The organism is Pseudomonas sp. NBRC 111133, assembly GCF_001320605.1.
Classification (GTDB): Bacteria; Pseudomonadota; Gammaproteobacteria; order Pseudomonadales; family Pseudomonadaceae; genus Aquipseudomonas; species Aquipseudomonas monteilii.
Genome location: NZ_BCBJ01000026.1, coordinates 1 through 57,671, shown reverse-complemented (window position 1 = coordinate 57,671; position 57,671 = coordinate 1). Strand labels below are relative to the sequence as shown.

At 63.3% G+C, this 57,671-nt stretch carries 44 protein-coding genes, 1 tRNA gene and 2 pseudogenes (1 of these 47 running past the window's edge); 23 read left to right on the top strand and 24 right to left on the bottom strand.

The genetic code is table 11. The annotated features are described in order from the left end of the window. Window positions 1-660, bottom strand: partial view of an elongation factor G gene (gene fusA / locus APH36_RS05455; protein WP_060497809.1) — the 5' portion only. 1,452 nt of this gene lie to the left of the window's left edge; the window shows 660 of its 2,112 coding nt (coding positions 1-660); it begins with the start codon at window positions 658-660; the stop codon falls past the left edge of the window. A gap of 73 nt (window positions 661-733) precedes the next feature. Continuing rightward, window positions 734-1,159 carry a hypothetical protein gene (locus tag APH36_RS05450; protein WP_060497808.1) on the bottom strand — a complete coding sequence of 142 codons (426 nt, stop codon included), beginning with the start codon at window positions 1,157-1,159 and terminating at the stop codon, window positions 734-736. Window positions 1,160-1,299: 140 nt separating this feature from the next. On the opposite strand from APH36_RS05450, the gene APH36_RS05445 reads away from it, so the two are divergent. Beyond that, the gene (locus APH36_RS05445; protein ID WP_060497807.1) at window positions 1,300-1,602 is read left to right on the top strand and encodes a hypothetical protein; all 303 of its coding nucleotides are present in this window, start codon (window positions 1,300-1,302) and stop codon (window positions 1,600-1,602) included. A 3-nt stretch (window positions 1,603-1,605) separates the two neighbouring features. Here APH36_RS05445 and APH36_RS05440 read toward each other — a convergent pair whose 3' ends face one another. Both APH36_RS05440 and gcvA read right to left on the bottom strand, forming a co-directional pair. Continuing rightward, on the bottom strand, window positions 1,606-2,856 hold the full coding sequence (locus tag APH36_RS05440; RefSeq protein ID WP_060497806.1) for an aspartate aminotransferase family protein: 1,251 nt from the start codon (window positions 2,854-2,856) through the stop codon (window positions 1,606-1,608). 151 nt (window positions 2,857-3,007) lie between these two features. Further along, a complete protein-coding gene (gene gcvA / locus APH36_RS05435; protein ID WP_060497805.1) occupies window positions 3,008-3,904 on the bottom strand; it encodes a transcriptional regulator GcvA in 897 nt (298 codons plus the stop codon). Window positions 3,905-4,160: 256 nt separating this feature from the next. Here gcvA and APH36_RS05430 point away from each other — a divergent pair, with 256 nt between their 5' ends. The 3 genes from APH36_RS05430 (at window position 4,161) to APH36_RS05420 (ending at window position 7,046) form a co-directional block, all read left to right on the top strand. Continuing rightward, the gene (locus APH36_RS05430; protein ID WP_060497804.1) at window positions 4,161-5,543 is read left to right on the top strand and encodes an amino acid permease; all 1,383 of its coding nucleotides are present in this window, start codon (window positions 4,161-4,163) and stop codon (window positions 5,541-5,543) included. A gap of 58 nt (window positions 5,544-5,601) precedes the next feature. Continuing rightward, window positions 5,602-6,099 carry a PaaI family thioesterase gene (locus tag APH36_RS05425; RefSeq protein WP_060497803.1) on the top strand — a complete coding sequence of 166 codons (498 nt, stop codon included), beginning with the start codon at window positions 5,602-5,604 and terminating at the stop codon, window positions 6,097-6,099. Window positions 6,100-6,350: 251 nt separating this feature from the next. Then, a complete protein-coding gene (locus tag APH36_RS05420) occupies window positions 6,351-7,046 on the top strand; it encodes a glutathione S-transferase N-terminal domain-containing protein (RefSeq protein ID WP_060497802.1) in 696 nt (231 codons plus the stop codon). Between the two features lie 5 nt (window positions 7,047-7,051). Here APH36_RS05420 and APH36_RS05415 read toward each other — a convergent pair whose 3' ends face one another. After that, on the bottom strand, window positions 7,052-8,668 hold the full coding sequence (locus APH36_RS05415; protein WP_060497801.1) for an inorganic phosphate transporter: 1,617 nt from the start codon (window positions 8,666-8,668) through the stop codon (window positions 7,052-7,054). A 212-nt stretch (window positions 8,669-8,880) separates the two neighbouring features. Here APH36_RS05415 and APH36_RS05410 point away from each other — a divergent pair, with 212 nt between their 5' ends. The 7 genes from APH36_RS05410 to APH36_RS30565 all read left to right on the top strand — a co-directional run bounded on the left by APH36_RS05410 (window position 8,881) and on the right by APH36_RS30565 (window position 13,557). Beyond that, window positions 8,881-9,312: a GNAT family N-acetyltransferase gene (locus APH36_RS05410; RefSeq protein ID WP_060497800.1), complete on the top strand. Its 432-nt coding sequence runs from the start codon at window positions 8,881-8,883 to the stop codon at window positions 9,310-9,312. Window positions 9,313-9,430: 118 nt separating this feature from the next. After that, window positions 9,431-9,820 carry a helix-turn-helix domain-containing protein gene (locus tag APH36_RS05405; RefSeq protein WP_060497799.1) on the top strand — a complete coding sequence of 130 codons (390 nt, stop codon included), beginning with the start codon at window positions 9,431-9,433 and terminating at the stop codon, window positions 9,818-9,820. Between the two features lie 63 nt (window positions 9,821-9,883). Beyond that, window positions 9,884-10,522: a UvrY/SirA/GacA family response regulator transcription factor gene (gene uvrY / locus APH36_RS05400; protein WP_003251380.1), complete on the top strand. Its 639-nt coding sequence runs from the start codon at window positions 9,884-9,886 to the stop codon at window positions 10,520-10,522. A 5-nt stretch (window positions 10,523-10,527) separates the two neighbouring features. Then, a complete protein-coding gene (gene uvrC / locus APH36_RS05395; RefSeq protein ID WP_060497798.1) occupies window positions 10,528-12,351 on the top strand; it encodes an excinuclease ABC subunit UvrC in 1,824 nt (607 codons plus the stop codon). Window positions 12,352-12,384: 33 nt separating this feature from the next. Further along, window positions 12,385-12,945, top strand: a complete 561-nt coding sequence (pgsA, locus tag APH36_RS05390) for a CDP-diacylglycerol--glycerol-3-phosphate 3-phosphatidyltransferase (protein WP_060497797.1) — start codon at window positions 12,385-12,387, stop codon at window positions 12,943-12,945. Window positions 12,946-13,009: 64 nt separating this feature from the next. Beyond that, window positions 13,010-13,085 (top strand) — tRNA-Gly (locus tag APH36_RS05385). A gap of 151 nt (window positions 13,086-13,236) precedes the next feature. Continuing rightward, window positions 13,237-13,557, top strand: coding sequence for a dihydrodipicolinate synthase family protein (locus APH36_RS30565; protein ID WP_306303028.1), 321 nt, complete (start codon window positions 13,237-13,239; stop codon window positions 13,555-13,557). Here APH36_RS30565 and APH36_RS05375 read toward each other — a convergent pair. From APH36_RS05375 to APH36_RS05365, 3 genes and pseudogenes are all read right to left on the bottom strand, one after another. Beyond that, a pseudogene (locus tag APH36_RS05375) lies at window positions 13,482-13,823 on the bottom strand (aspartate racemase); the annotation flags it as partial. The gene APH36_RS30565 and the pseudogene APH36_RS05375 sit on opposite strands and share 76 nt — an antisense overlap. A 30-nt stretch (window positions 13,824-13,853) precedes the next feature. Beyond that, window positions 13,854-14,369 carry a DUF4880 domain-containing protein gene (locus APH36_RS05370; protein WP_060497794.1) on the bottom strand — a complete coding sequence of 172 codons (516 nt, stop codon included), beginning with the start codon at window positions 14,367-14,369 and terminating at the stop codon, window positions 13,854-13,856. Between the two features lie 437 nt (window positions 14,370-14,806). Then, window positions 14,807-15,118 carry a DUF6124 family protein gene (locus APH36_RS05365; protein ID WP_060497793.1) on the bottom strand — a complete coding sequence of 104 codons (312 nt, stop codon included), beginning with the start codon at window positions 15,116-15,118 and terminating at the stop codon, window positions 14,807-14,809. Between the two features lie 88 nt (window positions 15,119-15,206). On the opposite strand from APH36_RS05365, the gene APH36_RS05360 reads away from it, so the two are divergent. Further along, on the top strand, window positions 15,207-15,914 hold the full coding sequence (locus tag APH36_RS05360; RefSeq protein WP_060497792.1) for a S24 family peptidase: 708 nt from the start codon (window positions 15,207-15,209) through the stop codon (window positions 15,912-15,914). A 33-nt stretch (window positions 15,915-15,947) separates the two neighbouring features. Here APH36_RS05360 and APH36_RS05355 read toward each other — a convergent pair whose 3' ends face one another. Genes APH36_RS05355 through APH36_RS05340 form a run of 4 tightly spaced genes read right to left on the bottom strand, consistent with a single transcriptional unit; the run spans window position 15,948 to window position 21,506 of the window. After that, entirely contained in the window at window positions 15,948-17,900 is a 1,953-nt protein-coding gene (locus APH36_RS05355) for an acetyl/propionyl/methylcrotonyl-CoA carboxylase subunit alpha (RefSeq protein ID WP_060497791.1), read from the bottom strand. Next, window positions 17,897-18,712 carry a gamma-carboxygeranoyl-CoA hydratase gene (locus APH36_RS05350; protein ID WP_060497790.1) on the bottom strand — a complete coding sequence of 272 codons (816 nt, stop codon included), beginning with the start codon at window positions 18,710-18,712 and terminating at the stop codon, window positions 17,897-17,899. Before APH36_RS05350 ends, APH36_RS05355 begins: the two co-directional genes overlap by 4 nt. 3 nt (window positions 18,713-18,715) lie before the next feature. Beyond that, entirely contained in the window at window positions 18,716-20,323 is a 1,608-nt protein-coding gene (locus tag APH36_RS05345; protein WP_060497789.1) for a carboxyl transferase domain-containing protein, read from the bottom strand. A gap of 19 nt (window positions 20,324-20,342) precedes the next feature. Then, entirely contained in the window at window positions 20,343-21,506 is a 1,164-nt protein-coding gene (locus APH36_RS05340) for an isovaleryl-CoA dehydrogenase (protein WP_060497788.1), read from the bottom strand. A 319-nt stretch (window positions 21,507-21,825) separates the two neighbouring features. Between APH36_RS05340 and APH36_RS05335 the strand changes: the two genes are divergently transcribed. After that, the gene (locus APH36_RS05335; protein ID WP_060497787.1) at window positions 21,826-23,508 is read left to right on the top strand and encodes an AMP-binding protein; all 1,683 of its coding nucleotides are present in this window, start codon (window positions 21,826-21,828) and stop codon (window positions 23,506-23,508) included. Between the two features lie 98 nt (window positions 23,509-23,606). Here the strand turns inward: APH36_RS05335 and APH36_RS32045 are convergent, their stop codons facing one another. Beyond that, window positions 23,607-23,768 (bottom strand): hypothetical protein, encoded by a 162-nt coding sequence (locus tag APH36_RS32045; protein WP_015271006.1) that lies wholly within the window; start codon window positions 23,766-23,768, stop codon window positions 23,607-23,609. 138 nt (window positions 23,769-23,906) lie between these two features. Here APH36_RS32045 and APH36_RS05330 point away from each other — a divergent pair, with 138 nt between their 5' ends. The 3 genes from APH36_RS05330 to glgB all read left to right on the top strand — a co-directional run bounded on the left by APH36_RS05330 (window position 23,907) and on the right by glgB (window position 31,594). Next, window positions 23,907-25,925 (top strand): alpha-1,4-glucan--maltose-1-phosphate maltosyltransferase, encoded by a 2,019-nt coding sequence (locus APH36_RS05330; RefSeq protein ID WP_060497786.1) that lies wholly within the window; start codon window positions 23,907-23,909, stop codon window positions 25,923-25,925. A gap of 141 nt (window positions 25,926-26,066) precedes the next feature. Further along, complete coding sequence (gene treS / locus APH36_RS05325) at window positions 26,067-29,387, top strand: maltose alpha-D-glucosyltransferase (RefSeq protein WP_060497785.1); 3,321 nt, start codon at window positions 26,067-26,069, stop codon at window positions 29,385-29,387. Then, the gene (gene glgB / locus APH36_RS05320; protein ID WP_060497784.1) at window positions 29,384-31,594 is read left to right on the top strand and encodes a 1,4-alpha-glucan branching protein GlgB; all 2,211 of its coding nucleotides are present in this window, start codon (window positions 29,384-29,386) and stop codon (window positions 31,592-31,594) included. The genes treS and glgB overlap by 4 nt, the downstream gene beginning before the upstream one ends. Window positions 31,595-31,635: 41 nt before the next feature. Here the strand turns inward: glgB and APH36_RS05315 are convergent, their stop codons facing one another. The 8 genes from APH36_RS05315 to APH36_RS32040 form a co-directional block, all read right to left on the bottom strand. Continuing rightward, on the bottom strand, window positions 31,636-32,712 hold the full coding sequence (locus tag APH36_RS05315) for an autotransporter outer membrane beta-barrel domain-containing protein (RefSeq protein ID WP_060497783.1): 1,077 nt from the start codon (window positions 32,710-32,712) through the stop codon (window positions 31,636-31,638). A 353-nt stretch (window positions 32,713-33,065) separates the two neighbouring features. Further along, window positions 33,066-35,219: a glycogen debranching protein GlgX gene (gene glgX / locus APH36_RS05310; RefSeq protein ID WP_019096701.1), complete on the bottom strand. Its 2,154-nt coding sequence runs from the start codon at window positions 35,217-35,219 to the stop codon at window positions 33,066-33,068. Window positions 35,220-35,372: 153 nt separating this feature from the next. Beyond that, window positions 35,373-35,657, bottom strand: coding sequence for a DUF2934 domain-containing protein (locus tag APH36_RS05305; RefSeq protein ID WP_060497782.1), 285 nt, complete (start codon window positions 35,655-35,657; stop codon window positions 35,373-35,375). 14 nt (window positions 35,658-35,671) lie between these two features. Then, on the bottom strand, window positions 35,672-38,446 hold the full coding sequence (locus APH36_RS05300) for a malto-oligosyltrehalose synthase (protein ID WP_060497781.1): 2,775 nt from the start codon (window positions 38,444-38,446) through the stop codon (window positions 35,672-35,674). Beyond that, window positions 38,443-40,512, bottom strand: coding sequence for a 4-alpha-glucanotransferase (malQ, locus tag APH36_RS05295; protein ID WP_060497780.1), 2,070 nt, complete (start codon window positions 40,510-40,512; stop codon window positions 38,443-38,445). The genes APH36_RS05300 and malQ overlap by 4 nt, the downstream gene beginning before the upstream one ends. Next, on the bottom strand, window positions 40,509-42,251 hold the full coding sequence (treZ, locus tag APH36_RS05290) for a malto-oligosyltrehalose trehalohydrolase (RefSeq protein ID WP_060497779.1): 1,743 nt from the start codon (window positions 42,249-42,251) through the stop codon (window positions 40,509-40,511). Before treZ ends, malQ begins: the two co-directional genes overlap by 4 nt. Window positions 42,252-42,265: 14 nt before the next feature. Next, window positions 42,266-43,825 (bottom strand): glycogen synthase GlgA, encoded by a 1,560-nt coding sequence (gene glgA, locus APH36_RS05285; RefSeq protein ID WP_060497778.1) that lies wholly within the window; start codon window positions 43,823-43,825, stop codon window positions 42,266-42,268. Between the two features lie 563 nt (window positions 43,826-44,388). Beyond that, complete coding sequence (locus tag APH36_RS32040) at window positions 44,389-44,556, bottom strand: DUF6026 family protein (RefSeq protein ID WP_013973320.1); 168 nt, start codon at window positions 44,554-44,556, stop codon at window positions 44,389-44,391. Window positions 44,557-44,708: 152 nt separating this feature from the next. On the opposite strand from APH36_RS32040, the gene gnd reads away from it, so the two are divergent. The 5 genes from gnd to APH36_RS05260 all read left to right on the top strand — a co-directional run bounded on the left by gnd (window position 44,709) and on the right by APH36_RS05260 (window position 50,151). After that, window positions 44,709-45,743 carry a phosphogluconate dehydrogenase (NAD(+)-dependent, decarboxylating) gene (gnd, locus tag APH36_RS05280; protein ID WP_082426341.1) on the top strand — a complete coding sequence of 345 codons (1,035 nt, stop codon included), beginning with the start codon at window positions 44,709-44,711 and terminating at the stop codon, window positions 45,741-45,743. Next, window positions 45,740-47,236, top strand: coding sequence for a glucose-6-phosphate dehydrogenase (gene zwf / locus APH36_RS05275; protein ID WP_060497776.1), 1,497 nt, complete (start codon window positions 45,740-45,742; stop codon window positions 47,234-47,236). The genes gnd and zwf overlap by 4 nt, the downstream gene beginning before the upstream one ends. Window positions 47,237-47,297: 61 nt before the next feature. Continuing rightward, window positions 47,298-49,094 (top strand): glycoside hydrolase family 15 protein, encoded by a 1,797-nt coding sequence (locus tag APH36_RS05270; protein WP_060497775.1) that lies wholly within the window; start codon window positions 47,298-47,300, stop codon window positions 49,092-49,094. Between the two features lie 80 nt (window positions 49,095-49,174). Further along, window positions 49,175-49,531, top strand: a complete 357-nt coding sequence (locus APH36_RS05265; protein WP_060497774.1) for a VOC family protein — start codon at window positions 49,175-49,177, stop codon at window positions 49,529-49,531. Next, the gene (locus APH36_RS05260) at window positions 49,531-50,151 is read left to right on the top strand and encodes a TetR/AcrR family transcriptional regulator (RefSeq protein ID WP_060497831.1); all 621 of its coding nucleotides are present in this window, start codon (window positions 49,531-49,533) and stop codon (window positions 50,149-50,151) included. The genes APH36_RS05265 and APH36_RS05260 overlap by 1 nt, the downstream gene beginning before the upstream one ends. Window positions 50,152-50,287: 136 nt before the next feature. Here APH36_RS05260 and preA read toward each other — a convergent pair. The 3 genes and pseudogenes from preA to hydA all read right to left on the bottom strand — a co-directional run bounded on the left by preA (window position 50,288) and on the right by hydA (window position 54,450). Beyond that, a pseudogene (gene preA / locus APH36_RS05255) lies at window positions 50,288-51,558 on the bottom strand (NAD-dependent dihydropyrimidine dehydrogenase subunit PreA). Continuing rightward, entirely contained in the window at window positions 51,559-52,926 is a 1,368-nt protein-coding gene (locus tag APH36_RS05250) for an NAD(P)-dependent oxidoreductase (protein ID WP_060497773.1), read from the bottom strand. Window positions 52,927-53,010: 84 nt separating this feature from the next. Continuing rightward, window positions 53,011-54,450 carry a dihydropyrimidinase gene (hydA, locus tag APH36_RS05245; RefSeq protein WP_060497772.1) on the bottom strand — a complete coding sequence of 480 codons (1,440 nt, stop codon included), beginning with the start codon at window positions 54,448-54,450 and terminating at the stop codon, window positions 53,011-53,013. A 344-nt stretch (window positions 54,451-54,794) separates the two neighbouring features. Here hydA and APH36_RS05240 point away from each other — a divergent pair, with 344 nt between their 5' ends. Beyond that, the gene (locus APH36_RS05240) at window positions 54,795-56,285 is read left to right on the top strand and encodes an NCS1 family nucleobase:cation symporter-1 (RefSeq protein WP_060497771.1); all 1,491 of its coding nucleotides are present in this window, start codon (window positions 54,795-54,797) and stop codon (window positions 56,283-56,285) included. A 138-nt stretch (window positions 56,286-56,423) separates the two neighbouring features. Next, on the top strand, window positions 56,424-57,671 hold a 1,248-nt coding region (locus tag APH36_RS05235), incomplete at its 3' end, for a Zn-dependent hydrolase (protein ID WP_060497770.1).

Here is a 57,671-nt window from a genome sequence, read left to right as displayed (position 1 = left end):
ACGCCATTCGTCGGCCAGCGCCTGCAGTTCTGCGGGAATGGGTTCTTCGCGGTAGCTGGTGCCCTGGTCGGCATCGTTCCAGTAGATGGCCTTCATTTTCACGAGGTCGATTTGGCCGACGAAGTTTTCTTCGCTGCCGATGGCCAGCTGGATGGGTACCGGATGGTGCCCCAGGCGCTGGTCGATCTGTTTGACCACGCGCAGGAAGTCGGCGCCCTGGCGGTCCATCTTGTTGATGTAGGCCAGGCGTGGCACATGGTATTTGTTGGCCTGGCGCCAGACCGTCTCGGACTGTGGCTCCACCCCGTCAGCGCCGCTGAACACCACCACCGCGCCATCGAGCACGCGCAACGAACGCTCCACCTCGATGGTGAAGTCGACGTGGCCGGGGGTGTCGATGATGTTGAAGCGGTACTTGTGCGCGAACTGTTTGGTCGAGCCTTGCCAGAACGCCGTGGTCGCCGCCGAGGTGATGGTGATGCCGCGCTCCTGCTCCTGGGCCATCCAGTCCATGGTTGCGGCGCCATCGTGCACCTCGCCCATCTTGTGGTTGACCCCGGTGTAGAACAGGATCCGCTCGGTAGTGGTGGTTTTGCCGGCGTCGACGTGTGCGACGATGCCAATATTGCGGTACAGCTCGATGGGCGTTGTGCGGGCCATGGCGGACTACCTGCGGATGGGCGGATTCCACCACGGTAGCAGACCGGTGGAATCCTGCCCTGCCGCCGGGCCGTCAGTCGGCTTGGGCTTGCAGCATCCACTGGCCATCCACTTCACGGGCCAGGCCGCTGGCTGGCAGCAGGGCCAGCAGGCGCGGGTGCAGGGCGGCCTCGGTGAAGGTTTTGAGGGTGGTCAGGTCCAGCGCGCCGACCAGGTTGAGGTCGGCTTTTGTGTACGACAGCCAGGCCTTTTTCAGCGCTTGGGCAACATCGCTACCCGAGGTGCTGGCGAAGCGGCGGTGCCATTGGCGGCCGTCGAAGGTGAAGCTGTGGGTGTGACTGTAGGTGCTCTCGTCGCCACCTTCGGCGCAACGGTGGCAGCGGCACGGGCCTTCGCCGAAGGCATTGCGCAGGTAGCTGTTGAAGTCCACGACGGGCTTGAGGGACAGGCGTTTGTCGACATCGAACAGGTCGGCGATCAGGGGTTCTTCGGCGCTCACTCGGGATCCTCGTGTGGTGTGGCGTGCATCGGCGGGCACCCTAACAGATCGGGGCATTCAGATCACCTGTAGAGACAACCGGGACCGCCTGCCGTACTCTACGCGCCCATACGCCTAAACACCCACTGAGGTAACCCCGCTTGAGCACCAAGTACCCGTACATCGCCACCGTGACCATCAGCGCCGAAGACCGTGGCGGCGATGCCGAGGCCTCGGAAAACCCCAACATGCGCGTTGGCCTGGAAGCGGTGACCGAAACCCTGAAGAAAGTGCATTTCGTCGGTACGCTCGCAGCCCCCGAGAAATCGGCCACGCACATTTGCGTGACCCTGGAGAACGGCCTGACCTACTACGGCCCGATCGTCAACGGCCATGCCGAACTCGAAGGCGGCTGGATTGCCTTCGAGTCCGACATGCTCACCCCGCAAGAACTGGGGCTGTAAGCCTCAGTTCAGCTCGGCCAGGCACTGCTCGAGGATATCCAGGCCTTCTTCGAGCACCTCGGCCTCGATGGTCAGTGGTGCCAACAGGCGGATGATGTGCCGTGCCTTGCCGCTGGGCATCAGTAACAAGCCCTTGGCCCGCGCGGCGTCCATCACCTTGGCCAGTTGTGCCGGCGCCGGGCTGCCATCGGCATTGACGAACTCGATGCCACGCATGGCGCCCACGCCGGTCAGGCGGCCGATGAACGGGCACAGGCCTGAGGCCTGCCAGCGCTGGTGGCGGCTGACGATGGCCTGCTCCTGGCGCTCACCCCAGGTGGCGATGTTCTCGTCGGTCATCTGCGCCAGGCTGGCCAGCGCCGCCGCACAAGCAACCGGGTTGCCCGAATAGGTGCCGCCCAGGCCGCCCTTGGGCAGGGCTGCCATCAATTCCTTGCGCCCGACCACCGCACCCAGTGGCATACCGCCGGCAATGCTCTTGGCCAGCAGCAACAGGTCGGGCTCGATGCCAAGGCGTGGGAAGGCGAAGCGTTGGCCGGTGCGGCCGAAGCCCGACTGGATTTCGTCGATGATGATCAGGATGCCGCGCTCGTCGCAGAAGCGGCGCAGGGCCTGGGCGAAGGCGGGGTCAAGGGCGAGGAAGCCGCCTTCACCCTGCACCGGCTCGAAAATGAACGCTGCCACGTCTTCCACAGCCAGTTCGACGCTGAACAGGCGGTCCATGGCCTTGAGCGCCTGCTCGCAGGTTACGCCGGTGTCGGCGCTGGGGTAGGGCAGGTGGTACACCGGCCCAGGCAGTTCACCGACCCGCTGTTTGTACGGGGCGACCTTGCCGTTGAGGTTCAGGGTGGCCAGGGTGCGGCCGTGGAAGCCGCCGTCGAAGGCGATGATGGCCCGCTTGCCGGTGGCGCCGCGGGCAACTTTCAGGGCGTTTTCGGCCGCTTCCGCACCGCTGTTGGTGAGCATGCCGGCCAATGGGTAGCTGACGGGCACGAACTCGCTCAGTTGGTCCATCAGTGCCAGGTATGGGCCGTGTGGGGCGGCGTTGAAGGCGTAGTGGGTCAGGCGGGTGGCCTGGGTCTGGATCGCCTCGACCACGGCGGGGTTGCAGTGGCCCAGGTTGAGCACACCGATACCACCGACGAAGTCGATGTAACGTTTGCCGTCGGTGTCCCAGACTTCGGCATTACGGCCATGGGAAAGTGTGATCGGGTGAACGATGGCAATGGATTGGCTGATACTTTCCTGGTTCATGGGCACGCGGGACCTTGTTCGAGTTTCTTATTATCCAAGCGTGTTGGCGGGTTATACCGCAAACGAATTATTCGATTGCGGTCATTCCGTGGATTCGTGATCTGGCTGGTTTTTGCATCTGCCATTCCGGCCCTATCGCCGGCAAGAGTCATCAATCCCCCTCAGCCACCCGCTCCCGAATCCACTGCACAAAGGCCCGGATCTTGGGCACTTCGGCCGCGTGCTCGGCATGGGCGATGAAGTGCCGGCCATTGCTCGCCACCGGGTGGTCCCAGGCCACAACCAGCTTGCCCTCGCTCAGTTCCTCTGCCACCAGGTAGCGCGGAATCAGGGCGATACCGCAGCCTGAAATTGCTGCGCGAATGCACAGGTAGAACGTGTCGAAACGCGGCCCGTGGTAGCTGTTCTGGCTATGCAGCCCCAGCCCCAGAAACCATTCGTGCCAGGCCTCCGGTCGCGACACGCATTGCAGCAGCCGGTGCTCGGTCAACGTCTGGGCACTGTCGAAGCGGTGATTGGCCAGCAGCTGCGGGCTGCACACCGGCACCACTTCTTCGCTGAACAGCTCGATGCAGGTTGCCCCGGGCCAGGTGCCCTGGCCGAAGAAAAACGCGATGTCTGCCTTGGCCTGTACCAGGTCGAAGGGCTCCAGTTCGTTGCGCACGTCCAGGTGGATGCGTGGGTAGCGGTCGCCAAAACCCTTGAGTCTGGGCACCAGCCAGCGGGCGCCGAAGGTGGGTTGGGTGGCGATGCGCAGCACTTCGGTTTCATCGCCGTAGCTGAGGATGTAGCGGCTGGAAATGTCGATCTGGGTGAGGATCTTGTTCACTTCGGTGAGGTACAGCGCGCCGGCCGGGGTCAGGTGCAGGCGGCGGCGAATGCGCTGGAACAGCGAGTGCGAGAGCATGTCCTCAAGCTGCGCCACCTGCTTGCTGACGGCGCTCTGGGTCAGGTGCAGTTCCTGCGCCGCGCGGGTGAAGCTGAGGTGGCGGGCGGCCGCTTCGAAGCACTGAAGGGCGGTGGTCGAAGGCATCAGGCGTTTGGACATGACGGGCAAATACCGAGCAAAAAAGGAAGAAGTTCATTCCAAAGCGGAATCATGTGGTTCGAAAAGGTCGTTTGTTGACCCCGGCCTATAGATTAATACTGACCTGGATCAACGATTACAACCGGTCATGCGAAGAGGAGGTCAGTACCCGCTTCCGGCATCTGCAAAAACAACAACAACGACTATCAGAAATTTAAAAGAATTCTGCTCCGACCTTCAGCCGCCTCGCTGCGGCCGACCCATTAGAGGGTTCTTCATGGCTTCGCAAGACAACAAGAAACAGCGTTCCCTGCAACACGGCCTGACCTCCCGTCAGGTTTCCATGATTTCCATTGCGGGCATCATCGGCGCCGGGCTGTTCATCGGCTCCTCCAACGCCATCGCCACCGCCGGCCCGGCCATCCTGATCTCCTACGCCATGACCGGCCTGCTGGTCTTGCTGGTGATGCGCATGCTGGGCGAAATGGCCATCGCCAACCCCAACAGTGGCTCGTTTTCCACCTATGCCTCAGAAGCCATTGGCCCATGGGCGGGCTTTACCATCGGTTGGCTGTACTGGTGGTTCTGGGTGCTGATCATTCCGGTCGAGGCCATTGCCGGTGCGGACATCCTGCATGCCTACTTCCCTTGGGTGCCATCGTGGCTGTTCGCCTTCCTCATCATGCTGGTGCTGTCGTGCACCAACCTGATCAGCGTGAAGAACTTCGGTGCCTTCGAGTACTGGTTCGCCCTGGTCAAGGTGGTGGCGATCATTGCCTTCATCGTGGTCTGCACCTTGGCCGTGTTCGGCTTCTGGCCGCTGGCCGAAGTGTCCGGGGTCAGCCGACTGTGGGACAACGGCGGCTTCATGCCCAACGGCTTCGGGACCGTGCTGGGTGGTGTACTGATCACCATCTTCTCGTTCTTCGGTGCCGAAATCGTCACCATTGCCGCTGACGAAACCGCCAACCCGAAAGACAAGATCCGCCGTGCCACCAACCTGGTGGTGTACCGCATCGCCATCTTCTATCTGGCGTCGATTTTCCTGGTGGTGTCGCTGGTGGCCTGGAATGATCCTGAACTGAAGGCGGTCGGTTCGTTCCAGCGCGTACTGGAGGTGCTGAACGTGCCGGGTGCCAAACTGCTGGTTGACCTGGTGGTGCTGGTAGCGGTGACCAGTTGCATGAACTCGGGGCTGTATACCGCGTCGCGCATGCTCTATTCGCTGGGTGCCCGTGGTCAGGCTCTGAGCGTTACCAAGCGCATCTCCGGCTCCGGCGTACCGACCGTGGCGGTGATCTTCTCTACCCTGGCAGGCTTTGCCGGTTGCTTCGTCAACTATGTGTTCCCAGGCAAGGTGTTCGGCTTCCTGCTGTCCACCACCGGCGCCATTGCCTTGCTGGTGTACCTGGTGATTGCCGTGTCGCAACTGCGCATGCGTGCCCGTGCCGAGCGTGAAGGGCGTCCGCTGGAACTGAAGATGTGGCTGTTCCCGTGGCTGACCTGGCTGGTGATCGGCACCATCGTCATGGTGCTGGGCTACATGCTGTTCAGCGATGCCTACCGCTACGAAACCCTGATGACTGCTGGCGTAACCCTGTTCATCCTGCTGGTTTCGCTGACCCAGCGGCGTGCCAAGGTGGTTGCCCAGACGGCCTGATGTTTCTGCTTTAATGGGGGGCGTTGCGCGCCCCCATTTCAATAAGCACAGGAAGCGTATGAACGATCAAGCCCTTTCCCTCCAGGCCCTCGCGGCACCCGATGGCACGTGTTATGGCTGCGGGTGCTCCCACCCCAGCGGGCTGCACCTGCAAAGCCACTGGGACGCCGACGACGTTCATCTGATATGCCGCCATGCGCCCGACAGCACCTTCATCGGCTGGCCCGGCCTGGTTTACGGCGGCCTGCTGGCGATGCTGGTCGACTGTCATTCCAACTGGACGGCCATGGCTTACCACTACCGCAATGAAGGCCGCGAGCCGGGCAGCCTGCCGCGCATCGACTGCGTCACGGGTACGCTCAACCTGACCTACCTGAAACCCACGCCCATGGGCGTCGAGCTGTTGCTCAAGGCGCGTGTGGAAGGGGACGTGGGGCGCAAGAGCCGGGTGATCTGCGAAGTCTGGGCCGACGATGTGCTGACCGTGACCGCCGACTCGGTGTTCGTGCGTGTCGACACCGAAAAGCTCAAGTTCAAGGCACATGCAAAGTTCTGATGCATGAGACTGGAGGCGGCCTCCGCGCCGCTCGCGGGTAAGTTCGACTAACCGGTTAGCTGAATCTGCCTACAGCCGTTTCGAGCAGAGGTAATTATTTCCCACGCTGGAGAGTCAGTCGTACCACGCTATTGATGCCTAGACCAGGCGCGGCTGAACGCCGCGCCATTCTTGATCAACAACGTTTCAGCAATAGCCAGCGTTCATGGTTAAACATAGAGTGTTCTTTCCTATGAACCCAGGGACCGACCATGACTAATTTGAGCTTGTTTCCCATTACTCGCAAATGGCCTGCGAAATACCCTGAGCGGTTGCAGCTCTATTCCCTGCCGACACCCAACGGCGTCAAGGTGTCGATCATGCTCGAAGAAGTCGGCCTGGCCTACGAGGCGCACAAGGTCAGTTTTGACAACGATGACCAGTTGAGCCCCGAGTTCATTTCGCTCAGCGCGAATAACAAGATCCCGGTCATTCTCGACCCCCACGGGCCGGGTGGTCAGCCGCTGCCGTTGTTCGAGTCAGGGGCGATCCTGCAGTACCTGGCGGAGAAAAGCGGCCAACTGCTCAGCCAGGACCCTGCCCAGCGTTACCAGACCCTGCAGTGGCTGATGTTCCAGATGGGCGGCATCGGGCCGATGTTCGGCCAGGTCGGCTTTTTCCACTTCTTTGCTGGCAAGGAATATGAAGACAAGCGTCCGCGTGATCGCTATGTCAACGAGTCCAAACGGCTGCTGGGTGTGCTGGATCGGCACCTGAAAGGGCGGAAGTGGATGGTTGACGAATACAGCATCGCCGACATCGCCATCTTCCCGTGGGTACGCAACCTGGTGGAGCGTTACAACGCGCGGGAGTTGGTAGGCTTTGATCAGTTCAAGGAAGTGCAACGGGTACTGGCGGCCTTCCTTGAACGGCCAGCCGTGCAGCGCGGCCTGAAGATTCCCGCCTGACAGACCTAGAAGACCTGGTTCAACAACCAGTACAACGACCCTGCCAGCACCATGGCTGCCGGCAGGGTCAGCACCCAGGCCATCAGCAGGTTGATCAGTGTGCGTTTCTGAATGCCTGAGCCGTTGGCGACCATGGTGCCGGCTACACCAGAGCTCAGCACATGGGTGGTCGAAACCGGCAACCCGAACATGTCCGCCGCGCCGATGGTGCACATCGCAACCACTTCAGCCGAGGCGCCCTGGGCATAGCTCAGGTGGGCCTTACCGATCTTCTCGCCCACCGTCACCACGATACGCCGCCAGCCAACCATGGTGCCCAGCCCCAGCGCGATGGCCACGACCACCTTCACCCACAGTGGAATGTAGCGGGTGGCATCGTCCAGCTGTGCCTTGAACAGTTCTACATGGCTTCGGGTGTCAGCATCGAATGCCACCAGGTGTTTTTTTTCGATCAGGCGAATGGCTTCGCTGGTCAGGTACATGTCGTTGCGCACATTGGCCATGGCTTCGGCCGGCACGCGCTTGAGCGAGCCATAGCCTTTGACCTGGTCGCCGATCATCCCGGTCAGCGCCGCGAGTGCCGGTACCAGTTGCGGGCTGGCCGTGGGCTCGGCAATGAACAAGGTCAGTACCTGGCGTGGGTCGGCCGGGGCCGCTTGCGGGTGGCTGCGCACCAGCGCCTGGCGGGTTACTTCGGCGATGGCCGAAAACTGCAAAGCCTGTTCGTTGGGCATGGTCTTGTTCAGGGCATAGGCCATGGGCAGGGTGCCGACCAGGATCAGCATGATCAGGCCCATGCCTTTTTGGCCGTCGTTGGAGCCATGGGCAAAGGATACGCCGGTGCAGGTGAGGATCAGGACGCTGCGGATCCACCACGGAGGGAGGGTGCGGCCTTCCGGCGCCTGATACAGGTCCTTGCGCTTGACCAGTGCACGCAACGCCACCAGCAACAAGGCCGCGCAGGCAAAGCCGATCAGGGGTGAGAACAGCAAGGCATAGCCGACTTTGCTGGCTTGGGCCCAGTCCACGCCACTGGTGCCGTCACGCCCATGCATCAGCGCGTTGGCCACACCCACGCCGATGATCGAGCCGATCAGCGTGTGGGAGGACGATGCCGGCAGGCCCAGCCACCAGGTGCCGAGGTTCCAGATGATGGCTGCCAGCAGCAGGGCGAAGACCATGGCAAAGCCGGCCGAGGAGCCGACCTGCAAAATCAGCTCCACCGGCAGCAGGGCAATGATGCCGAACGCCACCGCGCCGCTGGAAAGCAACACGCCAAGGAAGTTGCAAAACCCGGACCAGACAACCGCCACCGGTGCCGGCAGCGAGTGGGTGTAGATGACCGTGGCGACGGCATTGGCGGTGTCATGAAAGCCATTGACGAATTCAAAGCCCAGGGCAATCAGCAGCGCCAGGCCCAGTAGAAGGAACGGTGTGACCGTGGTGATCACCGTGCCGCTGGCCGTCACATCCTGTTTCAGGCTCCAGACGGTATAGGCAATGCCGGCCAGTAGCAGGCCGAAGAACAACACGAGGGTGGCGCGCCCTGGCGTGTGGGCAAGCTGCAGGCGGGAGTCGCGCTGGGCCAGTTGCGGCTGGCTGGCCAGTGGCGGGGTTGCCATGGGTGCTCCGGTTGGCGTTGGGCGTGGGTGCCGAAGGCCTTGAGCATAGAAACAATTCGTAACCCGGCCGTGACCTCGATCAATGAATTGTCTAGTCTCAAGACAAACGGTAATGGCAGGGTCGTGCGACGATTCGCTACGAAAAAACGCGATGCGTATCCGCAGGGGCGGTGTTTGTGCGACCGTGTGTCATCCCCGATGAGCGAAATGCGATGCCTTTACAGTTAACCCCCGCCAGCGACCGCCACTGCACCTTCGCCCGCGACCTCACGCGCCGCGCGATGTTGCCGTACTACCGCGAATACGACCTGTTGTGGATCGAAGAAGCCTTCGACGAGGCCTGGGGCTGGCGCGAGCAGTGGCTGGTGACCGAAGGCGACACCCTATTGGGTTTCTGCAGCCTCAGCCATGACCGCCAGGCGTTGTTCATCCGCGAGTTGCACCTGTTGCCCGAGCACCGTGGGCGCGGGGTCGGCAGCTGGGTATTGGAGCAGTTGGCGCTCTGGGCCAGGCAGCGGCGCCTGCCGCTGCTGCGGCTAATGGTGTTTCGCAGCAACCCGGCCCGTCAGCTGTATCAGCGCCACGGTTTCGTTGAAATGGGAAAAGACGATTGCTTTGTGCGTATGCAGCGCGCCATCAACTAATGGCCCAATGATGGCTTGTCGCGGTCCAAGAGCATGTGCATAGTGGATCCACGTGCCTAGGGCTGTCTGCAGAGGGTGGGCCGGGCACCAGGGATATCAAGGAAGAGGAGAAACTCCAATGAATGGAATCGGTCCGCGGCTGCGGGAAGAGCGCGAACGACTGGGCATGACCCAGCGAGTTTTTGGCGATATCGGCGGTGTCGAGCCCAATGCTCAGGGCAAGTATGAAAGCGGTGAGCGTACCCCTCGGATCGATTACCTGGCCGCGTTGGCTGTCAGGGGGGTGGATGCGCTGTATGTGCTTTGCGGTACACGCACCCCTGTACCGCTCGAAGGTTTGAGTACGGATGAGCCCGGTTTGCTGGAGGCATTCCGCCAACTGCCGTTCGAGGATCAGGCGGCGATTTGGCACCTGTTGGGGCGTTTGTCCAGCAACGGGAAACCCCGGAAAACAGCGAGGCCTCTGCCCGTTAAGCATCAGGTGTTTCTGACGGAATCAATGCGTTAGGCCCACTGTGAAAAATTTTGTTAAGGTGGCGGGATCCAATCGCCCTGCTGACGAGGTGTGTGCTTGATTAGGGTCTTAGTGGTCGATGATCACGATCTGGTACGAACCGGTATTACGCGCATGCTCGCCGACATCGACGGCCTGCAGGTAGTGGGTGAGGGGGACTCGGGCGAGTCGGCGCTCAAACTGGCCCGTGAGCTCAAGCCGGATGTGGTGCTGATGGACGTGAAAATGCCCGGCATCGGTGGCCTGGAGGCTACCCGCAAATTGCTGCGCAGCCATCCGGACATCAAGGTAGTCGCCGTGACGGTGTGCGAGGAAGACCCGTTCCCCACGCGCTTGCTGCAGGCCGGCGCTGCCGGCTATCTGACCAAGGGGGCAGGCCTTGATGAAATGGTCCAGGCTATTCGGCTGGCCTTTGCCGGCCAACGCTATATCAGCCCGCAGATCGCCCAGCAGTTGGCACTGAAACCGTTTCAGCCGCAGGGTTCGCCGTTTGACGCGTTGTCCGAACGGGAAATCCAGATTGCCCTGATGATCGTCGGCTGCCAGAAAGTGCAGATCATCTCTGACAAGTTGTGCCTCTCGCCCAAGACCGTCAATACTTACCGTTATCGGATCTTTGAAAAACTCTCGGTCACCAGCGACGTCGAACTGACCTTGCTGGCCGTTCGCCACGGTATGGTCGACGCAAGCCTGTAAACCTCATGTCTCAAGTGTTTGATGCCAGCGCATTCCTGGCGACCTGCAGTGGGCGGCCGGGCGTTTACCGGATGTTCGATGCCGAAGCCCGGCTGCTTTACGTGGGCAAGGCCAAGAACCTCAAGAAGCGCCTGGCCAGCTATTTCCGCAAGACTGGCCTGGCGCCCAAGACTGCCGCGCTGGTAGCGCGCATTGCGCAGGTCGAAACCACCATCACCGCCAACGAAACCGAGGCGTTGCTGCTGGAACAGAACCTGATCAAGGAGTGGCGCCCGCCCTACAACATCCTCCTGCGCGACGACAAATCCTACCCCTATGTGTTCCTGTCCGATGGCGAGTTCCCACGGCTGGGCATTCACCGTGGGGCGAAAAAGGCCAAGGGCCGCTACTTCGGCCCGTACCCCAGCGCCGGTGCCATTCGCGAAAGCCTCAGCTTGCTGCAAAAGGCCTTTTCCGTGCGCCAGTGCGAGGACAGCTATTACGCAAACCGCACCCGGCCTTGCCTGCAGTACCAGATCAAACGCTGCAAAGGGCCCTGCACCGGGTTGGTGACTGCCGAGGAATATGCGGAGGATGTGCGCCACTCGGTCATGTTCCTGGAAGGGCGTAGCCAGCAGTTGGGCAACGAATTGAATGCCGAGATGGAAACGGCCGCCATGGCCCTCAATTTCGAGAAAGCTGCCGAACTGCGTGACCAGATCGCCCTGTTGCGGCGCGTGCAGGACCAGCAGTACATAGAAGGTGGCAGTGGCGACGTCGACGTCATCGCCGCTTTCGTCAACCCGGGTGGCGCCTGTGTGCACCTGATCAGCGTGCGCGGTGGGCGAGTACTGGGCAGCAAGAACTTTTTCCCGCAGGTGGGTATCGAGGAAGAGGTGGCCGAGGTCATGGCCGCATTCCTTTCCCAGTACTACCTGGGCAACGCAGAGCGCGAACTGCCGGGCGAGTTGATCGTCAACGTGGTTCACGAAGACTTCGAAGCCATCACCGAAGCGCTGCACACGCTGCGTGGCCGCGAGCTGACCATCAGCCACCGGGTGCGCGGCACACGCGCCCGCTGGCAGCAGCTGGCCGTGACCAACGCCGAGCAGGCGCTCAACGCCCGCCTGGCCAACCGCCAGCACATGGCTGCCCGCTTCGAGGCCCTGGCCGAAGTGCTGGGCCTGGATGAAGTGCCGCAGCGTCTGGAGTGCTACGACATCAGCCATTCCAGCGGCGAAGCCACCGTGGCCAGTTGCGTGGTGTTCGGCCCCGAAGGCCCGCTGAAGTCCGATTACCGTCGGTTCAACATCGAAGGCATTACCGGCGGTGATGACTATGCCGCCATGCATCAGGCGCTGACTCGCCGCTACGGGCGTATCAGGGACGGCGAGGGCAAGCTGCCCGATGTGTTGCTGGTGGACGGCGGCAAGGGCCAGCTGAACATGGCACGCGATGTGATGCAGGAATTGGGCTTCAACGACCTGACCCTGCTAGGCGTGGCCAAAGGCGTCACCCGCAAGGCAGGCTTCGAGACCCTTTATCTGAACGACGTGCACCACGAATTTACCCTCAAGGGCGATTCTGCCGCACTGCACCTGATCCAGCAGATCCGCGATGAAGCCCACCGTTTTGCCATCACCGGTCACCGCGCCCGTCGTGGCAAGGCCCGTCGGGTCTCCAGCCTTGAAGATGTGGCCGGGGTAGGGCCGAAGCGCCGCCGTGACCTGCTGAAACATTTCGGTGGCCTGCAAGAGCTCAACCGCGCCAGTATCGATGAAATCGCCAAAGCCCCCGGCATCAGTAAAAAGCTTGCCGAATCAATTTATGCCAGCCTGCATAGCGAGTAGAATGCCGGGCTCAACTTGCAGCCAGTCGTACCGATGAATATTCCAAACCTGCTCACCGTTCTACGCGTCCTGCTCATCCCGATCTTCATCCTGCTGTTCTATGTGCCCTATCACTGGAGCTACATGGCCGCCAGCAGCGTGTTCGCCGTTGCCGCTGCCACCGACTGGCTGGACGGTTACCTGGCGCGTCGCCTGCAGCAGAGCACGCCGTTCGGTGCCTTCCTGGACCCGGTGGCCGACAAACTGATGGTGGCCGTGGCCCTGGTGCTGCTGGTGCATACTCACGCCAACTTCTGGCTGACCCTGCCGGCTGCAGTCATCATCGGCCGCGAAATCGTGGTGTCGGCACTGCGCGAGTGGATGGCCGAGCTGGGCGCACGCGCGCATGTGGCGGTGTCCAACCTTGGCAAGTGGAAGACGGCAGCGCAGATGCTGGCACTGGTGATTCTGCTGGCCAACCCACCGGCGGTGACTTTCTGGGTCATCCTGGGTTACGGGCTGCTGCTGGTGGCGGCGGGGCTGACGCTGTGGTCGATGGTGCACTACCTGCTGGCCGCCTGGCCGCACCTGCGCGAAGGTTCGGAGCAGAAATAAAAGTTTTTTTGAATCAAGGGGTTGACGCTGTTTTAGAAATCGCTAGAATGGCACCCATCACGACGCGGGAATAGCTCAGTTGGTAGAGCACGACCTTGCCAAGGTCGGGGTCGCGAGTTCGAGTCTCGTTTCCCGCTCCAAATTCGATCCTCAGTGCGTCGCTGGGATCAAAAAGAAGAGGCCGAAAGGCCTCTTTTTTTATGCCTGCGTTTTTTCAATCCCTCCTCCCTCGCTGTTGCAGGCGTGTAACCCGCAGGGCCGGCATTCAATTTTTCCGGTGTCAACCTTGCCATCACCACGCCGTTCGACGCCCAAGGCAAAATCGACTATGCGGGATTCGAAGCGCTGATTGAGCGTTACATTGCGGCCGGTGTTCATGGTTTTGTGCTGAGCTCCGGAACCGGAATGCATGTGTACCTGAGCAAGGATGAGTCCAAAGAGCTGGTCGCTTTCGGCTCGAAAATCATCAACGGTCGCCCTCGCGTGATCGCTCAAACCTCTGCCTTGCTGGCAGATGAGGTCGTTGAGCGTACCCGCTCTCCACGCAGCAGGTTAGCCGTACGATCCGAAATCTGTGGGTTTTGCTCAACAACCATTTTGATGTGGTCCTGATCGCATCCCGCAGGGGTATTCGCAACGACTTTCCCCATGAAATCGACAGTTGCAGCGGGACCCACCCCGCCTAAGATTCCGAGTTTAAACGGCAGAACACGCGGATTACCCGGCCCCCGGGTGGCGAAGGTGGCGTAGATTTCATTGATATCCAAGGTAGGTATCCCGCGCCGCTGGAGATCAGCACAGACCAGAGACAACTCGGCCATACCTGGCACGATCAACGTAGCGCCATTGTCCTGCACCGATAAACAGGCTTGATGGATGGTTGTAGCGGCGGTTGGCTGGGGCATTCATCAGGCCCAGAAACCAAACAGCACCAACGCCGCCACACCAAGCACGACCGCAATCGAACAACCACCCAGCGACAGCGCTGCTCGGCCTTGACGATACCAGCCGTCATGGCCAAGCTGCCGAGCCGGTGCCAGCAGGCTGCGCCAGCGCAGTTCTGTTTCGTGAAACGCTTGAAGGTTCGCGGTGTCCGCGTCCAGCCAGCGACGAAAGTCGATCCGCTCGCACGCCGTCACCTGTGGGCTTTGCAAGCGCACATACCATTGCCCGGCAACACTTGCCAGCACGTCCCGGCGCGAGCGGCCGGCCTGCAACGCCTGGTCCATGTGCCGCTCGATACTGGCCAATGGCAGGTCGAGGCGGGCGGCGATGCTGGCGAAGTCCAGTTGATCGAGGCGGTTGAGCAGGAACACTTGCTGTACGCGCCGGGGCAGCCGCTTCAGGGCATGCAGCAGGGCGTGGTCGGCATCCTGTTCGGCAACTGGGCCTGGGTGCTCAAGGGGCAGTAGCAGACGGGTCATGGACAGCTCCTTGCTTTACAAAGGGGAGGGGATGGGGGCATCTTCCTTGATGCGTGATCAGCGTAGATTAAACGAGATTGATTCTCAACTGCTGATTCCGCAAAGTTTTGTAATGAGCGTTCACGCCCTGAAACACCTTTGCTATCATGCGCGCCATCACGATCTTCATTAGCCTGAAGAACCAAAAAAAAGACCCGGCAAAAAGCCGGGTCAAAAACCGTGATTAGCCTGATGAGGAGATAATCTGAGAGCGACCTAAGCTCCAGGTTATCCAGCGGATCTCGCGATCAGCTGAGTGCAATAATAATCGTTATCATTTGCCAGTCAAATGAATTTTCGTCCTTTCGGTAAAAAAGTTTTACCGATGCGCTTCCTTGTCCCGGCAATCGGGGCCTTTGCCGTTACGCGGCTATCACGTTCTCTCCCTTCTTTTTTACTCAATAGTCCGGATCGGCGGCGCGTTTGTGCTCCAGCAGCGCGCGGGCCATGTCCATCATGTGCATCAAGGCGAAGGTCAGCTCGCGCTGGCTGCCGTGCTGGTGGGTGGCTGTTTCCTGCGCGGTGGCGGCAGCGCAGCGCAGCAGGGCGATGGCGTGCTCCTGGGCCTGGTCGCCGGTTACGCCCTCGTGCAAGGTCCAGATCTTGTTGTCCAGCGTGGGGCGTGGCGGGTTGGGGTTGAGGTAGTAGTCGAGGGCGCGGCGGGCGGCTTCGCTGTCGAGATCTGTTTCGTCGTTTTTCGGTGGTTTCATCCTGATACCTGCTAGAGCCAGTAAAGGTAGGGGTGAAACCAATACTAATACCTGAAGTATTTTTGCGCCCTTTGATAAATAATACTGAATGTTTATTGAGCGGTTCAGGGCAGCCCGTATCGTGCCAGCGATGAATATGGATAAATGGATTGCCCTCGTCCGTGACCGGATGGAGGAGCTAGGGCTTACCCAGGAGCAGCTTGCCGAGCGCGTTGGTGTGTCTCAAGGCAGTGTGGGGCATTGGGTGAACAAGCGGCGTCAGCCGAAAATCGAGTCGATGAACCGCACGTTTGTCGAGATTGGCATGCCCCATTACAACGTCAGCCTGCAGCTGCGCATTCAGGGCCAGGTTGGCGAGGACCGTGGCGCCTACGGGGTGGATGATGCCGAGGACGACCTGGACCTCATGCAGTACATCGTGTGTTTCCGCTACCCGGTCAAGGACTGGAGTGAGTTGGGTGCTACAGATGTTGAGGAGCCCAGCGTGTTCGAACAGACGGATTACCTGGCCCAAGGCAAAGCATTCTGGCTGACAGTTGAGAACGACGCGATGAGCGCCGTCAGTGGTCGCAGTGTGCCACAGGGCATGCGGATGCTGGTTGATCCTGGGGTGGAAGTTGAGGGGGGGCGTTTGGTTATCGCTCGTCAGCCGGGCAAACCGGCGATTTTTCGCGAGTTGGCTGAGGACGGCGGGCAGCGGTACCTGAAGGCCCTCAATAACAACTACCCGACGCTGCTCTGTGAAGAAGGTTGCGAGTTTCTTGGAGTGGTCGTGCGAGTGCACGGTGCCTTCTAGAATGAAGGGGCTGCAACGCAGCCCCCGCTGACCTCACTCTGTCAGCTCGACCAGCACTGTCCCTTCGCTGACCATATCCCCTTCCTGGCAGAACAGCGCCTTCACCGTCCCGCCATGTGGCGCACGAATGCTGTGCTCCATCTTCATGGCCTCCAGCACCACCAGCGCGGCACCTGCTTCTACCACTTGCCCTGGCTCGACCAATACCCGCACGATGCTGCCGTTCATGGGCGCGCCCAAGCCGCCCTGATGGCTGTGGCTGGCCTCGGCTTCGGCAATCGGGTCGAAGGCCTCGATGGCGTGCATCTCGCCATCCCAGTGCAGGTAAAGCGTGCCACCCCGGCGGATCGCCAGGTGCTGGCGGCGCACACCGGCCTGATCATGCACCAGCTGTTCGCCCTCCAGCTGGTAGGTGGACGTAGCGCTGCGCTCCAGGGCAACCGCCTGGTCCTGGCCACTGCTTACCAGGTGCAGGCTGGTGCGTGCGGGCAGGCCCAGGCGCAAACCGTTGCGCTCACCCCACGGCGAACGGCGGTCGTCATCACGCTGATGCCCGGCCTGGCCTTGCAGCCAGGCTTCGGCTGCGGCTTCCCAGAAGCTGGCCGGCAGTGCGTTTGGCGCTGGTAGCAACACCTCCTGGTGGCGCGGAATGAAGCCGGTATCCAACTCAGCTTCAGCAAATGCCGGGTGGGCCAGAATGCGGCGCAGGAAGGCGATGTTGGTCTTCAGCCCGCCAATGGCGAACTCGTCGAGCATGGCCAGCAAGCGCAGGCGTGCCTGTTCGCGGTCTTCGCCCCAGGCGATCAGCTTGCCCAGCATCGGGTCGTAGAACGGCGATACCACGTCACCTTCACCGACCCCGCTGTCCACCCGCCGGCCTTCACCCGGCGCCGACTCACGGTACAGCGCCAGCTTGCCGGTCGCCGGCAGGAATTCGTTGGCCGGGTCTTCGGCATACAAGCGCACTTCGATGGCATGGCCGATCAGCGGCACCTGTTCCTGGGTAATCGGCAACGCCTCACCGCAGGCCACGCGAATCTGCCAGGCCACCAGGTCCAGACCGGTGATGGCCTCGGTGACCGGGTGTTCCACCTGCAGGCGGGTGTTCATTTCCATGAAGAAGAACTCGCCACGGGCGTCGAGCAGGAACTCGACCGTGCCGGCACCCACGTAGCCGATGGCCTGGGCGGCACGCACCGCAGCCTCACCCATGGCCCGGCGCAGTTCAGGCGACAAGCCAGGGGCTGGGGCTTCTTCGACCACTTTCTGGTGGCGGCGCTGAATGGAGCAGTCGCGTTCGTTGAGGTACAGGCAGTTGCCGTGCTGGTCGGCGAACACCTGGATCTCTACGTGGCGCGGCTTGAGCACGTACTTTTCAACCAGCATGCGCGCATCGCCGAACGACGACTGGGCTTCACGCTGGGCCGAAGCCAGGGCGTCGGCCAGCTGGCTTTCTTCCTCGACCACTTTCATGCCCTTGCCGCCGCCGCCGGCACTGGCCTTGAGCAGCACCGGGTAGCCAATGCGTTCGGCAGCGGCGCGGAAGGTGTCCAGGTCCTGCCCTTCACCGTGGTAGCCCGGCACCAGCGGCACCCCGGCAGCCTCCATCAGCGCCTTGGCTGCCGACTTGCTGCCCATGGCATCGATGGCGTTGGCCGGTGGGCCGAGGAAGATCAGCCCGGCCTGTTCTATGGCGCGTGCGAAGCCTGCGTTCTCGGACAGGAAGCCATAGCCCGGGTGGATGGCCTGGGCGCCACTGGCCTTGGCGGCGGCCAGCAGTTTGTCGACCAGCAGGTAACTTTCGGCGGCCTTGGTGCCGCCCAGGTCAACGCGGATATCCGCTTCGCGGCTGTGCCGGGCGTCACGGTCGGTGGCGCTGTGCACGGCGACGGTGGTCAGGCCCATGGCCTTGGCGGTGCGCATTACCCGGCAGGCGATTTCGCCGCGGTTGGCGACCAGCAGGGTGGTCAAAACGGGGCGGCTCATGGGCGCGGCTCCTTCTTGTCATCGGTTTGCCAGGCGGGGCGGCGTTTTTCCAGGAAGGCGCGCAGGCCTTCCTGGCCTTCGGCGCTGACGCGGATGCGGGCGATGGTGTTCTCGCAGTAGCGCCGCAGGGCCGGGCTGAATTCGCCGTCGTCCACTTCGCGCAGCAGGTCCTTGGTGGCGCGCAACGCCTGCGGGCTGTTCTGCAGCAGGTTGGTTACCCAGGCTTCGACCTGAGCGTCCAGTTCGCTGGCCGGATACACCTCGGCCAACAAACCCAGCTCGCGGGCCCGCACGCCACTGAAACGCTCGGCAGTGAGGGCATAGCGGCGCGCGGCGCGTTCACCGATCGCCTTGACCACGAACGGGCTGATCACTGCCGGGGCCAGGCCGATGCGTACTTCCGACAGGCACAGCTGGGCGTCTTCGGCGCCAATGGCCATGTCGCAGCAACTGATCAGGCCCAGCGCGCCGCCAAAGGCTGCACCTTGCACCACGGCCAGGGTTGGGGCCTTGAGGCGGTGCAGGGCGTACATCAGTTCGCCCAGTTCGTGGGCATCATCCAGGTTGGTGTTGAAATCCAGCTGCGCCGATTGCTGCATCCAGGCCAGGTCGGCGCCGGCGCTGAAGTGCCGGCCACGGCCGCGCAGCAGCACGAAGCGCAGGCTGGCGTCTTCGGCCAACTGGTCGATGGCCACGATCAGCTCGCGGATCATCTGCGCATTGAAGGCGTTGTTCTTGTCCTCGCGGCTCAGCCACAGGGTGGCGAAACCGCGTGGGTCGCGGATCACTTCGAGGGTGCTGAAATCGCTCATGGGTCACATCCGGAAAATGCCGAAGCGGCTCTGTTCGATCGGCGCGTTCAGCGCGGCAGACAACGCCAGGCCAAGCACGTCGCGGGTTTGTGCCGGGTCGATGACACCGTCGTCCCACAGGCGGGCGCTGGAGTAGTAAGGGTGGCCCTGGTGCTCGTACTGGTCGAGGATCGGCTGCTTGAGCCTGGCCTCGTCCTCGGCACTGAACGGCTGGCCGCTACGCTCACTTTGCTCGCGCTTGACCTGGGCCAGCACGCCTGCGGCCTGTTCGGCGCCCATCACGCCAATGCGTGCATTGGGCCACATCCACAGGAAGCGCGGGTCGTAGGCGCGGCCGCACATGCCATAGTTGCCGGCGCCGAAGCTGCCGCCGATGATGACCGTGAACTTGGGCACCTGGGCGCAGGCCACGGCGGTCACCAGCTTGGCACCGTGCTTGGCGATGCCGCCTTCTTCGTACTTCTTGCCGACCATGAAGCCGGTGATGTTCTGCAGGAACAGCAGCGGAATGCCGCGCTGGCAGGCCAGCTCGATGAAGTGCGCGCCTTTTTGCGCGGCTTCGGCGAACAGGATGCCGTTGTTGGCCAAAATCGCCACCGGGTAGCCATGCAGGTGGGCGAAGCCGCACACCAGGGTGGTGCCGAACAGCGCCTTGAACTCATCGAACACCGAGCCATCGACCAGCCGGGCGATCACCTCACGTACATCGAACGGTTGCTTGGCATCGGCCGGCACCACGCCATACAGCTCGTCGGCCGCATACAGCGGCGCCACCGGCGCCAGGCGCTGCAGCTTGCCCAGTTTGTGCCAGTTAAGGTTGGCCACGCTGCGCCGGGCGATCGCCAGGGCGTGTTCGTCGTTGTCGGCATAGTGGTCGGCCACGCCGCTGGTGCGGCAATGCACATCGGCGCCGCCGAGGTCTTCGGCGCTGACCACCTCACCGGTGGCGGCTTTTACCAGCGGCGGGCCGGCGAGGAAGATCGTTGCCTGTTGGCGCACCATGATCGCTTCGTCGGCCATGGCCGGCACATACGCACCGCCAGCGGTGCACGACCCCATCACCACGGCGATCTGCGGGATGCCCTGCGCGCTCATGTTGGCCTGGTTGAAGAAGATCCGGCCGAAGTGTTCGCGGTCCGGGAATACTTCGTCCTGGCGTGGCAGGTTGGCGCCGCCCGAGTCCACCAGGTAAATGCATGGCAAGCGGTTTTGCAGGGCGATGGTCTGCGCGCGCAGGTGCTTTTTCACTGTCAGCGGGTAGTACGAACCGCCTTTGACCGTGGCGTCGTTGGCCACGATCATGCATTCCACGCCTTCGACGCGGCCGATACCCGCTATCACGCCCGCAGCCGGCACGTCTTCGCCGTACACCTCATGAGCGGCCAACTGGCCGATTTCGAGGAACGGCGAGCCTGGGTCCAGCAGGCGGTCGATACGCTCGCGTGGCAGCAACTTGCCGCGTGAGGTGTGCCGCTCCTGGGCTTTGGGCCCGCCGCCCTGGGCCACCTGGGCAAGCAGGCCGCGCAGGGCATGGACCTGTTCAAGCATGGCCGCGCTGTTGCCGGCGAACTCCGCCGAACGCGGGTTGATCTGGGTGTGCAAGGTAGCCATGTGCGCCCGTCCTTTATGTTCAGCGGGTTTCGTTGAACAGTTCGCGGCCGATCAGCATCCGGCGGATTTCGCTGGTGCCGGCACCGATTTCGTACAGCTTGGCGTCGCGCAGCAGGCGACCGGCCGGGAATTCGTTGATGTAGCCGTTGCCACCGAGAATCTGGATCGCCTCCAGGGCCATTTGCGTGGCGCGTTCGGCGGTGTACAGGATGACCCCGGCGGCGTCCTTGCGGGTGGTCTCGCCACGGTCGCAGGCCTGGGCCACGGCGTACAGGTAGGCACGGCTGGCATTGAGCTGGGTGTACATGTCGGCGATCTTGCCCTGGATCAGCTGGAACTCGCCGATGCTCTGGCCGAACTGCTTGCGGTCATGAATGTAGGGGACCACCAGGTCCATGCAGCTTTGCATGATGCCGGTCGGGCCGCCGGACAGCACCACGCGCTCGTAGTCCAGGCCACTCATCAGCACGCGCACGCCACCGTTGAGCTGGCCGAGAATGTTCTCTTGCGGCACTTCAACACTGTCGAAGAACAGCTCGCAGGTGTTGGAACCGCGCATGCCCAGTTTGTCGAACTTGTTGCTGCGGCTGAAACCTTTCCAGTCACGTTCGACGATGAAGGCGGTGATGCCGTGCGGGCCTTTGTCCAGCTCGGTCTTGGCATAGATCACGTAGGTGTTGGCGTCGGGGCCGTTGGTGATCCAGGTCTTGCTGCCGTTGAGCACATAATGATCGCCGCGCTTCTCGGCACGCAGCTTCATCGACACGACGTCGGAGCCGGCATTGGGCTCGCTCATGGCCAGCGCGCCGATGTGCTCGCCGCTGATCAGCTTGGGCAGGTACTTGAGCTTCTGCTCATGGGTGCCGTTGCGGTTGATCTGATTGACGCACAGGTTGGAGTGGGCGCCGTACGACAGGGCCACCGAGGCCGAGCCACGGCTGATTTCTTCCATCGACACCACGTGGGCCAGGTAGCCCAGGCCGGCGCCGCCGTACTCTTCCGGCACGGTGATGCCCAGCAGGCCCATGTCGCCGAACTTGCGCCACATGTCGGCGGGGAACAGGTTATCGTGGTCGATTTGTGCGGCGCGCGGGGCCAGTTCGGTCGCGACGAAGGCGCGGACCTGGTCGCGGAGCATGTCGATGGTTTCGCCCAGGGCGAAGTTCAGGGAGGGGTAATGCATGCTGGGGCACCTTCTTGTTCTTGAAATTGGGTTACACCGTCGCTCAAGGCCTTTACACCGGCCTGTGGGAGCGGGTTCACCCGCGAATGCTTCAGCAGGGTCACCGTCATTGCCTGACTGATCGCATTCGCGGGTGAACCCGCTCCCACAGGGTCGGTGCCATGCCAGCAAGCCCGGTGCTGTTGATCACCTTTACGTTAACGTAAACCTGCATGCGATCACTGTCAATCTACTCATCACCTTTACGTAAACGTAAATCTGCGCCAGAGTATTCCCGCTGCTTCAGCCGTGCCCAGAACAACCACAAGAAGGGACACCCATGAGTCAACCGAGCTATACCCGCGGTCGCCAGGACCAAGCCTTGCTGACCCAGACCATCGGCCAGGCCTTCGATGCCACGGTGGCCCGCTGTACTGACAGCGAGGCGCTGGTGTCGCGTCATCAGGGGTTGCGCTACAGCTGGCGACAGCTGGGCGAGCAGGTCGATACCCATGCCCGCGCCCTGATGGCCCTGGGCGTCAACACTGGGGACCGGGTCGGCATCTGGTCACCCAACTGCGCGCAGTGGTGCATCCTGCAGCTGGCCAGCGCCAAGGTCGGCGCCATTCTCGTCAACATTAACCCCGCCTACCGCGTGGGCGAACTGGAATACGTGTTGCGCCAGTCCGGCTGCCGCTGGCTGGTGTGCGCCGATGCCTTCAAGACCTCCGATTATCACGCCATGGTCCAGGAATTGGCGCCGGAACTGGCCAGTGCCACGCCAGGTGAACTGGCCTGCGAGCGCCTGCCCGAGTTGCGCGGGGTCATCAGCCTGGCGGCCAACCCGCCTGGCGGCTTCCTGCCTTGGCAAGCGCTGGTTGAGAGGGCAGGACAGACCTCGACAGAAGCCTATACCGCTCGTCAGCAAAGCCTGCAGTTCGACCAGCCGGTGAACATCCAGTACACCTCCGGCACCACCGGCGCGCCCAAAGGCGCCACGCTCAGCCACTACAACATCCTCAACAACGGCTTCATGGTCGGCGAAAGCCTGGGCCTGACCGAGCACGACCGCATGGTGATCCCGGTGCCGCTGTATCACTGCTTCGGCATGGTCATGGCCAACCTCGGTTGCATCACCCACGGCAGCACCATGATCTACCCCAACGATGCCTTCGACGCCGAGCTCACCCTGCGCGCCGTGGCCGAGGAGCGTGCCAGCATCCTGTACGGCGTGCCGACCATGTTCATCGCCATGCTCGACCACCCTTTGCGTGCGCAAATGGACCTGTCGACCCTGCGCAGCGGCATCATGGCCGGTGCCACTTGCCCGATCGAAGTCATGCGCCGGGTCATCGACCAGATGCACATGGCCGAAGTGCAAATTGCCTACGGCATGACCGAAACCAGCCCGGTATCGCTGCAAACCGGCCCCGATGATGAGTTGGAGCTGCGCGTGACCACCGTCGGCCGCACCCAGCCGCAGCTGGAGAACAAACTGGTGGACGCCGACGGCTGCATCGTCCCGCGCGGTGAGATCGGCGAGCTGTGCACCCGTGGTTACAGCGTGATGCTGGGTTACTGGAACAACCCTCAAGCCACGGCGGACGCCATCGACCCGGCGGGGTGGATGCACTCGGGCGACCTGGCGGTGATGGACGCGCACGGGTACGTGCGCATCGTTGGGCGCAACAAGGACATGATCATTCGTGGCGGTGAGAACATTTACCCGCGTGAGCTGGAAGAGTTCTTCTACACCCACCCGGCGGTGGCCGATGCGCAGGTGATCGGCATTCCGTGCAGCCGCTATGGTGAAGAAATTGTCGCCTGGATCAAGTTGCACCCTGGGCACAGCGCCACCGTGGAAGAGCTGCTGGGCTGGTGCAAGGCACGCATCGCACACTTCAAGGTGCCACGGCATATCCGTTTCGTTGACGAATACCCGATGACGGTGACGGGCAAGGTGCAGAAGTTCCGCATGCGGGAGATCAGTGTGGCGGAGATTTCGGCGGTATCAGCGGGTTGATGTACTGGCTGTGCCGGCCCTTTCGCGGGTAAACCCCCACAGGGTGCCGCGCGGTCCCTGTGGGAGCATACCTGCCAGTGCAAAAACCTGGTCTACCCTTAGGCTTTCACCGGCGGCTCCTGACTCGGCGGGTCGCCCACTGTCGGTGGCACAGTCGGCTTGATCGGCAACTCGTCCGGCTCTTCTTCCGGCACGGGCGGCGGCAAGCTGGGGTCGTCGATGTTGGGATCGGGGGTTTCCGGTGGAATGGGAATGTTCATGGCCTGACCTCGCGTGGGTGAATGAAGAGGGCTGCAGGCTTCGACTTCGCGCAGCTGCCGTTCGCTCAATTTTTTTGAACCCCGCGTGTATGCCCGGCTCTGAACCCTTACCGCCACCAGCCTGAGGGAGCAAGGTCGATGTCACGTAACGAGCCCTTTGAAAGCGTGCCCACGGCGAATGATCACGCAAACCAGGCCATCAGTCTGTCCCAGGCGCTGCTGGCGCCGCGTATCGTGATCGAAGACACCCAACCCGTGCTCGAAGCCGGCACCTTCGCCGCCAAGGCCATCAGCGGCCAGCCGGTGGCGGTCAGCAGCAAGGTCTATTGCGATGGTCACGATCGCCTGGCGGTGATGCTCAACTGGCGGCAGGCCAACAGCCGGCGCTGGCATTGCGTGGCCATGCACTCACCGGGCAACGACCTTTGGCTGGCCGAATTCACCCCCACCGAGCTGGGCCCACACCTGTTCAGCATCGAAGCCTGGGTCGACCCCTTCGCCACCTATTGCCACGACCTGGAGAAAAAGTACCACGCCGGTGTCGAGGTCACGCTGGAGCTGGAAGAGGGCCGGTTGATGCTGGGCAAAGGCATTGAGCTGTGCAAAGGCGCCCTGCGTGATGAACTACAGGCCACGCAGCAGCGCCTGGCCACACTCGGCACCGACGACCAGGTAGCGCTGTTTCTCGACCCGGCCACCGCACGCCTGATGAGTGAGGCCGAACACCGCAGCTACCTGGCCCGCAGCCGTGAATTCCCCGTTGATGTCGACCGCCCGGCAGCCCAGTTTGCCAGCTGGTACGAGCTGTTCCCACGCTCGATCACTGACGACCCCAAGCGCCACGGCACGTTCAACGATGTGCATGAACGCCTGCCGATGATCCGCGACATGGGCTTCGACGTGCTGTACTTCCCGCCCATCCATCCCATTGGCATGCAACACCGCAAAGGCCGCAACAACGCACTCACGGCCCAGCCGGGCGACCCGGGCAGCCCTTACGCCATCGGCAGCGCCGAAGGTGGCCACGATGCGATTCACCCGCAACTGGGCAGCCGCGACGACTTCCGCCGCTTGGTGGCTGCGGCTGCCGAGCACGGCCTGGAGATCGCCCTCGACTTCGCCATCCAGTGCTCCCAGGACCACCCCTGGCTCAAGGAGCACCCAGGCTGGTTCAGCTGGCGCCCGGACGGCACCATCCGCTATGCCGAGAACCCGCCGAAAAAGTACCAGGACATCGTCAACGTCGACTTCTACGCCCCCGACGCGGTGCCGAGCCTGTGGCTGGCCCTGCGCGATGTGATCATCGGCTGGGTGGAGGAGGGCGTGAAAACCTTCCGTGTCGACAACCCGCACACCAAACCGCTGCCGTTCTGGCAATGGCTGATTGCCGACGTGCGCGCCCGGAATCCGGACGTGATCTTCCTCGCCGAGGCCTTCACCCGGCCGGCCATGATGGCGCGGCTAGGCAAGGTCGGCTATGCGCAGAGCTATACCTATTTCACCTGGCGTAACACCAAACAGGAGCTGCGCGAGTTCTACGAGCAGCTCAACCAGCCGCCGTGGAGCCAGTGCTACCGGCCCAATTTTTTCGTCAACACGCCGGATATCAACCCGTACTTCCTGCATACCTCCGGCCGTGCCGGCTTCCTCATCCGCGCCGCACTGGCCACCATGGGCTCGGGCCTGTGGGGCATGTATTCGGGCTTTGAACTGTGCGAAGGCACGCCGCTGCCGGGCAAGGAGGAGTACCTGGATTCGGAGAAATACGAAATCCGCCCACGGGACTTCACCCAACCCGGCAACATCATTGCCGAGATCGCCCAGCTCAACCGCATCCGCCGCCAGAACCGCGCCTTGCAGACCCACCTGGGCGTGGCGTTCTTCAACTGCTGGAACGACAACATCCTGTACTTTGCCAAACGCACTCCCGAGCGCGACAACTACATCCTGGTGGCCATCAGCCTCGACCCGCACAACGCCCAGGAGGCCCATTTCGAGCTGCCGCTGTGGGAGCTGGGCCTGGACGACAACGCCGAAACCCATGGCGAAGACCTGATGAACGGTCATCGCTGGTCGTGGTACGGCAAGACCCAGTTCATGCGCATCGAACCCTGGCACCAGCCATTCGGTATCTGGCGTATCGAAAAGGCCCATTAGTACGGCACACCACATCCCCTGTGGGAGCGGGCTTGCCCGCGAAGCAGGCGCCGCGGTCTATGGCACCGGCTTCGCCGGTGTTCGCGGGCAAGCCCGCTCCCACAGAGAGAGTGCGCAACCGAGGAGAGAGAGGAGTCCCCCATGGCCAAGCGTTCCCGCCCGGCAGCCTTCATCGACGACCCGCTGTGGTACAAGGACGCCGTCATCTACCAGCTGCACATCAAGTCGTTCTTCGATTCGAACAACGACGGCATCGGCGACTTCGCCGGCCTGATCAGCAAGCTCGACTACATCGCCGAGCTGGGCGTCAACACCTTGTGGCTGCTGCCGTTCTACCCCTCGCCACGGCGCGACGACGGCTACGACATCGCCGAATACAAGGCCGTGCACCCTGATTACGGCAGCCTGGCTGACGCCCGTCGTTTCATCGCCGAGGCCCACAAGCGCGGCCTGCGGGTGATCACCGAGCTGGTCATCAACCACACCAGCGACCAGCACCCGTGGTTCCAGCGTGCCCGCCATGCCAAGCGCGGCAGCAAGGCGCGCGATTTCTATGTGTGGTCCGACGATGACCAGAAGTACGACGGCACGCGCATCATCTTTCTCGACACCGAAAAGTCCAACTGGACCTGGGACCCGGTCGCCGGCCAGTACTTCTGGCACCGCTTCTATTCGCACCAGCCCGACCTCAATTTCGACAATCCGCAGGTGCTCAAGGCGGTGATCGGCGTCATGCGTTTCTGGCTCGACCTGGGCGTCGATGGCTTGCGCCTGGATGCCATCCCCTACCTGATCGAACGCGACGGCACAAACAACGAAAACCTCGCAGAAACCCACGATGTCCTGAAGGCCATCCGCGCCGAGATCGACGCCAATTACCCCGATCGCATGCTGCTGGCCGAGGCCAACCAGTGGCCCGAAGACACCCGGCCGTACTTCGGCGAAGGCGAAGGCGACGAGTGCCACATGGCCTTCCATTTCCCGCTGATGCCGCGCATGTACATGGCCCTGGCCATGGAGGACCGTTTTCCGATCACCGACATCCTGCGCCAGACGCCGGAAATCCCCGCCAACTGCCAATGGGCGATCTTCCTGCGCAACCACGATGAGCTGACCCTGGAAATGGTCACCGACCGTGAGCGCGACTACCTGTGGAACTACTACGCCGAAGACCGCCGCGCCCGCATCAACCTGGGGATCCGCCGGCGCCTGGCGCCACTGCTGCAGCGTGACCGCCGGCGTATCGAGCTGCTCACCAGCCTGCTGCTGTCGATGCCCGGCACACCGACCTTGTACTACGGCGACGAACTGGGTATGGGCGACAACATCTACCTGGGTGATCGCGATGGGGTGCGCACGCCCATGCAATGGTCGCCAGACCGCAACGGCGGCTTTTCGCGTGCCGACCCGCAGCGCCTGGTGTTGCCGCCGATCATGGACCCGCTGTACGGCTACCAGACCGTCAACGTCGAAGCCCAAAGTCACGACCCGCATTCATTGCTGAACTGGACGCGGCGCATGCTGGCGGTGCGCAAGCAGCAGAAGGCCTTTGGCCGCGGCAGCTTGCGCACGCTCACGCCCAGCAACCGGCGCATCCTCGCCTATATCCGCGAGCACACCGATGCTGAAGGCAATACCGAGGTGATCCTGTGCGTGGCCAACGTTTCCCGTGCCGCCCAGGCCGCCGAACTGGAATTGTCACACTACGCCGACAAAGTACCGGTGGAGATGCTCGGCGGCAGCGCCTTCCCGCCGATAGGCCAGTTGCCGTTCCTGCTCACCTTGCCACCCTATGCCTTCTACTGGTTCCTGCTGACTCCCCACGACCGCATGCCCAGTTGGCACGTCCAGGCCACCGAGGGGTTACCCGAATTGACTACGCTAGTGCTGCGCAAACGCTTGGAAGAATTGCTGGAGGCTCCGTCAAGCGACACCCTTCAACACAGCATCCTGCCGCAATACCTGCCAAAACGGCGCTGGTTCGCGGGCAAGGAAGGGCCAATCGACGCCGTCAGGCTGTGCTACGGCGTACGCTTCGGCACCGCCACCACGCCGGTTCTGCTCAGCGAAATCGAAGTGCTCAGCGACGGCACGGCCAATCGGTATCAGCTGCCGTTCGGCCTGCTGCGTGAAGAGGACATCAACACCGCGCTGCCGCAGCAACTGGCCCTGTCGCGGGTGCGCCGCGCCCATCAGGTCGGCCTGATCACCGATGCCTTCGTCCTCGAACCTTTCATCCGCGCCGTGCTGCGCGCCTGCCAGGAGGGCATTAGCCTGCCGTGTGGCAACGGCGAGGGTGAGCTGCGTTTCGAAAGCACGGCGCCGTTGGCAGGCCTGGCGTTGAACGACGAAAGTGCAGTGCGCTACCTCAGCGCCGAACAGTCCAACAGTTCGGTGGTGATCGGCGACCGGGTGGTGCTCAAGCTGATCCGCCGGGTCAACCCGGGTATCCACCCCGAACTGGAAATGAGTGCCTACCTCACCGCTGCCGGCTTTGCCAATATCTCGCCGTTGCTGGCCTGGGTCAGCCGGGTAGACGAACAACATACGCCCCATTTGCTGATGATTGCCCAGGGCTACCTGAACAACCAGGGCGATGCCTGGGCCTGGACCCAGAACACCTTGGAGCGGGCGATCCGCGACCAGATGGAGCCCACCGCCAATGATGTCGAGCCGCACACCGACGCGTTGGCCGAACTCAGCGGCTTCGCCGCCTTGCTTGGGCAGCGCCTGGGTGAAATGCACCTGCTGCTGGCCGCACCCACCGACGATGAGGCGTTCCGCCCGCGCCCCAGTGATGCCAGCGACAGCCAGCACTGGGCCACGCAGATCAGCGCCGAACTGACCCGCGCCCTCGACGTGCTGGCCCAGCACCGCGACAACCTCGACAGTGACAGCCAGGCCTTGGTCGACGACCTGCAGCAACAACGCGACGGCCTGGCCCAACACATCAGCCAGCTGGCCGGGCAGGCCCAGGGTGGCCTGCTGATGCGCGTGCACGGCGACCTCCATCTGGGCCAGGTGCTGGTGGTGCAGGGCGACGCTTACCTGATCGATTTTGAAGGCGAACCGTCCCGCCCACTGCAAGAGCGCCGGGCTAAACACAGCCCGTACAAGGATGTGAGCGGCGTGCTGCGATCCTTCGACTATGCTGCTGCCATGATCTTGCGCAGCGCGTCTGCGGTCGACCTTTCCGGCCCGGCGCGCCAGGCGCGTCAGCGGGTTGCCCGGCAGTACCTGCATCAGTCGCGCCACGCCTTCGTCGAAGCCTATGGCCTGGCCACCGCGGCCATGCCCCATGCCTGGCAACAGGCCCAGGGCGAGCGCGCCGCACTGGAACTGTTCTGCCTGGAAAAAGCCGCCTACGAAATTACATACGAAGCCGAGAACCGTCCAAGCTGGCTGGCCGTGCCTTTGCATGGCCTGCATGGACTGATCAGTACCTGGGGAGAGTCAGAATGAACGTTACAACGCGTGAAAACGGTGGCCTTCGGCAACGGGACCTCGACGCCCTGGCCCGCGCCGAACACGCCGATCCATTTGCGGTACTCGGCCCCCATGGCGACGGCGCGGGCGGGCAGGTGGTTCGCGCCTTTCTGCCCAACGCCCTGAATGTGCGCATCCTGGCGCGGCATGACGGGCGCATTCTTGCCGAAATGGAGCAGGGTAGCCTGCCTGGGTTGTTCAGCGCGCACCTTGATGAGGCACAGCCCTACCTGTTGCACATCGGCTGGGCCGGCGGCGAGCAGGTGACTGAAGACCCCTACAGCTTCGGCCCACAGCTGGGCGACATGGACCTTTATTTGTTCGCCGAAGGTAACCACCGCGATTTGTCCGGGCGTTTCGGCGCCCAGCCGATCCAGGTCGAGGGCATCGACGGCGTGTGCTTCTCGGTGTGGGCGCCCAATGCCCGCAGGGTGTCGGTAGTCGGTGATTTCAACAATTGGGACGGCCGCCGCCACCCCATGCGCCTGCGCCACAGCGCCGGGGTGTGGGAGCTGTTCGTGCCGCGCCTGGGCGTGGGCGAAACCTACAAATTTGAGGTGCTGGGCAAGGAGGGTATTCTGCCGCTGAAGGCCGACCCGCTGGCCCGCGCCACCGAATTGCCGCCGAGCACCGCGTCCAAGGTTGCCCATGCGCTGAGCTACGATTGGCAGGACCACGACTGGATGGCACAGCGCGCGCAGCGCCATGCCTATAACGCGCCGCTTTCGATCTACGAGCTGCACCCCGGGTCGTGGCGCTGCGAGCTGGATGAAGCGGGCGAAGTCGGGCGCTATTACAACTGGCGCGAACTGGCCGAGCGCCTGGTGCCTTACGTGCAGCAACTGGGCTTCACCCACATCGAACTGCTGCCGATCATGGAGCATCCGTTCGGCGGCTCCTGGGGCTACCAGCCGCTGTCGATGTTCGCGCCTACATCTCGCTACGGCAGTGCCGAGGACTTCGCCGCCTTCGTCGATGCCTGCCACCAGGGCGGCATTGGCGTGCTGCTGGACTGGGTGCCTGCGCATTTCCCCACCGATGAACACGGCCTGGCGCGCTTCGACGGCACCGCCCTGTACGAATACGACAACCCTCTGGAGGGCTACCACCAGGACTGGAACACCCTGATCTACAACCTGGGCCGCAACGAAGTGCGCGGCTTCATGATGGCCTCGGCCCTGCACTGGTTGAAGCACTTCCACATCGATGGCCTGCGGGTCGATGCGGTGGCTTCCATGCTGTACCGCGACTACTCGCGCAAGGCCGGCGAGTGGGTGCCCAACCGCTACGGCGGGCGTGAAAACCTGGAAGCCATCGACTTCATCCGCCACCTCAACGGCGTGGCGGCCCACGAGGCCCCGGGCGCGCTCATCATCGCCGAGGAGTCCACCGCCTGGCCCGGTGTCAGCCAGCCCACCCAGCAAGGCGGGCTGGGCTTTGCCTACAAGTGGAACATGGGCTGGATGCACGACACCCTGCATTACATCCAGAACGACCCGGTGCACCGCACCTATCACCACAACGAGATGAGCTTCGGGCTGATCTATGCCTACTCCGAGCACTTCATCCTGCCCATCTCCCACGACGAAGTGGTGCATGGCAAGCATTCGCTGATCGACAAGATGCCCGGCGACCGCTGGCAGAAGTTCGCCAACCTGCGTGCCTACCTCACTTTCATGTGGGCGCACCCGGGCAAGAAGCTGCTGTTCATGGGCTGCGAGTTCGGCCAGTGGCGTGAGTGGAACCATGACAGCGAACTGGACTGGTACCTGTTGCAGTACCCCGAGCACCAAGGCGTGCAGCGGCTGGTAAGCGATCTTAACCGGCTGTACCGCGAGGTGCCCGCACTGCATGAGCAGGACTGCCAGCCGCAGGGCTTCCAGTGGCTAATCGGTGATGATGCGCAGAACAGCGTGTACGCCTGGTTGCGCTGGAGCAGCAGTGGCGAGCCGGTGCTGGTGGTGGCCAACTTCACCCCGGTGCCGCGTGAGGGGTATCGGATTGGCGTGCCCTTTGGTGAGCGTTGGCAGGAGTTGTTGAACAGCGATGCTGAGCTGTATGCCGGGTCTAATGTGGGCAATCTGGGGGGGGTGGCCAGTGAGGCAGTGGCCAGTCATGGGCAGCCATTGTCGCTAGCCCTCAACTTGCCGCCGCTTGGGGTACTGATAATGAAACCGGCTTGAGATTGTTGGGGCTGCTGCGCAGCCCCAACAATGGCACAGGCCTACCACCGCATCCGCACCCCAAGGCTACCAATCAGCCCATTCAAATCATTGTCATCTACATCACTGCTGTAATCGGCGCTCACAAACAAGGCCACCAAAGGTGTCACCCGCGCCACCAGCCCCAAGCCCAATTCCACCGTGGTCGAGTAGCGCGAGCTGGAGATCTTGTCGACCTGGTCCAGCTTCACCTCGTCGGCATTGCTGAAGTCATACCACATGTTGGTCCGCACATAGGGTTCAATCGGCATGCCGCGCACTTCGTAGCGCCCGGACAATTTCGCACCCACCCGGCCACTCCAGCTCGGCTGGCTGTCGAAGGCCTGCAGGGTTTCTTCCTGCACCTGGTTACCGGGGAAGAACTGTTGGTTGATCAACTGTGCCTGAGGCTCGATCACCCAGTTGCCACCCAGGCGAATCGGGTACCCACCTTCCACCGAAAAGGTCATCGCGTGGCCGCTGTCGTCCACGCGCTGGCCGTTCTCGCCACGCCCCAGCACATCGATGCGCGAGCCCATGGCCACGGCGTCCAGGTGCCAGCCCTGTTCATGGGTCATGCTCCAGTACACGCCCAGGCTTTCCCCGCTCAGGTTCACCGCATTGCGCTGCTTGTCGCCCAACAGTGGGCGCATGCCGTTGAAGCTGCTTTGCAGGTTGTTGTGCCCCACGAAAATCCCGGCGCGGTGCACATTGCCCGCAGCCGTTTCACGCACGAACAGGTCCGGGCCGATCATCAGTTGCTGGCTGGGCGCCTCAAGCTGCTCCGGGGGTTGCGCGCCGTTGCGCGAGGTGGTCGGGAAAAACTGCGCCCACTGTCTGGCAACCAGGTCCGGTGCCGCCTGCCCGTGGCGTTCGCTCATCTTCTGTGAAAAGGCATTCAGCGTGCCGAAGCTCAGGCCACTGGCGCTGACCGGGTCTAGCGAGAGCTGCGGCAGCGCAGACTGCTGCAAGAAGCCGGGCGAGGTGGGGTCACCTTGCAGCTCGTACGCGAACGTTTCCACCGGGGTTGCCAGAAGCATCGACGTGGAAACCGCGTAGAAAATGCTGTCGAAGCGCAAGGGGGTCGCGGTGCATTTCATGGCGGATCTCCTTTGTTTTTTGTGGGTTACAGCCCGAGGACCTGGCCTGTTGTCACGAGCTGTACGGCAAAACAGAGGGCGACCCAAACCAGCACGCCAGCCTGTGCAAGCGCGCACAAAGGCGCGAGCTAGAGGCCCGGCGCGAGAAATTTACGACTAGGTAAGGTTTCAGCTAAGGAGAGGACGCCGCTTGCGTCAAGAAAGTGTGAAGAATCTGTTCACGCTTCGTGGTTTGGTTTAACCCCTTGATTAATCGAATAAACAGGTAAGGCATAGCCGGGTTCGCTATTTGCCGCGCCCCGGCTATGAAGAATGATTGCTAGAGGCTCACCGCATTGCCACTGGCAAGGGATTCAGTCTTCCTCGTGCTGCAACACCATCAGCAGCATCGACCGCCCTTTGACCTCGAACGTGCTGTCGAACTGCAGATGTTGCCCCTTGCGCAGCTCCGGCCGGTCGGTATCGACCAGACAGCTCCAGTACTCGCCCTCGGGCACGGCCGGCAACTTGAACGGCACGATGTCATGGTGAGCATTGACGATCAGCAATACCGTGGCCTCGGCACCCGGCCGGGCAATACCGCTGACCTGCGCACGGCCGTCGATCAGCATGCCCAGGCAACGCCCGTGCGGGTCTTCCCACTGCTCGACGCTCATTTCGCTGCCATCGGGCGCCAGCCAGGTCACGTCCTTGACCCCGATGGCCTCATTGTAGTCCCCCACCAGAAAGCGCGAACGGCGCAGCACCGGGTAGGCCAGGCGCAGGCGGGTGAGGCGTTTGACGAAGGCCAGCAGCTCCTCGCCGTCCTGGTCCAGGTCCCAGTTCACCCAACCGATCTCGCTGTCCTGGCAGTAGGCGTTGTTATTGCCGTGCTGGGTACGGCTGAACTCGTCGCCGGCAACGATCATCGGCGTGCCTTGGGCCAGCAGCAAGGTGGCGAAGTAGTTGCGCATCTGGCGCATGCGCAAGGCATTGATGCCCGGGTCGTCGGTCGGCCCTTCCACGCCGCAGTTCCACGACAAGTTGTTGTCGGTGCCGTCCTGGTTGTTCTCGTCGTTGTCTTCGTTGTGCTTGTGGTTGTACGACACCAGGTCGCGCAGGGTGAAGCCATCGTGGGCGGTGACGAAGTTGACCGAGGCATACGGGCGCCGGCCACGGTTGTTGAACATATCGCCCGAGGCGGTCATGCGCGAGGCAAAGTCGGCCAGCTGGCCTTCGTCGCCTTTCCAGAACGCCCGCACGGTGTCGCGGAAGCGGTCGTTCCATTCGGCCCAGCCCGGGGCGAAATTGCCCACCTGATAGCCGCCGGGGCCGCAGTCCCAGGGTTCGGCAATCAGCTTGACCTGGCTCAGCATCGGGTCCTGTCGGCAGGCAACGAGAAAACCATGGCGCTCGCTGTAGCCTTCGCGGTAACGGCCCAGGATGGTTGCCAGGTCGAAGCGGAAGCCATCCACATGCATTTCGCCGGCCCAGTAGCGCAGCGAGTCGGTGACCAGTTGCAGCACGCAGGGGTGGCTCAGGTCCAGGGTGTTGCCGGTGCCGGAATCGTTGATGTAGTAGCGCTTGTCGTCCGGCATCAGGCGGTAGTACGAAGCGTTGTCGATGCCGCGCATCGACAGGGTGGGGCCACGCTCGTTGCCTTCGGCGGTGTGGTTGTAGACCACGTCCAGAATCACCTCCAGCCCGGCGTCGTGCAGGTGCGCGACCATTTCCTTGAATTCCGCGATCTTGCCGCTGGCCAGGTAGCGCGGGTGGGGGGCGAAGAAGGCGATGCTGTTATAGCCCCAGTAGTTGTTCAGCCCCTTGTCCAGCAAGTGCTGGTCGTTGACGAAGGCGTGGATGGGCAGCAACTCGATGCTGGAAACGCCCAGCTCCTTGATGTGCTTGAGCAACTCGTCATTGGCCAGGCCAGCAAAGGTGCCACGTAGTTCCTCCGGTACGGCCGGGTGGCGCATGCTGATGCCGCGGGTGTGCGCTTCGTAGATGATGGTGCGTTCCCAGGGGATGAGCACGCGCTGGTCGCGGCCCCAGGTGAACGCCGGATCGATCACCTTGCACTTGGGCACGAAAGGCGCGCTGTCGCGTTCGTCGAACGACAAGTCGCCGTCGGGGTGGCCGATGGTGTAGCCGAACAGCGCCTCGGACCATTTCAGGCTGCCGACCAGCTGTTTGGCGTAGGGGTCGATCAGCAGTTTGTTGGGGTTGAAGCGGTGGCCGTTCTCTGGCTCGTAAGGGCCGTACACCCGGTAGCCATAGACCAGGCCGGGGTGCGCGTCGGGCAGGTAGCCGTGGTAGATCTCGTCGGTGTATTCGGGCAGCTCGATGCGTTCGATTTCCTGCTCGCCGGTGGAGTCGAACAGGCACAGCTCGACCTTGGTGGCGTTGGCCGAGAACAGGGCGAAGTTGACCCCAAGGCCATCCCAGGTGGCGCCAAGGGGAAAGGGCAGGCCTTCGCGGATGCGCGATGGGGCAACTGAGCGGGTTTTCTTTGGGGTGCGGGGGCTCATGGCAATCCTCAGGGGGCCTTGGTTGAAGGGGAACTGTTTAGTCCTGCACCGGCCCCTTCGCGGGCTTGCCCGCTCCCACAAGGTCTCCACAGGGCTGGAGGTTGATGCTGTACCTGTGGGAGCGGGCGAGCCCGCGAAGAGGCCGGTGCAGGCTTAACCGGCAGCCGGTTTTTTCGCCGCCCGGGGCTTTTTCGCCGCAGCAGGTTTCACACCCGGCAGTGCAGCAACCTTGGGTTCTGCTGGTGCTTTGGGCTCAGCCGCTACCTTGGCCTTGGCCGGCGCCTTCTTGCGCGGTGCCGCCTTGGGTGCCAGGGCTTCAGCTTCGGCCAGCTTGCGGGCCATGTCCCAGTGGCGATCTTCCTCGCCTACAGGCTTACCCTCGGACTCCCAGATCTGGTAAGCGAATTCGCGAATACGTTTTTCATCGACACTCATCATGACGCTCCTGATGCTCAAGATTGTTGTATCAACAGGTTGACCGGAAACTCCGCCAGCACGGCGCTCAACATCAGCTCCCTTGAAGGGCTGACCGCCGCGTAAGGGAAAAGTCCCGTCGAGTTGGCAGGCGACAAGGCAAACGGTAGTACCAGCCGGGTGTCGTCCCAGTTCTGTGCCGGGATCAACGGGGTTGCGGCGCCGCCCAGCAGGCCACTGGCCAGGCGTGGGGCGACGACGATGGCGCGTTCGCCTTCACCCAGGCGGGCAAAGGCGATCACATGGTCTGCATGTCGGCCTTGTACCGTCAGCGGCAGGTAGGCGCCGCGGCGGAACAGGTCGGCATGGACCTGGCGGCAGTCCAGCAGCCGGGCGATCAAGGCCTGCTTGATGCGGCCGTCGCGCCAGTGGGCCAGCAGCTCGGTGGCGGGCGTGGCATCGCCCAGGGTGGCCCGCCTGCAAGCGTAGTCCACGGCGCGACGGTTGTCCGGGTCGACCAGGCTGAAGTCCCAATACTCGTTGCCCTGGTACAGGTCGGGTACACCGGGCGTGGTCATGCGTAGCAAGGCCTGCACCAGGCCATTGAGGGCGCCGGGGCAGGCCAGCAGTTGCGCGGCATCGGCCACCGATTTGCGCAGCTGCTGGTTCTCGTTGTCCAGCAGCAGGCGGTCGATGTAACGAGCACAGGCGTTTTCGTAGGCGTCGTTCGGGGCGCTCCAGCTGCTGCGCAGCTTGGCTTCGCGCAAGGCCTTCTGCTGCCACTGGCGGATGCGGTCGGCGTACTGGCGCAGGGCGTTGCCGTCGTGCAGGTCGAGGTCCAGCGGCCAGCTGCCGAGCAGGGTTTGCAACAGCATCAGCTCGTCGCCGGGGCTGGGTGCAAGGCCATCGTCCAGCTGCATACGCAGGGGCTCGGCCAGTTCGCGCCAATGTTCTACCCGGCTGGCCAGCCAAGGGCCGCGCTCGCTGAGTACAGCCAGGCGTGCGCGGGTGTCTTCGCCGCGCTTGTGGTCGTGCGTGGCGGTGGCCAGCAGGTTGTCGGGGAAGTCGCGCAGGCGCCGCTGGGCTTCGTTGTGGAAGTGCATGGGCGAGGCGCTGAAACGTTCGGCCTCGAAGCCTACGTCGTTGCGCGACAGCAGCCGGGCACTGCGGTAGAAGGCGGTGTCTTCCACGGCCTTGGCGGCACTGGGCGCGGTCAGCTGCTGGAAACGCACGCAAGCATGGCGCAACTGCTTGCGGGCGCGGCCCGGTGGCAGGTGCCGCCAGCCTTGCCCGCCGAGCCATTGCTCAAGGTGCTCCAGCAGCGGCCAGTCGGCTTCGCCGAGGTCTTGCCGGGCATTGGCCAACGCTTGCTGGAAAAAACCTTCGTCTTCAGCCGGCCGCCCGCAGGCGTTGAAGTAGGTGCGGTACACCGGGTAATGCGCCACCAGGGCCTGCAAGGCCCGGCGAATGGCGCCCAGGGTCAGGTCGCGGGTCATCAGGTCGTTGCGCGCCACCTGCAACAGGGCCTGGGCTACCGATTCGCAGTCTCCAGCCAGGCTGGCGTTGAGCACCAGGTGGCGCGCCTGACGCACTTCTTCAGGGAAGTCCGGGCGCTCGGTGACGTTGGCCCACAGTTCCGTCAGCGGCGCTTCGCCAGCCGGGTCGTGCTGCAACAGCGAGATTTGGTTCATGAACTCGTAGCCGGTGGTGCCGTCGGTTAGCCAGTCTCGGTGCAGGTGCTCGTTGGCGCCGAGGATCTTCTCCACGTAGATCGGGAAGTGTTCCAGGGCAGCCTGCAAAGGCCGGCGTGCCAACAGGCCATCGACGCGCCGGCGCAGCTTGCGACAGTAGCCACGCGGGTCGGCAAGGCCGTCGATATGGTCGATGCGCAGGCCGTCCACCAGGCCGCGTTCGATCAGTTCGAACAGCTTGGCGTGGGTGGCCTCGAACACCGCCGTGCGTTCCACCCGCAGCCCGCCGAGTTCGTTGATGTCGAAAAAGCGCCGCCAGTTGATGTCGTCGGCGGCGGTGCGCCAGCTGGCCAGGCGGTAGGTCTGGCGCTCCAGCAGCAGGTGCAGGCGCTTGAAGCCGGCCTCGCTGCGGCTGTCGAACGCCAGCAGGGCCGAGTCGAGGTCGGCGCCCTCGCGGGTCAGGCGGGCCAGCTCGGCCTGCAGCGGGAGCGCATCGGCCAGCGGCGTGGCCGAGTCGTTCAAGGCGGTGAAGTGCTCGGCCAGGGCCTTCAGGGCCGGCTCCGGGCTGAGCGCCAGGATCCAGCCATAGTCGATCGGGCAGATCGGGAAGCGGTGCTCGTAATGCGCCACCTGCAGCAAGCCGTGATGCGGGTCGAATTCCAGCGGTATCTCGCCATCCTTCAATGCCACGCCATAGTCGCTGCCCAGGAATGGCAGCAGCAGTTGCCCGGCCAGCAGCGGGTCGCTGGAATGCCACTGGATGTCGAAGAATTCTGCATACGGGCTGCGCCGGCCCCAGGCCAGCACGCTTTGCCACCAGGGGTTGTCGGCGCCGCCCACGGCCATGTGGTTCGACACCGTGTCGAGGATCAGCCCCATGCCGTGCTGGCGCAACGCGGCGACCAACCGCTCCAGCGCGGCCTCGCCGCCCAGCTCGGGGTTGACGCAGGTCGGGTCGACCACGTCGTAGCCATGGCGCGAGCCAGCACGGGCTTTGAGGATGGGCGATGCATACAGGTGGCTGATGCCCAGCTGGGCGAAGTACGGCACCAGCGGCACGGCATTGTCGAGGGTGAAGTCGCTGTGAAATTGCAGGCGCAGGGTCGCGGTGAGGGGCTTCATCGGTCACGCTCCCAGGCCTGTTCGCGGGCCTGGGCCAGCAGTTCCAGGCGCCGTGCGGCATCTTCGTCATCCAGCAGATCGCGCACTGGCAAGGCGAACCGCCGGCGCCAGTTGGGGTGCCCGGCGGTGGTGCCCGGCAGGTTGGGCTGCTCGTCACAACCGAGGAGGTCTTCCAAAGGCACCAGCACCAACGGCGCGCGGGTATGGCCGACGTAGCGGATGGCGGCATCGATCAGCGCGTCGTTGTCCTTCAACGCACCGTAGTTGGCTTCCAGGGTGCGGCGCAGGCCGTCGTGCTCTTTCTGGCGGTCATGGCGCCAGTGCAATTCGGTGGCGGCATCGATCAGCTGCAAGCGATGGCTCCAGTCGATGTCGCGGTTTTCCAGCCAGCCGGCCAAGGGCGCCAGGTCGTGGGTGCCGGTGGTGGCCAGCGCGTTGTCCGGCCAGTCGAGAATCGGCTTGAACTGGCCGGGCTGGGCTTGCTCGAAGGGCAGCACGCGCATGCCCAGCACGGCTTTTTCCGCCAGGGTTTCGCGCAGGCCATCGGGCACGGTGCCCAGGTCTTCGCCCAGGATGATCGCCTGATGGCGCACCGACTCCAGCGCCAGCAGGCGCAGCAGGTCGTCCAGTGGGTAATTGAGGTAGGCACCTTCACTGGGCTTGGCGCCCTGTGGGATCAGCCACAGCCGGCGCAGGCCCATCACGTGGTCGATGCGCAGCCCGCCCGCGTGGGCGAGGTTGGCCCGCAGCATTTCGATGAAGGCGCGGTAGCCATTGCGCTTGAGGCCTTCGGGCGAGAACGCGCAGATGCCCCAGTCCTGCCCGGCGCGGTTGAGGATGTCGGGCGGCGCACCCACCTTGAGGCCCGCCAGCAGTTCGTCCTGGCGGCTCCAGGCCTGGCTGCCGGCACCGTCGGCACCCACGGCCAGGTCGGCGATCAGGCCAACGCTCATGCCGTTGCTGCGGGCGGCGTCCTGCGCACGCTGCAGGCCTCGCTCGGTCAGCCATTGGCAAAAGGCATGGAACTCGATCTTGGCCGGGTAGGCGTTGGCAAAAGCTTCAACTTCCGGGTGGTAAGGGTCGTGCCAGGCCTTGGGCCAGTTGCGCCAGTCGGCGCCCAGGCCATGCTCTACCGCCTGTGCTTGCAGTACCTCGAAGCGGCAGTGGTGCTCAAGCGCCTGGCCGCCGGCTTCGCGGAAGCTGTCGAAATCCGCGCGCAGTGGATGGTTGCCCTGGCTAAAGCCCTGGTACAGCGCTTCGAGCAGGCGCAGTCGGGCGCTGGCGGCGCGTGGCCAATCGACCAGTGAACGTTGTTCCAGGTCTTCCAGTTGCTGCTCCAGGCCGCAGGCTTCGATGGCCATGCGCACCTCCCGTTCACCCAGCAGCGCAGCGGGGCTGGCGTACAGGGTGTTGAGCAACAGGCGGCTGGAGGGTGAATAGGGGCTGTAGTGTTCCTGGTCGATGGCCGACAGGGCGTGGATCGGGCTGATGGCCAAGGCATCGGCGCCGCGTTCGGCAGCGGAGCGGGCCAGTTGCTCCAGCGCCAGGCAATCACCGTAGCCGCCGTCGCCAGGGCGGCGCAGGCTGTACAGCTGCACGGCCAAGCCCCAGCAGCGCGGCGGGGGGTGCGGCACCTTGTCTTCCAGGCTGTGACAGCGCGGCGGTGCCACGGCCACGGTGAAGCGGCGGCTGTCGATTTCAACGTGGTGGTAGCCTATGGGTAGCTCGCCGGGCAGGCGCGCCTGATCGTCGAGGCTGAGGGTAAGCGAGGTGTGGTCTTCCAGGGTGCAGTGCGCGACGCTGGCCGCGCTGAAGTAGCGTGCCAGCGCCAGCGGCTGGCCAAGGTCGGCGGTCAGCAGAGGTGGCAGGTGCTCGCTGTCTTCTGCGGCCTCCACAGCGCGCAGGCTGGTGGCAATGGCGGTGTCATCGGCGGCCGGGTGGCCCAGGCCTTCCAGGATACTGCGCAGCACCTCATCACTGACGCGCTGGGGCCGGGCGTTGGCGTCGACCCAGTCGCGGCTCAGCCCGACGCGGTTTGCCAAGCGGTGCAGGGCGGTTTCGCTCATGGACGCTCCAGATCAGGGGGAAGCAGGCTGACCACGCAGCTGTAGGCAGCCAGTTGGCTATCGGGGTGTCGGGTGTCGCTGCTGTCGAACAGCCAAGTGGAGGCTGCGGGTAATTCGATGGACTGCGGTGTGTCGCCCAGGTTCAGGTCGATACGCAGGGTGTTGCCATCGCCCAGGCGCCAGCGTGCGGTCAGCGCCTTTTCGCCGTGCACCTCGGTGCCCAGTGAACGGCTACCGGGCAGGTGCGGGATGACATGACGGCGACGCAGGCCGAGCAGTTGCTGGTACAGGCCGTGCCAGCCGGCGATCACTTCCTTGTTTTGCGGGCGTGACGCTTCGAAGGTCTGTTCGGCGTTGGGGTCGGGAATACGCGCGCGTTGCTCGGGGTCGGCGAACGCGTTGAAGTGGGCGAATTCGCCGCGCCGGCCTTCGCGCACGGCATCGGCCAGCTGGTCATGAAAGTCGGTGAAAAACAGGAACGGCTGGCAGCTGCCATCGTCGTCGCCCATGAACAGCAGCGGGATCATCGGTGCCAACAGCAGCAGGCCAGTGGCCGCCCGCAAGGCCGGCGGCGGGCACAGGCGGGTCAGGCGTTCGCCCAGGGCGCGGTTGCCGACCTGGTCGTGGTTTTGCAGGAACAATACAAAAGAACTGGGCGCCAAATGACCACTGGGTTCACCGCGTGGTGTGCCATGGCGGTTGGCCTGGCCCTGGAACACGAAGCCTTCGGCCAGGCAGCGCGCCAGTTGCTCGATGGGGCGTTGCTGGTAATCGGCATAGTAGCCTTCGGTTTCACCGGTCAGCAGCACGTGCAGGGCATTGTGGCCGTCGTCGTTCCACTGGGCGTCGAAGCCTTGCTCCAGCAGGCCGGCCTGGTTGTGCTCGTTTTCCAGCACCAGCCACACCTGGCGGCCGGGTTCCACGGCGGCGCGCACGCGTTGCGCCAGTTCGATCAGGAAGTCGGGCTGGTCGATGGCATGCACGGCATCCAGGCGCAGGCCGTCGCAGCGGTAGTCGCACAGCCACATCAGGGCGTTCTGGATGAAGTACTCGCGCACCTGCGGGCGGCGGAAGTCGATGGCGGCGCCCCAGGGCGTCTGCCGGTCTTCGCGGAAGAACGGGCTGGCGTATTGGTGCAGGTAATTGCCGTCGGGGCCGAAGTGGTTGTACACCACGTCCACCAGCACCATCAGCCCCAGGCCGTGGGCCTGGTCGACCAGTGCACACAGCTGCTCGGGGGGGCCGTAGGTGTTTTGTGGCGCGAACGGCAGCACGCCGTCGTAGCCCCAGTTGCGCTCGCCGGGGAACTGCCCCAGCGGCATCAGCTCAATGGCACTGATGCCCAGCTCGGCGAGGCGCGGCAAATGCCGGGCGACGCCGTCGTAGCCATCGAGCAAGCCGACATGCAGCTCTTGGATCACCGCTTCGTGCCAGGGCCGACCTTGCCACGTGTGTTGCCAAGGGTAACCGGCCACATCCACCACTTGGCTCGGCCCCTGTACCCCTTCAGGCTGGTAGCGCGAGGCCGGGTCGGCAACCCGCAGTTCGCCGTCAACGCGGTAGTGGTAACGGTCACCGGCCTGGCACGGGGCCACGCCGGTGTACCAGCCCTCTTCATCCGGCAGCAGCGCGATGGCCGGCTGCTGCTCCAGTTCCACGCTCACGCTGCGCGCATCGGGTGCCCAGAGGGCGAAGCGCGCCGACGTGGCGTCCAGCAAGTGTGCGCCATGCCTGTGCATCTTCTGACCCTCGCTCAGTAATGGCCCAGCTGTGCCTGCTTGACCAGGTTCTCGTAGAGACGGGCATAGGGTTCCACCGCCTGGCACCAGTTGAACGGCTGAGTCATCGACAGGCAGCGCATGGCGTTCAGCAGGTCCTTCTTGCCGTACACATAGAAGGCGCGGCTGAGTGCCTGGCGGTAGCTCTCGACGGTGGATTCGTTGAACAGGAAGCCTGTAACGCCGCACTCGATGGTGTCGGCCAGGCCGCCAGTATTGCGCGCCACCGGCAGCGAGCCGAAGCGCTGTGCGTACATCTGGCTGAGGCCGCACGGCTCGTAGCGTGACGGCATCAGCAAGAAGTCGCTGCCGGCGAACATGCGCCGTGCGTCGGTTTCGTTGAAGCCGATGCGCACACCGATGCGGCCTGGGTGGCGCAGCGCCAGTTCACGCATGGCCTGTTCTTCTTCCGGCTCGCCACGGCCGATGATCGCAATCTGCCCGCCTTGCTCGACGATGTAGTCGGCCACGCCCAGGGTCAGGTCCAGCCCCTTTTGATAGACCAGCCGCGAAACGACGGCGAACAGCGGGCCTTCCGAGGCTTCCAGGCCGAACAGATCACGCACTTCCTGGGTGTTGCGTGCCTTGCCTTCCCAGTCATTGATGCTGAAGTTGTGCTGCAGGTGCTTGTCGGTGGCCGAATCCCAGCTTTCGTCGATGCCGTTGGGGATACCACCGAGCAGGCCTTGCTGGGCCTTGCTGGCCAGGAAACCGTCCAGGCCGCAGCCAAATTCGGGGGTGGTGATTTCCCGGGCATAGGTGGCGCTGACCGTGGTGATGTGGCTGGAGTAGGCCAGGCCCGCCTTGAGGAACGACAGCTTGCCGTAGAACTCCATGCCTTCCTGCTGCATGGCGTGGTCGGGAATGGCCAGCTCCGGGCTGCAACCCCGGCTGTACACACCTTGGTAAGCCAGGTTGTGAATGGTGAACAGGGTAGGCGTGCTTAGCCCGCGCCAGTGCATGTAGGCCGGGGCCAGGCCGGCGGGCCAGTCATGGGCGTGCACCACTTCGGGTGTCCAGTGGATCTTGCCTTCGCCAGCCGCAATTTCGGCGGCGGCCAGGCCCAGGCGGGCGAAGCGGATGTGGTTGTCGGGCCAGTCGCGGCCATTGTTGGCACCATAGGGCGTGCCGTCGCGCTGGTACAGTTCGGGGCAGATCAGCACATAGATCACCAGGCCGTCGGCCATGTCCATGCGCCCGATCTTGCACGGCGGCAGTGCCGCGTGGCCTCCCAGTTCACCGACGATGTGGATGGGGTTGTCGCTTTCCATCACCTGGCGGTAGCCGGGGATCAGCACCCGCACATCGTGCAGATGCGCCAAGGCGCGGGGCAGGGCGGCAGATACGTCGCCCAGGCCACCGGTTTTCACCAGATCGGCGATTTCCGAGGTTACGAACAGGATCTTGCGCTTGTTGGGGTTGTGCTGGCGCTGGGCGCCGGGTGCCGTGCCTGTCTTGGCGAAGTCCGGTGTGAGCGGCTCGCGGTTGTCCGGGTTGAATGAATCTACGTGAGGCTCGACAGCGGCACTGATCATACTTCTCTCCGTCCCTATGCTTGGCCGGGTGCTGGCACCCGTGGCGATATATCGTGTTGGTTCTCTCTGGTTCGAATCTGCGTAGTGCGTTCCATGCCCCTGAGTCGTGCGCGCAGGCACAGCGCTGTCGGCATTCCGGCCGCAGGCGAGTGGACTGGTTGGGGTGGGTGGGCCGTGGCTGGGAGTGCCCCATGCGTTTGGCCTACTTAATTCATGACCTACCGGCTTTCCTTAAAGTTCGACTTTTTACGTCACTCTTCTCTTGAGCAAATGGCGGGCCGAAAACCGAGTGTAGGAGAGAACGCGATAAAAAGGTGACCCACTGGTCATTAATGTGAGGTGCGAAATAGACGCAAACGTTGGCGTATGTGACTGGATGTGAAAAGGTTTGCCGGAGCCGTTTTGCGGGTGCGCCAAATTGTGGCCGGAGTGGGCGGTTGCACCATAGTGGGGCATTGGATGGGCGTTTGCTTCTTCGCGGGTGAACCCGCGAAGGGGACTGACCTGGAAAAGTAGAGTCAACAGGTGGGAGCCCTACAGCCCCCACTGAGAGGAAGGAAAGATCAGAGGCTGACGGCCTTGCCGTCGGTACGCGCTTGCGCCAGCAGCAGGTTCAGTTGGGCGACCTGCTGGCGCAGCTGGTCACGCTCGTCTTTCAGTTTACGCAGCTCATCACGGCGCACGGAGACATAAAGTGTCTGGGTTGGGGTTGCTGGCATTAAGGTACCCATGAGCACACCTCGCGGTTCTGGCTGGCGACAATTAAAGCGTAGACGCTTCACGCGGGGCGCATTCTGAATTCTTTCGCAGGGCTTGGGAACTTTTTTGTTTATCGTGGTCTCGCCGTTCGTCGCTGAACCCTCCTGCGGTACGCTGGACTAATCTGAAAAGCTGGACTGTGTCGTCAACCATTTCGAAAAGGGAGCATCGGCTCATGCAACTGGGAATCGTCGGGCTGGGCCGCATGGGCGGCAATATCGCAAGGCGCCTGATGCGCGCCGGCCACCGCACCGTGGTACACGACCGCAACCGTGAGGCCATCACCGGGCTGGAAGGCGAGGGTGCTCAAGGCGCACACGACCTCGGTGCACTGGTACAAAAACTGAAAGCGCCGCGCGCAGTGTGGGTCATGCTGCCGGCCGGTGAACCGACCGAGCAGACCATCGCCCAACTGGCCGAACTGCTGGAGCCGGGCGATGCGATCATCGACGGTGGCAATACCTTCTACAAGGACGACATGCGCCGCGCCGCTGAACTGGCCAAACGCGGCCTGCATTACCTGGACGTGGGCACCTCCGGCGGTGTGTGGGGCCTGGACCGTGGCTACTGCATGATGATCGGTGGCGAAAAGGACGTGTTCGAGCGCCTGGAACCGCTGTTCAAGGCGCTGGCGCCGGGCGTGGGCGACATCCCGCGTACTCATGGCCGTAGCGGCGAGCACCAGCGTGCCGAACATGGCTACATTCACGCCGGCCCACCCGGTGCAGGGCATTACGTGAAAATGGTGCATAACGGCATCGAATACGGCCTGATGCAGGCCTATGCCGAAGGCTTCGACCTGCTGCGCAGCAAGGGCGGCAACGAGCTGCCCGAAGACCAGCGCTTCGAACTGAACGTGGCCGAGATCGCTGAAGTGTGGCGGCGCGGCAGCGTGGTCACTTCGTGGTTGCTCGACCTCACCGCCGATGCCTTGGTGGCCGACCCGCAGCTGTCGCAGTTCAGCGGCTCGGTGTCCGACAGTGGCGAGGGCCGTTGGACCATCGACGCCGCCGTGGAACAGGCAGTGCCGGTGCCGGTGCTGTCCAGCGCGCTGTTCGCCCGCTTCCGCTCGCGTCAGCAGCAGGGCACTTACGGTGACAAGATCCTCTCGGCCATGCGCCTGGGCTTTGGTGGCCATGTCGAGAAGAAAGCCGAATGACCAAACAGACCATTCCTGCTGCACCGCCTTGCACCCTGTTCCTGTTCGGCGCCAATGGCGACCTAGTCAAGCGCCTGCTGATGCCGGCGCTGTACAACCTCAGCCGCGATGGATTGCTGGACCGCAACCTGCGCATTGTCGGCGTCGACCACAACCCGGCAAGCGCCGAGGATTTTGCCGGGCGCCTGCATGCGTTCATGGTCGAGCGGGACAAGGGCACGGCCAAATGCCTGGACGAAAAGCGGTGGGCACGCCTGGCCAAACGCCTGGATTACCAGACCGGTGATTTTCTTGACCCGGCGACCTATCAGGCTATCGCCAAGCGCATCGACAAGACCAGCCATGGTAATGCGATCTTCTACCTGGCAACCTCGCCACGCTTCTTCCCCGAAGTGGCCCAGCGCCTGGGGCAGGCCGGCTTGCTCGACGAGTCCGCCGGGGGCTTTCGCCGGGTGGTGGTCGAGAAGCCGTTCGGCACCGATCTGGCCAGCGCCGAGGCGCTTAACGCCTGCCTGCTGAAGGTGATGGGCGAGCGGCAGATCTACCGCATCGACCATTACCTGGGCAAAGAAACGGTGCAGAACATTCTGGTCAGCCGTTTTTCCAACGGCCTGTTCGAATCGTTCTGGAACAACCACTACATCGACCATGTGCAGATCACCGCTGCGGAAACGGTTGGCGTCGAAACCCGTGGCGCGTTCTACGACAGCACCGGCGCCCTGCGCGACATGGTGCCCAACCACCTGTTCCAGCTGCTGGCGATGGTGGCGATGGAGCCCCCCGCAGCGTTCGGCGCTGACGCCGTGCGCAGTGAAAAGGCCAAGGTGGTCGGCGCCATCCGCCCGTGGTCGGCGAAAATGGCCCTGAAAAACTCCGTGCGTGGCCAGTACGTTGCCGGCAAGCAGGGGCGCAAGCCGTTGCCCGGCTACCGGCAGGAGGCCAATGTCGCTGCCGACAGCCAGACCGAAACCTTCGTGGCACTGAAGGTCATGATCGACAACTGGCGCTGGGCTGGCGTGCCGTTCTACCTGCGCACCGGCAAGCGCATGAGCGTACGCGATACCGAAATCGCCATCTGCTTCAAGCCCGCGCCCTATGCGCAGTTTCGCGAGTCGGAGCTGGAGCGGCCCAAGCCCAATTACCTGAAAATCCAGATTCAGCCCAACGAAGGCATGTGGTTCGACCTGCAGGCCAAGCGGCCTGGGCCGGAACTGGTGATGGAGAATGTCGAGCTGGGCTTTGCCTACAAAGACTTCTTCAAGATGACCCCGGCGACCGGCTACGAGACCTTGATCTACGACTGCCTGACCGGTGATCAGACCCTGTTTCAGCGTGCCGACAACATCGAGAACGGTTGGCGTGCAGTGCAGCCGTTTCTCGATGCCTGGGCGCAGGATGGCGAAGTGCATGAGTACCCGGCGGGTGACGATGGGCCTGAGGCAGGCAACGAACTGCTGGCGCGGGACAAGCGCGAGTGGCACCGGTTGGGGTGAGAGGTTTGTGACCCTGTACCGGCCCTTTCGCGGGCACTGGCGATCACATCAAGGAGACCAAATGCCCACCCACATCGAAGACTACGCCCTGCTGGGCAACTGCCGAAGCGCCGCCTTGGTCAGCCGCGACGGCTCACTCGACTGGCTGTGCCTGCCACGCTTCGACGCCCCAGCCGTATTCGCCGCACTGCTGGGCAACGAAGAAAACGGCCGCTGGCGCCTGGTCCCCTGCGACCCGGTCGAGCACAGCAGTCGCCAATACCTGGACGACTCCCTGGTGCTGGAAACCACCTGGGTTACCGCCACTGGCCGTGCCCGCGTGCTCGACTTCATGCCCTTGGGCGAGGTCAATTCGGTGGTGCGAATCGTCGAGGGCATCTCTGGTGAAACCAACTTCGAAATGGACTTGGTCATGCGCTTCGACTACGGGCGCAGCGTGCCCTGGGTGGAACGGCTCGACCCACTCACCCTCAGCGCCGTCGCGGGCCCTGACCGACTGATCCTGTGCAGCACCGTGCCGCCCCATGCCCGCGACCACCATACCGTCGCCCGTTTTCGCGTTGGCACAGGTGAGCGGCACATCTTCAGCCTGCGCCATCAGCCTTCGCACCTGCCCGTGCAACCCGACTGCGACACTGACCTGGCCCTGGCCCACACCATCGATCAATGGCAGGCCTTTGCCGCCCGCTGCCCGCACGTAGGTCCCTACACGGCTTTGGTGCGCCGCTCGTTGCTCACCCTCAAGGCGATGACCTACGCCCCCACAGGAGGCATCGTCGCCGCCGTCACCACCTCGCTGCCCGAGCGCGTGGGTGGGGAACGTAACTGGGACTACCGCTTCTGCTGGTTGCGCGACGCCACCATGACCCTGCTGGCGTTCATGAACCTTGGCTATTTCGACGAAGCCCAGGCCTGGCGTGAATGGCTGCTGCGTTCGGTGGCCGGCAACCCCGAACAGATGCAGATCATGTACGGCCTGGCTGGTGAACGGGATTTGCAGGAATACACCTTGCCGTGGCTGGCCGGTTACGAGCATTCGCAACCCGTGCGGGTGGGCAACGCCGCCTCGCAGCAGATGCAGCTGGACATCTACGGCGAACTGGCCGATGCCATGACCCAGGCGATCAAGGGCGGTTTGCCGCGCCACCCGCGCAGCGCTGCTATATCCCGCTTGATCTTGCCCTACGTCGAGGGCATCTGGCGCGAGCCGGACGAAGGCATCTGGGAAGTGCGTGGCGGCCGGCAGCAGTTCGTGCACTCCAAGGTGATGGCCTGGGTGACCTTCGACCGCGCTGCGGGGCTGGCTGACACCACGGAGGAAGGCCGTGAGCGTGGGCGGCATTACCGACAGGTAGCCGATGAGATCCACCGTGAAGTCTGCGAGCGTGGCCTTGATGCCAGCGGTCGGTATTTCGTCCAGGCCTACGGTTCTACAGAAATGGACGCCAGCCTGTTGCAGGTTGCCCTGACCGGATTTCTGCCGGCAGATGATCCACGCTTTTTACGCACGCTTGAACAGATCGAACAGCGCTTGCTGAAGAACGGCCTGCTGTTGCGTTACGACAGCGACAGTTGCAGTGATGGCCTGACGCCCGGGGAGGGTACTTTCCTGGTGTGCTCGTTCTGGCTGGCTGACGTGTATGTCTTACTCGGGCGCCAGGCAGAGGCGCAGGCGCTGTATGAACGCCTGACCGGCCTGTGCAACGACCTTGGCCTGCTGGCCGAGCAATATGACCCGGCCGGCCAGCGCATGCTTGGCAACTACCCTCAAGCGTTCAGTCATATCGGCATCATCAACACTGCGCTCAATTTGTATCGGGCACAGTGCCCCGTGCGTGACCGGGCGAGTTGCAGATAGGTGCGACGTGCACCAAGGAATTGCACCACGTTGGAGCAAGCGGAGTAGACTAGGCCAAACCCCTTAGGCACGGAGCACCCATGGGCATTCGCGGTACTGATCGGCAGATCGACAACATCGAGTTCAATGTCAGCGACATCGCACGGAGCAAGGCCTTCTATGGCAGCGTGTTCGGCTGGGTGTTCACCGACTACGGGCCTACGTACACCGAGTTCAGCGATGGCCGGTTGACTGGCGGCTTTACCACTGGCGAGCCGGTGACTCCGGGTGGGCCGCTGATCATCCTGTATGCCGACGACCTGGAGGCCACGCAGCAGCGGGTCGAGGCGGCGGGTGCGAAAATCAGCCGGGCAACGTTTGCCTTCCCCGGCGGGCGACGTTTCCACTTCATCGACCCGGACGGTTATGAACTGGCGGTGTGGACGGCCCAGGGCTGATGGCCAACCACAAGATCGAAATCCGCCGGCGCAATATCGAGAAGATTCTGCAGGCGGCGGAAAAGGTGTTCGCCGAAAAAGGCTATGGCGCCACCTCCATGGGCGACATTGCCGAACAGGCCGAGTTGCCGCGCTCCAACCTGCACTATTACTTCAGCACCAAGGACGACCTGTTCCGCGCGGTACTGCAAGACTTGCTGGACGTGTGGAAGCAGGACGCGCTGTGCTTCGAGAACTTCGACGACCCACGTGTGGTGTTGACCAGTTACATCCGCGCCAAGATGGGCCATTCGCGTTCGCGGCCGCTGGGTTCGAAGATCTGGGCCGAAGAAATGCTGCACGGGGCGCCGGTGCTGGGGGTGAACCTGGAGGAAAGCCTGGTGCCCTGGGCCAAGTTGAAAGAGGCCAAGATCCGCCGTTGGGTAGAGGAGGGGCGCATTCTGCCAGTGGAGCCGTCGGCGTTGCTGTACATGATCTGGGCTTCGACCCAGCACTATGCTGACTTTGGCTACCAGGTTGAACTGCTCAATGGCGGGGAGATGTTGTCGGACATGGCGTTCGAGAGTGCGGTGCAGACGGTGACCAGTGTGATCTTGCGAGGGATTGGGTTAGAGCCTTGATACAGCAAGTGGGGCCGCTGTGCGGCCCTTCGCGGGCAAGCCCGCTCCCACAGGAATTGCGCGGTTTTCACAAGCGGCGCGGTCCTTGTGGGAGCGGGCTTGCCCGCGAAGGGCTGCGCAGCAGCCCCTATCTGCCTCAGCTCGCCTCGCGATAGGGATTACGCGGATCCTGCGTCCAGTTCAGGTACGGCTTGCCGGTATCCTGCGCCTCCATCTCGATGCAGCTTTCCACAGGGCAGGTGATCTGGCACAGGTTGCAGCCCACGCATTCCTCCTCGATCACACTGTAGGCATGCGTGCCGTCAGCCTTCAGCGTGCTGGCAATGGCCTGGTGAGACGTATCCTCACAGGCTATATGGCAACGCCCACAGCCAATGCAGGCCTCCTGGTCGATATGGGCCACCGATTTGTAGTTGATGTCCAGGTACTTCCAGTCGGTGGTATGCCCCACCGCCTGCCCGCGAAATGCTTCGATGGTGGCATGCCCATGCTGGTCCATCCAGCGCGCCAGGCCATCCTTCATGTCCTCGACAATGCGGAACCCGTGCAGCATCGCCGCCGTGCACACCTGCACGGCGCCGCTGCCCAAGGCCATGAACTCTGCCGCATCACGCCAGTTGCCGATGCCGCCAATGCCGCAGATCGGCAAGCCACGCGTTTCCGGGTCGCGGGCGATTTCCGCCACCATGTTCAGTGCAATCGGCTTGACCGCCGAGCCGCAGTAGCCGCCGTGGGTGCTCTGGTCCCCCACGATGGGGTGGGCGACCATGCGGTCGAGGTCGACACTGGTGATGGAGTTGATGGTGTTGATCAACGACACCGCATCGGCCCCGCCCCGGTGCGCGGCACGGGCCGATTGGCGGATGTCGGTGATGTTCGGCGTAAGCTTCACGATCACCGGCAGCGAGCAGTGCGTCTTGCACCAGCGGGTGACCATTTCCACGTACTCCGGCACCTGGCCGACCGCCGCGCCCATACCCCGTTCAGGCATGCCGTGCGGGCAGCCGAAGTTAAGCTCGATGCCGTCGGCCCCGGTGGCCTCCACCAGTGGCAGGATGAACTTCCACGATTCTTCCACGCACGGCACCATCAGTGACACGATCAATGCGCGATCGGGCCAGTCTTTCTTCACTTGGGTGATTTCGCGCAGGTTGATGTCCAGCGAACGGTCGGTGATCAACTCGATGTTGTTGATGCCCTGCACTTGGCGGTTGGCGCCGTAGTGTGCTGAGTAACGCGACGACACATTGACCGCCGCCGGGTCCTCGCCCAGGTCCACACCACGCCGCCCCAGCCGGCCTCGAAGGCGCGGACCACGTTGTAGGCTTTGTCGGTGGGCGGCGCGGAAGCCAGCCAGAACGGGTTGGGTGCCTTGATGCCGGCAAACACGATAGACAAGTCGGCCATTTACGCTGCCTCCACGTTGAGCATGAGTCGGGCATGGATGGCTTCGGCGGCCAGCTTGCCGTGCTGTACGGCCTGGACGGTAAGGTCCTGGCCGAGGGCAGTGCAGTCACCGCCGGCATACACGCCCGGCAGGCTGGTTTGCAGGGTTTCGTCGACACGGATGCGCTCACCCTCGCGGGCCAGCTGTGCAGCCACCGGGTCGCCGAGACTGGCATCGTCGAAGCGTTGGCCGATGGCCTTGAAGATGGCATCGGCGGCCAGCTCGAAGGTTTCGCCAGTGTCGCGCAGGCGGCCGTCGGCCAGCTCGGTGCGGGCGAAGCGCATGCCGCGCACCTTGCCAGCGTCATCCAGCAGTACGGCATCGGGGCGGGCCCAGGTGTGCAGGCGCACCTGGTTGGCCTTGGCAATGTCTTGCTCGTGGCCGGTGGCGCCCATGTCGGCATTGCCACGGCGGTACACGAGGTTGACGTCGCGGGCGCCCAGGCGGCTCATCTGCACGGCCATGTCGATGGCGGTGTTGCCGGCACCGATCACCAGGCAGCGGTCGGCCAAGGGCAATTGGCTCAGGTCATCGGCCTGGCGCAGTTCGCGGATGTATGCGGTGGCGGCGAGCAGGCCGGGGGCTTCTTCATCCGGCAGGCCCAACTGGCGCACGGCATTCAGGCCGAGGCCAAGGAATACCGCGTCGTACTGGTCGCGCAACTCGCCCAGGCTGAGGTTGTCGCCCAGGCGCTGGCCATGGCGAATTTCGATGCCACCGATGCCCAGCAGGAATTCCACTTCACGTTGCGCATAGTCGTCGACCAGTTTGTAGCGGGCGATGCCGTACTCGTTGAGGCCGCCAGCCTTGTCACAGGCCTCGAACACCACCACGTCATGCCCGTGCATGGCCAGGCGATGGGCACAGGACAACCCTGCAGGCCCGGCACCGACCACGGCGATACGCTTGCCGGTAGCCGGTGAACGCTTGAACGGGTGTTCGGTGAAGTGGGCGTTGTCCAGGGCATAGCGCTGAAGCTGGCCGATCAGTACCGGCGCACACTCCTGCGCGTTATTGCGCACGCAGGCTTGCTGGCAGAGGATTTCGGTGGGGCATACACGGGCGCAGCTGCCGCCGAGGATGTTGGCGGAGAGGATGCGTTCGGCGGCGCCTTGCAGGTTTTCGTCACTGATGCGGTGGATGAACGAGGGGATGTCGATGTCACTGGGGCACGCGTTGACGCAGGGCGCGTCGTAGCAGTACAGGCAGCGTGCGCTTTCGACGGCGGCCTGGCGAGCGGTGAGGGGTGGGGCCAGGTCGCCGAAGCGCTCGGCCAACTGGTCGGCACCGGCCCGGGGGCGCGGCAAGTGGTTCAGGGCGTCGATCACGGTTGTAGCCTCTCTATTTTTGTTGGGGCAGGCGACAAGCAAGCTTGGCGGTGTTATCTGGCGGCGCTGCGCGCCCCAATCGCCTTAACGCTGCACGGGCGTCGGGCGCTGATGCTCGGCCCTGCGCTCCAGCACCTCATACACCGACGGATACGCCGGCCGTTCCACATACCGCCCCGCGCCCGCTTCGGCACGCAGGTCGCCATCGGCCCACAGCACCTTGCCCTGGCTGATGGTGTGGCTGGGGATGCCACGCACGGTGCGGCCTTCGAAGATGTTGAAGTCCACCCGCTGGTGGTGGGTCTGGGCCGAGATGGTGCGGGTGCCCTGCGGGTCCCACAGCACCAGGTCGGCATCGGCGCCAACACGGATGGCACCTTTGCGCGGGAACAGGTTGAAGATCTTCGCCGTGTTGGTGGAGGTGAGCGCAACGAACTCATGCATCGACAAACGCCCGCTGTTCACCCCGGCATCCCACAGCACTGCCATGCGGTCCTCGATGCCGGCGGTGCCGTTGGGAATACGGCTGAAGTCGTCGCGGCCCATGGCTTTCTGCTCGGCGCAGAAGCAGCAGTGGTCGGTGGCGGTGGTGTGCAGGTTGCCCGACTGCAAGCCGCGCCACAGGGCTTGCTGGTGTTCACGCGGGCGGAACGGTGGGCTCATCACGTAGCCGGCCGCAGTGGCCCAGTCCGGGTCACGGTAGACGCTGTCGTCCAGCAGCAGGTGGCCGGGCAGCACCTCGCCATACACCGGCTGGCCCTTGCCCCGGGCGTAGGCAATTTCATCCAGTGCCTCGCGGCTGGACACGTGCACCAGGTACAGCGGCGTGCCGAGGGTTTCGGCAATGCGGATGGCCCGGCTGGCCGCCTCGCCCTCGACCTGGGACGGGCGCGACAGTGGGTGGGCTTCCGGCCCGGTCAGGCCTTGGGCCAGCAGTTTTTTCTGCAGGTGGTACACCAGTTCGCCGTTTTCGGCATGCACGGTCGGCACGGCACCCAGCTGCAGGCAGCGCTCGAAGCTGGCCACCAGGGTGTCGTCGGCGGCCATGATGGCGTTCTTGTAGGCCATGAAGTGCTTGAAACTGTTCACCCCGTGCTTGGCCACCAGCTCGCCCATCTCTTCAGCCACCTGCTCGCTCCACCAGGTGATGGCGACATGGAAGCCATAGTCGCTGGCGCTTTTCTGTGCCCAGCCGCGCCAGGTGTGGAAGGCCTCCAGCAACGACTGCTGCGGGTTGGGGATGACGAAGTCGATGATCGAGGTCGTACCGCCGGCCAGGCCCGCAGCGGTGCCGCTGAAGAAGTCCTCGCTGGCCACGGTGCCCATGAACGGCAACTGCATGTGGGTATGCGGGTCGATGCCACCGGGCATCAGGTACTGGCCACTGCCGTCGAGGATCTCGCAGTCGGTCGGGGGTTCGAGGTTTTGCCCGATGGCGCGGATCAGGCCATCGGCACACAGGACATCGGCGGGGTAACTTTCTTCGTGGGTAACCACGGTGGCGCCACGGATCAACAGGGACATGCCGTTTTCCTCGCAGGCTGACCGGTCTGGGCCGGTTCTTGGAATTGTCACGGGTGCAGGGCGGGCAGGTCGGTTAATCCTGTCAGGCCTGACAAGATTCGAGGCTAGATGCTGATTGGGGATTCATCAAGAAAATTTTCCTATTATTTTTGTGGTTTTTAACTACCTGATATTTAACGATTAATAATTCAGTTAGCGCTGGTTGCGGGGGTTTCGAAGGTTTTTGACTCACTTGACAAGATGAAATTCTGGTCAAGATTTTTAAGCACGATTACGCGTGCGTACTCCGGCCATCGAATTAGCCCGATGAGCAAACAATTAAAAGAAAATCTGGAGAAGGGCCCATGCAACAGAGCAGATCGGAAGTGGTCGAGCAAGATGGCCTGTTCGAGCTGTCCGAGGGCAGTGATGTCCTCGACAGCCCGCGCTACAACCACGACATCGCGCCCACCAAAGTGCACCAGCGCACCTGGAAGAAATGGCACATCACTGCCCTGTGGGTAGGCATGTCCATCTGCGTACCCACCTACACCTTGGGCGGCGTGCTCACCGCTTACTTCGGCCTCAGCGTGGGCGAGGCGTTGCTGGCTATCCTGCTGGCCAACGTGATCGTGCTGATTCCGCTTACCCTCAACGCGTTTCCCGGCACCAAGTACGGCATCCCGTTTCCGGTGCTGTTGCGCTCGTCCTTCGGCATCCTCGGTTCCAACGTACCGTGCCTGATCCGCGCGGTGGTCGCGTGCGGCTGGTTCGGTATCCAGACGATGTTTGGCGGGCTGGCCATTCACCTGTTTCTCGGGTCGGTGTTCGATGACTGGAAAGCACTGGGCGGCACCGGCGAGGTGATCGGCTTCATGATCTTCTGGTGCCTGAACCTGTGGGTGGTGCTGCGCGGCGCCGAGTCGATCAAGTGGCTGGAAACACTGTCGGCACCGCTGCTGGTGGCGGTGGGCGTCGGGCTGCTGTTCTGGGCGTTGCCGCACATGTCAATTGCCGAACTGCTGGCCCAGCCACCTAAGCGCCCGGAAGGGGCGAGCGTGGTCAGTTACTTCTGCGCCGGGCTTACCGCCATGGTCGGTTTCTGGGCCACGTTGTCGCTGAACATTCCCGATTTCAGCCGTTACGCCCGCAGCCAGAAAGACCAGATTCTGGGGCAGATCTTCGGCCTGCCGCTGACCATGTTCCTGTTCGCTTCGCTGGGCGTGGTGCTGACCGCTGCCTCGGCGTCGCTGGTGGGCGAAACCGTGTCCGACCCGGTCAGCCTGATCGGCAAGATCCACAGCCCGTTCTGGGTGGCCCTGGCCATGGCGCTGATCGTGATCGCCACGCTGTCGACCAACACCGCCGCCAACATCGTGTCACCGACCAACGACTTCCAGAACATTGCCCCTCGCCTGATCGGGCGCAGCCGTGCGGTATGGCTGACCGGCTTCATCGGTTTGGCGCTGATGGGGCATGAGCTGCTGAAGAAGCTGGGCTGGATCGTGTCCGACCTGAGCCTGGAGAGCGTGTATTCCAACTGGTTGCTTGGCTATTCCAGCCTGCTCGGGCCGATTGCCGGGATCATGGTGGTGGACTACTTCCTGATCCGTCGGCAGCAGCTGGACCTGGCCGGGCTGTACCGGGATGACGTGTATCCGGCGTGGAACTGGGCCGGGTTTGCCGCCTTTGCCTTGCCGGTGGCGCTGACCGTGATGGCCATTGGCAACAGCAGTTTCAGCTGGTTTTACGACTACGGCTGGTTCACCGGCTCGTTGCTGGGTGGGGGTCTGTATTACGTCTTCGCCAGCGTGGCGGCTCGCAATCCTGCGCGGCTGGCCAAGCCATTGCCTTGAGACCGCGCTGGCCTCTTCGCGGGCAAGCCCGCTCCCACAGGTTCACCACAGCTTTCGAATGGTGTGCAGTACCTGTGGGAGCTGGCTTGCCGGCGATAGGGCCCTGACAGACAACAAAAAAGCCTGAAGGAGAAACCTGTGAATCCAGTCCAAGACATCCTCAAAACCAATGCTCACCATGTCGACAGCAATCGTCTGTGGCAATCGTTGATGGACCTGGCCCGCCTCGGTGCCACCGTGAAAGGGGGCGTTTGCCGCCTGGCCCTGACCGACCTCGACCGCCAGGCCCGCGACCTGTTCGTGCAGTGGTGCGAGGCCGCCGGTTGCACGGTCAGCATCGACGCCATCGGCAACATCTTTGCCCGCCGTCCCGGGCGTAACCCCAAGCTCCCCCCGGTGATGACCGGCAGCCATATCGACACCCAGCCTACGGGCGGCAAGTTCGATGGCTGCTTCGGGGTGATGGCCGGGCTGGAGGTGATCCGCACCCTCAACGACCTGGGGTTGGAAACCGAAGCACCGTTGGAAGTCGTGGTGTGGACCAACGAAGAAGGTTCGCGTTTTGCGCCTTGCATGATGGGCTCGGGGGTGTTTGCCGGCAAGTTCACCCTGGAAGAAACCCTGGCCAAGCGCGATGCCCAGGGTGTGAGCGTTGGCGAGGCTTTGAATGCCATCGGTTATGCGGGCCCTCGTGCAGTGCTGGGCCACCCGGTGGGGGCGTACTTCGAAGCGCATATCGAGCAGGGGCCCATCCTCGAAGATCAGGCCAAGACCATCGGCGTGGTGCTGGGTGCCCTGGGCCAGAAGTGGTTCGACCTGACACTGCGTGGTGTCGAGGCCCATGCCGGGCCGACGCCCATGCACCTGCGCAAGGATGCATTGGTCGGTGCCGCTGCGGTAGTGGAAGCAGTCAACCGCACCGCCCTCGGCCATCAGCCCCATGCCTGCGGCACCGTGGGATGCCTGCAGGCGTACCCCGGGTCGCGTAACGTGATCCCGGGTGAGGTGCGCATGACCTTGGATTTCCGGCACCTGGAGGGCGAGCAGCTGAATGCGATGATTGCCGAGGTGCGCGGGGTGATCGAGGCCACCTGTGCCAAGCATGGCCTGAGCCATGAACTGGTACCTACGGCGGACTTCCCGGCGCTGTACTTCGACAAGGGCTGTGTCGATGCGGTGCGCGAGTCGGCCAAGGCATTGGGCCTGCCGCACATGGACATCGTCAGCGGCGCGGGGCATGACGCGATCTTCCTGGCCGAACTGGGGCCGGCGGGGATGATATTCGTGCCATGCGAGAACGGCATCAGCCACAACGAGATCGAGAACGCCACGCCGGATGACCTGGCGGCAGGGTGTGCGGTGTTGCTGCGGGCGATGCTGGCGGCG

What these genes read in the sequence shown, in the direction of transcription:
- APH36_RS05340 (WP_060497788.1), bottom strand. Translation starts at nt 21,506, where the DNA reads ATGCATTACCCCTCCCTGAACTTCGCCCTGGGCGAAACCATCGACATG.
- APH36_RS05265 (WP_060497774.1), top strand. Translation starts at nt 49,175, where the DNA reads ATGGGCATTCGCGGTACTGATCGGCAGATCGACAACATCGAGTTCAAT.
- APH36_RS05335 (WP_060497787.1), top strand. Translation starts at nt 21,826, where the DNA reads ATGAGTCAACCGAGCTATACCCGCGGTCGCCAGGACCAAGCCTTGCTG.
- glgA (WP_060497778.1), bottom strand. Translation starts at nt 43,825, where the DNA reads ATGATCAGTGCCGCTGTCGAGCCTCACGTAGATTCATTCAACCCGGAC.
- malQ (WP_060497780.1), bottom strand. Translation starts at nt 40,512, where the DNA reads ATGAGCGAAACCGCCCTGCACCGCTTGGCAAACCGCGTCGGGCTGAGC.
- APH36_RS05305 (WP_060497782.1), bottom strand. Translation starts at nt 35,657, where the DNA reads ATGATGAGTGTCGATGAAAAACGTATTCGCGAATTCGCTTACCAGATC.
- APH36_RS05350 (WP_060497790.1), bottom strand. Translation starts at nt 18,712, where the DNA reads ATGAGCGATTTCAGCACCCTCGAAGTGATCCGCGACCCACGCGGTTTC.
- APH36_RS05355 (WP_060497791.1), bottom strand. Translation starts at nt 17,900, where the DNA reads ATGAGCCGCCCCGTTTTGACCACCCTGCTGGTCGCCAACCGCGGCGAA.
- APH36_RS05260 (WP_060497831.1), top strand. Translation starts at nt 49,531, where the DNA reads ATGGCCAACCACAAGATCGAAATCCGCCGGCGCAATATCGAGAAGATT.
- APH36_RS05425 (WP_060497803.1), top strand. Translation starts at nt 5,602, where the DNA reads ATGAACGATCAAGCCCTTTCCCTCCAGGCCCTCGCGGCACCCGATGGC.
- treS (WP_060497785.1), top strand. Translation starts at nt 26,067, where the DNA reads ATGGCCAAGCGTTCCCGCCCGGCAGCCTTCATCGACGACCCGCTGTGG.
- APH36_RS05415 (WP_060497801.1), bottom strand. Translation starts at nt 8,668, where the DNA reads ATGGCAACCCCGCCACTGGCCAGCCAGCCGCAACTGGCCCAGCGCGAC.
- glgB (WP_060497784.1), top strand. Translation starts at nt 29,384, where the DNA reads ATGAACGTTACAACGCGTGAAAACGGTGGCCTTCGGCAACGGGACCTC.
- APH36_RS05330 (WP_060497786.1), top strand. Translation starts at nt 23,907, where the DNA reads ATGTCACGTAACGAGCCCTTTGAAAGCGTGCCCACGGCGAATGATCAC.
- APH36_RS05405 (WP_060497799.1), top strand. Translation starts at nt 9,431, where the DNA reads ATGAATGGAATCGGTCCGCGGCTGCGGGAAGAGCGCGAACGACTGGGC.
- APH36_RS05365 (WP_060497793.1), bottom strand. Translation starts at nt 15,118, where the DNA reads ATGAAACCACCGAAAAACGACGAAACAGATCTCGACAGCGAAGCCGCC.
- APH36_RS32040 (WP_013973320.1), bottom strand. Translation starts at nt 44,556, where the DNA reads ATGGGTACCTTAATGCCAGCAACCCCAACCCAGACACTTTATGTCTCC.
- uvrC (WP_060497798.1), top strand. Translation starts at nt 10,528, where the DNA reads ATGTCTCAAGTGTTTGATGCCAGCGCATTCCTGGCGACCTGCAGTGGG.
- pgsA (WP_060497797.1), top strand. Translation starts at nt 12,385, where the DNA reads ATGAATATTCCAAACCTGCTCACCGTTCTACGCGTCCTGCTCATCCCG.
- gcvA (WP_060497805.1), bottom strand. Translation starts at nt 3,904, where the DNA reads ATGTCCAAACGCCTGATGCCTTCGACCACCGCCCTTCAGTGCTTCGAA.
- glgX (WP_019096701.1), bottom strand. Translation starts at nt 35,219, where the DNA reads ATGAGCCCCCGCACCCCAAAGAAAACCCGCTCAGTTGCCCCATCGCGC.
- APH36_RS32045 (WP_015271006.1), bottom strand. Translation starts at nt 23,768, where the DNA reads ATGAACATTCCCATTCCACCGGAAACCCCCGATCCCAACATCGACGAC.
- APH36_RS05360 (WP_060497792.1), top strand. Translation starts at nt 15,207, where the DNA reads ATGTTTATTGAGCGGTTCAGGGCAGCCCGTATCGTGCCAGCGATGAAT.
- zwf (WP_060497776.1), top strand. Translation starts at nt 45,740, where the DNA reads ATGACCAAACAGACCATTCCTGCTGCACCGCCTTGCACCCTGTTCCTG.
- APH36_RS05345 (WP_060497789.1), bottom strand. Translation starts at nt 20,323, where the DNA reads ATGGCTACCTTGCACACCCAGATCAACCCGCGTTCGGCGGAGTTCGCC.
- APH36_RS05440 (WP_060497806.1), bottom strand. Translation starts at nt 2,856, where the DNA reads ATGAACCAGGAAAGTATCAGCCAATCCATTGCCATCGTTCACCCGATC.
- APH36_RS05270 (WP_060497775.1), top strand. Translation starts at nt 47,298, where the DNA reads ATGCCCACCCACATCGAAGACTACGCCCTGCTGGGCAACTGCCGAAGC.
- APH36_RS05420 (WP_060497802.1), top strand. Translation starts at nt 6,351, where the DNA reads ATGACTAATTTGAGCTTGTTTCCCATTACTCGCAAATGGCCTGCGAAA.
- APH36_RS05410 (WP_060497800.1), top strand. Translation starts at nt 8,881, where the DNA reads ATGCCTTTACAGTTAACCCCCGCCAGCGACCGCCACTGCACCTTCGCC.
- APH36_RS05430 (WP_060497804.1), top strand. Translation starts at nt 4,161, where the DNA reads ATGGCTTCGCAAGACAACAAGAAACAGCGTTCCCTGCAACACGGCCTG.
- APH36_RS05300 (WP_060497781.1), bottom strand. Translation starts at nt 38,446, where the DNA reads ATGAAGCCCCTCACCGCGACCCTGCGCCTGCAATTTCACAGCGACTTC.
- treZ (WP_060497779.1), bottom strand. Translation starts at nt 42,251, where the DNA reads ATGCACAGGCATGGCGCACACTTGCTGGACGCCACGTCGGCGCGCTTC.
- APH36_RS05370 (WP_060497794.1), bottom strand. Translation starts at nt 14,369, where the DNA reads ATGACCCGTCTGCTACTGCCCCTTGAGCACCCAGGCCCAGTTGCCGAA.
- APH36_RS05315 (WP_060497783.1), bottom strand. Translation starts at nt 32,712, where the DNA reads ATGAAATGCACCGCGACCCCCTTGCGCTTCGACAGCATTTTCTACGCG.
- APH36_RS05240 (WP_060497771.1), top strand. Translation starts at nt 54,795, where the DNA reads ATGCAACAGAGCAGATCGGAAGTGGTCGAGCAAGATGGCCTGTTCGAG.
- hydA (WP_060497772.1), bottom strand. Translation starts at nt 54,450, where the DNA reads ATGTCCCTGTTGATCCGTGGCGCCACCGTGGTTACCCACGAAGAAAGT.